This window comes from Streptomyces sp. NPDC059895 (assembly GCF_042731035.1).
In the GTDB taxonomy this organism is placed as follows: Bacteria; Actinomycetota; Actinomycetes; order Streptomycetales; family Streptomycetaceae; genus Streptomyces.
Genome location: NZ_JBHWKO010000055.1, coordinates 1 through 43,929, shown reverse-complemented (window position 1 = coordinate 43,929; position 43,929 = coordinate 1). Strand labels below are relative to the sequence as shown.

Below are 43,929 nucleotides of genomic sequence, written 5' to 3'. Positions count from 1 at the left end.
GCCCCGGCCCGCCCGGCGGTACCGCCCCCGCCCTCCCACGACCCCGTCGTCCCGGCGCCCGCGCCGGTCGCGGTCGGCGCCCCCGACACCGGCCCCGTACGGCTGGCCGGGGCGGCCGTCCCGATCGGCCCCGGCCCGGTCGTCGCCGACGTCCGCGCCACCGCCGCCGTCAAGGCGCCCGTGCCCGAGCCCGGGCTGGTCGCCTCCTGGTCGCGGCCCCGCGCCGGTGCCAACGGCGCCGACCGGACCGCCGTCCCGGCCGCCCCGCCGGCGCCCCCGGAGAGCCCGCCCGGCTGGCGGCCGTGGCGGTTCCGCATGTCGAACGACGTCTGGGGCACCCCGGCCGTCGACGGCGACCTGGTCTACGTCACCTCCTTCGAGGTGCACGCCCTCGACGTGGCCACCGGCCGCCGCCGCTTCAAGACGCGGGACGTGGCCTGGTCGATGGCGGTCGCGGACGGCCGCGTCCACGCCTCCGACGGCCCGACCCTCTTCGCGCTGGACGCCCGCGAGGGCACCGACCTGTGGCGGCTGCCCACGGACGCCTGGGTGTACTGCCTCAAGGCCGAGCGGGGCACGGTCGTCACCGGCACCCGCGGCGGCGGCGTCCAGGGCTGGGAGGCCTCCACCGGCCACAAGCTGTGGGAGGTCACCGGCTGCCAGACCGACTTCGAGTCGCCGGAGGCCGGCCCCGCCCTGCACGACGGCACGGTCTACGTCTGGCAGGACGCCCGGCTGCGCGCCCTGGACGCCCGCACGGGCGAGGAGCGCTGGTCGTACCCCATCGGTGACTCGGCCTCCTGCGGCGGCGTCCCGGTCCGCGTCACCGCCGCGCCCGACGGCTACGCCTACATCTCCGCCGGCACCCGCGTCCTCGCCGTGGACGTGGCGAGCGGCATGGTGCGCTGGCACTTCGAGGCCCCGGCGGTCTTCCTCTCCCCGCCCGCCTTCGTGCCCGGCCCCGCCGTCACGGGCGGCGGCGTCTACCTCGCCGACTACCTCGGCACGGTCTACGCCCTCGACGCCACCGACGGCCGCGACCGCTGGCGCATCGCCACCGAGGCCCGCTCCTCGGTCGACCCGGTGCTGGTCGCCGCGGGCCACGTCCATGTCGGCAGCGGCAAGGGCCTCTACACCCTGGACGCGGTCACGGGCACGCCCAAGTGGCGTTTCCAGGCGGGCGGCGACATCGTGGGCGCGCCCGCCGTCGCCGAGGGACGCATCCACTTCGGCTCCACCGACCACCTGCTGTACACCCTGAAGGCCGACGACGGCCGGCTCCGCTGGAAGCTGGCGACCGGCGGCGAGATCACCGGCTCCCCGGTGGTCCGGGACGGGGTGGTGTACGCGTGCAGCAAGGACCGGTGCGTGTACGCGCTGGACGCGGAGAAGGGGACGGGGACGGCCCGCACGGCGTGACGGCGCCGTGCGGGCCGCCCGGTGCGGCAGAAGGCCCGCCGGGCGCCCGACGGTCGACCCTCGGTGACATGGCCGTGACAGAAATTGCCTAAAGTGGCGATCATGAATCGACGGGGACACATACGAGGACGCGGGCTCAGGCTCACCGCCGTGGCCGCACTGGTGGTGCTGGCGCTGACCGGTTTCTCCACCGGCCGCGGGCACGGCGGCAGCGGCAACGGCGACTCGGACGGCGGCGGAGGCGGAGGGTGCAGCAGCTCCGGCCAGGACCACGACGTCTCGTCGTCGGACAGCGGCGGAACGACGTCGTCCGGTTCGAGCGGCTACCACGACTACGACAAGGACGACGACGAGGACGACGACACCGGTGACGCGGGCGGCTCCGGCTCCTCCTCGGTGACCACGTCGGAACCGGCCTCGGTGGAACTGGTGAGCTGCGCGACGGCGGACCAGCCGTACGCCACCGTCGAGGTCACCAACCCGAACGACGTCCCGTACGACTTCGCGCCCTTCGTCTACTTCCTGGACGAGAACGACTCGATGCTCGACTCGGCCCAGCCGACCGTGAACGTGCCGGCGCACGGCACGACGAGCGTCCGGGTGGCGTTCGACGCCGACGCCGCGGGCGAGGCGCCCGACCACTGCGAGACCGAACCGACCGCCCAGCCGGAAGCCTGACCGGCCGCCCGACCGGAGACCGGGCCTACGGACTCCGGACACACGTCGGCCGCGGCGGCTCCCCTCCGCGCCGCCGCGGCCGATACCCGTTCCGGTGAGGTCCGGGTCAGACCGGCTCGTCCGTGGCGTGGATGTTGTCCGTGCCGGTCTCGGTGGTCTCCGGGGTCTTGGCGGTTGCCGCGGTCTCGGCGGGCTCCACGGTCTCGGCGGCCGCCTCGACCGGGTTCGCGGCGGTGAGCGGCTCGCTCGTCGCGTGGATGTTCTTCGTCTCCACGGCCGTGGCCGCGGCGTCCGTGGCGTGGATGTTCTCCGTGCCGATGGTGTCGCTCATGGTGAGTGCCTCCCCTGACAGTTCGGGTGCCCTGAAGTGATCACCTGTCCGGCGGCTCCCCACGGGCCGCCGGACAGGTGTGGTGACCGCTCACCGTAGTGCAACGGCCCAGGTCGCCCCGTCTGCCCCCCGACACGACGGCAACGACACGACGAGACTGCCGGGCGGCGATAAACGAACGATGAACGCCTGGTCGGCGTCCCGCTCCCACCCCACGGGCCGACGCGCCACCGCACGCACGCCCCGACGGGACTCAGGCCATGGCGAGCGGCTTCAGCAGGGCGCGGACGGAGTCGGCCTCGGGCGCTCCCAGCGCCTCGAACGACTCCAGGGCCTCGCGCCAGCACACCTGGGCCCGCCCGGGCTGCCCGATACCGCTCAGGGCGTGGCCGAGGACGAGCAGCACGTTGGCCCGGCGCCAGTCGCCGCCGATGCCGCGCAGGACGGTGAGCGCGGTCTCGGCGCTCGACGCGGCCTGCGCCGGACGCCCCGCGGCGAGATCGACCTCCGCCAGCCGGAACAGGGACATGCCCTCCCACAGGCGCTGGCGGCTGTCCCGGAACACCTTCAGCGCCTCCTGAAGGCGCGCCGCCGCCTCGGACAGCCCGCCGTGCTGGGTGAGGGCGAGACCCAGTGCGTACCGCCCGTTGGCGCCCTTGAGGGCGTGCCCCATGGCGTCGTACATCTCCGTGCCCTGCCGCGCCAGGGAGACCGCGCTGTCGGTCCGGCCGGTGGCGAGGTGGATGCGGGAGAGGTTGCACAGGGCGCTCGCCTCACCGGGGCGGTCGTCGCAGGCGCGGAAGCTCTCGATCGCGTGCGTCAGGTGGGCCTCGCCGTCGTCGTGACGGCTCCGGTAGAGCGCGATCACGCCGAGGACGTTGGACGACCAGCAACTGGCCAGCGGGTCGGTGGCGGCACTGGTCAGCTCGCGGGCGCGGGACGCCTCCTCGTCGGCCAGGTCGAACCGGCCGGTGACGCTGTGGGCGTAGGCGAGCGTGATCAGCGCACGGGCCTCCGCGCGCGGGTCCCCGCTCTCCCGCGCCGCCGCGCGCAGGGCCGAGGCGACACCCTCGTACGCCTTGGAGTTGGTGCCGGACTCGGCCAGGTCGACGGCCGCCCACAGCGCGTCGACCGCCCGCCCGAGCAGTCCCGACGCCGCGGACTGGCGTACGCAGGCCAGCAGCGACACCGCTTCCGCGTACAGCCAGTCCTGCGCCCGGTGCCGGTCCTGGAAGGTCAGGCCCGGGTACACCGGCACCGCCAGGTGATCCACCAGCCGGTCCCCGGGGCGTTCGATCGCGTAGACGCCCGCCGCCGTCGCCAGATAGAAGTCCAGCAGCCGGGACAGCGCCGCCTCCCGCTCGCTCGGCGGCCACTCGTCCCGTTCCGCGCACGCGCGCGCGTAGAGCCGGACCAGGTCGTGGAAGCGGTACCGGCCCGGGGCCGCCGACTCCAGCAGGGAGGTGTCGACCAGGGACTCCAGCAGGTCCTCGGTGTCCTCCGGCGGCAGGTCCAGTACGGCCGCGGCGGCGGCCAGGGAGATGTCGGGGCCGTCCGCCAGGCCCAGCAGGCGGAACGCGCGGGCCTGGGCGGGCTCCAGCTGGCTGTAGCCGAGTTCGAAGGTCGCCTTCACGGCCAGGTCGCCCGCCTGGAGCTCGTCCAGGCGCCGGCGTTCGTCGCCGAGCTTCGCCGCCAGGACCGACACCGTCCAGGTACGGCGGGCGGCGAGACGGGAGGCGGCGATGCGGATGGCGAGCGGGAGGAAACCGCAGGCCGCCACCACGTCGAGGGCCGCCTCCCGTTCCGCCGCCACCCGCTCCTCGCCCACGATCCGGGTGAACAGCTGCAACGCCTCGTCCGGGGACATCACGTCCAGGTCGACCGGGTGCGCCCCGGCCAGGTCCACCATCCGCACCCGGGACGTGACCAGAGCCGCGCACCCCGCCGTCCCGGGCAGCAGCGGACGTACCTGTGCGGCGTCCTTGGCGTTGTCCAGCAGCACCAGGACCCGTCGCCCGTCCAGCACCGAGCGGTACAGGGCCGCCCGCTCCGCCAGGGAGTCCGGGATGGCCGAGTCCGCGGTTCCCAGGGCGCGCAGGAAGGAGCCGAGGACCGTCTCGGGTTCCGCCGGCCGCGCGCCCGCGCCCTGGAGGTCGACGTACAGCTGTCCGTCCGGGAAGGCCGGGCGGGCCTGGTGGGCCACGTGCACCGCCAGGGTCGTCTTCCCGACGCCCCCGATACCGGCCAGCGCCGACACGGCCATCACCCGGCCGGTGCCTCCGTCGTCGCCCGACGCCCCGGTCAACACCTCGCTGAGCTCGGTCACGAAGGACGCGCGGCCGGTGAAGTCCGGTACCGTAGCCGGGAGTTGCGCCGGGCGGGCCGGTGCGGACTGCGCCTCGGCCGCCGGGGCCGACGGCTCCGCGAGGTCCGGGTCGGCCTGGAGGATCCGGCGCTGGAGTTCGCGCAGCCCCGGCCGCGGATCCACGCCCAGCTCGTCCGCCAGCAGCCGCCGGGTGTCCGCGTACACCGCCAGTGCCTCCGCCTGCCGGCCGCTGCGGTACAGCGCCAGCATCAGCAGCTCACGGAACCGCTCGCGCAGCGGGTGCGCCGCCGTGAGCGCCGTCAGCTCGGAGACCGCCTCCGCGTGGCAGCCCTGCTCCAGGTCCATCTCCAGGCGCGTTTCGAGGAGTTGCAGCCGCCATTCCTCCAGCCGGACGCGCTGCGCCTCCGCGTACGGGCCGGGCACGCCCGCCAGTGCCTCGCCGTCCCACAGCGCCAGCGCCCGGTTCAGCACCTGCCGGGCGTGGTCCAGGTCGCCGGCGGCCCGCGCCTTCTCGGCCTCGGCCGCGCACTCCTGCGCCACCGCCAGGTCCAGGACGCCCTCCCCGAGCCCGCGCACCGCGTACCCGCCCGACTCGCTCACCAGCACGCCCGGGTCCAGCACCTTCCGCAGCCGGGAGGCGTACGTCCGCACCGCCGCCAGCGCCTGCGAAGGAGGGTCCTCACCCCACAGCGCGTCGATCAGTTCGGCGGCCGTCGCCGTGCGGCCCTCGCGCAGCAACAGGGCGGCGAGCAAGGCGCGTTGCTGAGGGGACCCGGTGGCCAGCGGCTCCTCGCCGCGCCGGGCGCGCACCGGGCCGAGCACGTCGAAGCGCAACGCCGTCGGCTTCTCGGAGAAGCCGGGACGTCTCTGCTCCGGCACGCGCGGTACACGGTCGTCCATCGGGGTCTCCCTAGGCATCCTGACCAACGAGGTCAGTTTGCCCTGTCCGTGCGGGAACCGTCAGCCGTGCGAGACGCCGATCACTAGGCGGCACGCGGGAGACACACACCGCGCACACGCTCTCCGCACACGTCCGCGCGCGGGGGTGGCGGCCGGGCTTCCCGGCGTGCCTTGCCCCGGCCTCTCCTCGGCGTGCTGACGGTCCGTCGGGTGATGCCCGCACGCGCGCCCGGGCCGGGGTGGATGGCCGGGGGCCCGGCTAAAGGTCGAACACGGCCCGGAGGCCGATCTCCACCGCCTCCAGTACCCGCTCGTCCACCGGGCCGAGGTCTTCGGTGAAGTGGACGGCGGACAACGTCCGGAACTCGCCGAGCACGATGGTGCCGGCCGAGGGGGAGCTCACGGGGATGTCCACGAGCGTGGCCTCGCGTACCTGCTGCGGATAGACGAGTACGCACGTCGCCGACTTGTGCTGAGCGTTGAGGGCGTCGGAAGAGATGACCAGCACGTGCGCGGGGCCTCCGGCGAAGGGCAGTTCGTAGATGTGCCCACGCTTCACCGGCCCGCCACCCGCCCCCATCGCTCCAGGGTGTCGTCCTCGCTCTCGGCGGGCTCCGCGACCGTCGTCGTGATCCCGGCCTCGGCGCGCACACGCGCGGACTTCGCCAGTTCCTCGGTGAGCATTTGGCGGCGCAGTATGCGTGCCGTGTACGCGGAGGCGTTGCCCTTGGACTTGACGAACGCCGCCACGTCGTCCGGCAGGCTCATCGTCATGTTGATCGTCATGCCACCATCTTACTCGTCGCATGACGATCGGACGGGGTGGCGTGGCGTGGCGGGATAACGGGTGCGGCGGGGGCGCCTGTGGCCGGGTGGTCCGGAGTGGCCGCGTCCTCACCCACCGTGCACGATGTATCCGGATAAAGGGTGCAATCGCCTCGCGAAGGGATCCCCCGGCATGACGAGCGCCGACACGTCGGATGCGAAGGAACCACCGCGACGGGCCAGGGCCCGCGCCCGCGCCCGGGGGGCCGCCACCGCGTTCGCCGGGCTGGCCCTGGGCTGCGCGGGCGCGGTGGCGCTCGTCTCGTGCGGTACGGGCGGCGACGGCGGCGGCGCCACGTTCACCCCGACGCCCACGGGGGCCGACACCGTCTCCTTCTCCGGCGCGGTCCCCTCCGCGCTCTCCTCGCTCGGCGCGTCCGTCAAGGAGTCCGCCCGCGCGGCGGCCTCGGCCGCGGCCTCCTCGGCCTCCGCGCGCGCCTCGGAGTTCGAGGCGTCGGTGTCGGCGGAGGTCGCCCGCGCCAACGCCGCCGCCCAGCAGGAACTGAAGGACGTCGCGGGCAAGGGCAACGCCACCGCCGACGTGTCGCTCACCGGCAAGCCGCGGTCCGAGACGGGCGGCCTGCTCGCCGTCGTCGTGAACATCACCAACAGCACGGACGACGCCGCCTCCTACGCCGTCCAGGTCGACTTCCGCGACTCCGACGGCAAGGTCGTCGAGACCCGCTACGTCGGCGCCGAGAACCTCGGACCCGGCGACCGGGCCCACCCCCTCGCCATCAGCCGCAAACCCCCCGAGCCGCAGCTGACCGCCGTCGTCGCCAAGGCCCAGCGGTACTGAGACCCGCACGCCTCATTCACCCCGCGGACACCAGCGGTTGCTTCAATGGTGGACGACGCGCGTGACGAGAACGGGTGGTGGGGATGCGGGTCGTGACCTGGAACCTGTGGTGGCGCTTCGGGCCCTGGGAGGACCGGCAGAAGGCCATCCTCACCACGCTGCGCGACCTGCGCCCCGACGTCGTGGGCCTCCAGGAGGTGTGGGCCGCCGACGGCGAGAACCTCGCCGAGTGGCTCGCCGGCGAACTGGGCCTGCACTGGGCCTGGGCCCCGTCCCACGCCCCCGAGCGCTGGCGGCGGCGGATAGGGGGCGCGCCGGTGGACATCGGCAACGCGGTGCTCAGCCGGTGGCCGGTGGCGGAGACGGCGGTCCTCCCGCTGCCCGCCCCCGCCGACCTGGACGACGGCCGCCCGGCCCTCTACGCCCGGCTGGCCGCCCCCGCCCACGACATCCCCTTCTTCACCGCCCACCTCACCTCACAGCTCCACGCCTCGGCCGTCCGCCGCCACCAGGTCACCGCCCTCGCCGAGTTCGTCGCCCGCCACCGCGGCTCCACCCCCTTCCCGCCGATCGTCACCGGCGACTTCAACGCCCGGCCCGACTCCGACGAGATCCGCCTCTTCGGCGGCCACCTGACAGCACCGGTGGTGCCGGGCCAGGTCTTCCTCGACGCCTGGGAGTACGCCGACCCGGCCGCCCCCTGGGCCACCTGGGACGCCGCCAATCCGTACGTCGCGCTCGGCGGCTCGCCGAGCGCCCGCATCGACTACGTCCACGTCGGCGCCGTCCCCGGCACGCTGGGCCGCGTACGGGCGGTGCGGCGGGCGGGGGACGGTCCCGTCGACGGGGTGTGGCCGTCGGACCACGCGGCGGTCGTCGCGGACCTCACCGACTGACCGAGGCGAGCAGCGCCGCGAAGGCGGCGGGGCTGGCGGAGAGGACGGCGCCGGTGGGGTCGGCGGACTCGGTGAGGTGGATGGTGGCGGGGGAGGGGGCATGGGCGGCGGATATGTGGACGCAGGCCTCGCCCTCCTGGCAGTAGGACGACTTCTGGGCCGTGGCGGCGACGTGGACGCAGGCCTCGCCTTGGGCGCAGTAGGACGACTTCCGCCAGACGCTCGTGGTCATCTCGGCTCCTTCACAGCTTCTGGGCGATGGAACGGATCAAGTCGCGTGACTTCGAGGGACTCAACGCGAGGCCTTCGACAACGTCCAACAGGCGCCGGTACTTCTCCAGGTGCGCCTCGGAGTCCAGCAGTACAGGACCGTGGAATTGATCCAGTTGCACGGTGTCCAACTCCGGTACAGGACCGCGTAGATAGTTGATGGTCTGGCCCGAGCCGGGGAACGCCCCGATGTCGAAGGGCAACACGCGCAGGGTGATGTGGTCCCGCCCGCTCATCTCGACCAGATGTTCAAGCTGGGCGCGGGCAACGTCTCGACCTCCGACCTGCATGCGGAGGGCTGCCTCATGGATGACAGTGCTGTACGGGTTGGGAGTGGCCCGGAACACCACGTTCTGCCGCTGGACGCGGTGCGAGACGCGATGCTCGACTTCCGGCGGAGTGGGTGCCGGGATCGCGTGGCGGAAGATTTCCCGGGCGTGATCGGCGGTCTGGAGCATGCCCGGGATGTGTGCGGTGAAGGCGGTGCGGATGGCCGTGGCATGGTGCTCCAGCTCGGCGAGGGTGAGTAGTCCCGACGGAAGCACCTCGCGGTACGCGTCCCACCAGTGGCCGCGTGTCTTCTCTGCGGCCAGATCGGCCAGGGCGTCGATGTACGACTGATTCGTGCAGGAGTAGATGTTGGCCATTGCCCGGACGCGCTCCGGGCTCACTCCGAAGCGCCCCGACTCCACATTGCTGAGCTGTCCCTGACTCGTGCCGAGTGTGCGGGCGGCCTCGGTCGCCGTCATGCCCGCCCGCTCGCGCATCTTGCGCAACTCCACGGCCAGTCGGAGGCGGCGGGCCGTCAGAGGAGGTCGTACCGGCACGTCAGTTCCTCCTGAACGCATGTCTCATCTGGTCACCCACACGAGGGAGATATAAGCCCAACTATCTTGAGATGCCGCAAATGGAATTTGTGGCGCCCTATCTTCTTTCTCAGGCGCCTCGCCCGGAAGCGCACCGTGGACGCCACGGCAGAGACACCAGGCACTCGTCCAACTCCCCTCAGTGACCGGAGACTTCCATGGCCACCGTATCCCCGTCCTGGAACTACACCCTGCACCTTCCGCGTGATCCACGCGCACCGGGTATCGCGAGGGGCTCCCTGCGGCTGATTCTGGCCGCTCATGAGATGGGCGAGCTGACCGCGACCGCGGAGCTGCTCGCGGCCGAGTTGCTCACCAACTCGCACAGCCACACCGAGGGCCCGTACGCCCTGCGGGTCCTGTCGCCGCGGCCTGGGCGCGTCCGGGTGGCGGTGTGGGACACCGATCCCCGCGTCCCGCCCGGCTTCTCGGACGACAAGGCGGTCCCGGCCCCGCTCGACGCCGAGGGCGGCCGGGGCCTGCACCTGGTGCGGGCCTGCGCGGACGAGGTGGGCGTGTCCGTGCTGCGGCACCTGGGCGCGTCCAGGGGCGGGAAGCTGCTGTGGGCGGACTGCGGGGGTGGGCGGACGTGGTGAGCACGCGGTGCCCGTCCTGGCCGGGCGTAGCCATACTGGAAGGCGGAGCCACGTCCGTTCAGCAGGAGCAGATCATGAGCGCACAGCCCGAGCACGGCTGGGGAGCGATGCCCCTCCCGGCGATCCGCACGGTGGACGACCTGCGCAGCGCGCTCAGCCGCTACGGCTTCCCGGGCGACCGGGAGCGCTTCGAGGAGGAGCTGGCAGCCGCCATAGGAGCCTCACCGACCAACGACTTCGAGGGCGCCGCAGCGGTCGTCCGGGCCTACCGGCACCGGATCCTGATCAGGAACTCGCCCGAGATCATGGCTGCTCTGGAGGACGCGCGGGCTGGGGGCGGCGGTACGTGAACGGAGTCCCACTGGAGGAGGCCGAGCCCGCGAGGAAGGCGTTCGGCGACCTGACGGAGGGGGAGCGGGAGGCGGTCCGCGAAGCGCTCACGGCGATCGGGCGCGACCCGGCGGTGGGCCGTGAGATCCCCGGCTGGCGGCCGCCGTCCGTGGAGTACACGTACACCACTCCTCTCGCCCGTGACTCGGCCGAGGCGATCACGGTCGTGTACACGCACACCCCGGGCATGGGAGTGACGGTCGTCTACTACTTCCGGGACCCGCAGGTGGTGGACTGACCCGCCTCGGTCACCGCCCCAGGAACACCGGATTGGTGAACGCCGCCAGCGCCCCCGGCAGGGGCCCCGCCGCCACCTCGTGGCGTACCTCGGCCCGTACGTACGCCGCGTACGCGGCCGTCGTGCGCCACGCCACGGTCCCGGAGCCGGTCACCGGCAGCGGGTCGCCGGTGAACAGGACGCCCTGGTCGGTGATGAGGCGGACCGTGCAGCGGGGGGCGCCGGTCACCTCCAGGCGGACGGTCACCGGGGTGTCCCGGTCGACGTCCAGGCGTTCGCCGATGCCCGCGTGCTCGCCCCGGGCGCCGGTCGCGGTGAGGGACAGCGACAGCCTGCCGGACTCGGCGACGTAGGACCGCCCGGCGCGGATGCCGTCCTGGATCGCCCGGCGGGTGAGGTCCTCGGCCCACACCACCGTCTGGGGCAGGCCGACCACGTCCGGGTCGCGGTGCGCGTCGCTGCTGCCCATGGCCGGGATCCAGTCCCGCCGGCCCTCCCGCACCCCGGCCACCAGCATCGCGTCCCAGTCGGCCAGGGCGACCTCGTCGTCGGGCGTCCAGGGGCCGTTCCACACCTCGACCGCGTCGGCGTCCCCGAAGCCGAACTTCCAGCCGCAGCCGATGCAGGTGGCGTGCGGGTGGGCCGGGACGACCAGGCCGCCCGCCCGCCGGATCCGCCGCGCGAACCGGCCGAAGCGGTTGTCCCGCGCACGGTAGCGCCAGTCGACGAAGGTCCCGGGGTCGGTCCCGACGGCCAGCACGTGGCCGTTCCGCGTCGTGACCTCCTCACCCAGCAGGACCAGCAGGTCGTCGCCGGCCACGTCGGCCCAGTGGCCGTGCCCGGCGTGGGTGTTGTGCTCCGAGGTGTTGACGAAGTCCAGGCCGGCCGCGCGCGCCAGCGCCCCGATCTCGGCGGGGGTGCGGCGGCCGTCGGAGTACCAGGAGTGCAGGTGGCAGTCGCCCCGGTACCAGGCCGGGCCCCGCCCGCGCGCCCGCTCCGGCGGGTACACCGGCGCGGGGGCCTCGCCCGGTTCGCCGTACGTGAGGGTGATCGTCAGCTCGTACGTCAGCCCCTGCGGCGCCACCGTGTACGGGCCGAGGGCGATGTGCCAGGTGCCCGGCCGCACCGGACCGGCGACGTACCCGGGCGTCGCCTCGTCCGCCCGCAGGAAGAACTCGGTGCGGGCGCCCCCGGACCAGCCCCGGAAGCCCTCCCCGCCCAGCTCGGTGCCGCGTTCGTCGAAGACGCCGATGTCGAGCGCGTTGCCGGGGGTGCCGGCGGGGACGGAGGGGCGGTCGTAGGTGTACGCGACCCTGAGTTCCCGGACGCCCGGCGGGACGTCCACGGGCACGTACACGAAGTCCGGCGACCCGGTGGGCAGGGTGCCCCGGACGGTCCTCGTCTCCGGCTCCCGGCCGGAGGCCGCGGCGAAGCTCACGCCTCCCACCGTAAGCGCGGCGGCGGTGCCCGTCACGAACAGTGCGCGTCTTCCGATTCCCTGGGCGTCGTCACACATGTCCGGCAGTGTCGCGGGCCGGTGTGAACTCCCGCCGACGAACAGGGAATCCGCGTGCGTCGGGATGTCATGAACACGAACTGGCGCGGACGCGGGAGGCGTGCGGTGCCTTCCGGGGCCGGCCCGGAGATCCCGGGAGTCCCGCCCCTCCCGCCGCCCCCACGCCCGCGAACGCCCGGAATACGTGATCGTATGCTCGGACAATGACGACTTCCGCGAGCTCCGGAACCGGCCCCGCCGACCGCCCCGGCGGCACCGGCCCGACCGAGAACGCCCTGCGTCGCGCCCTCAAACGCGCCCGGGACGGTGTCGCCCTCGACGTCTCCGAGGCGGCGGTCCTGCTCCAGGCCCGCGGCGCGCACCTGGAGGACCTCGCCGCGTCCGCCGCCCGGGTGCGGGACGCGGGCCTGGAGGCGGCCGGCCGCCCCGGCGTCATCACGTACTCCAAGAGCGTCTTCATCCCGCTGACCCGGCTGTGCCGGGACAAGTGCCACTACTGCACCTTCGTCACCGTGCCGGGGAAGCTGCGCCGCGCCGGGCACGGCATGTTCATGTCCCCCGACGAGGTCCTCGACATCGCCCGCAAGGGCGCCGCCCTCGGCTGCAAGGAAGCCCTGATCACCCTCGGCGACAAGCCCGAGGACCGCTGGCCGGAGGCGCGCGAGTGGCTCGACGCGCACGGCTACGACGACACCATCGCGTACGTCCGCGCGATCTCGATCCGCATCCTGGAGGAGACGGGACTCCTCCCGCACCTCAACCCGGGCGTGCTGACCTGGACCGACTTCCAGCGGCTCAAGCCCGTCGCGCCGAGCATGGGCATGATGCTGGAGACGACCGCCGAGAGGCTCTGGTCCGAGCCCGGCGGCCCGCACCACGGCTCCCCGGACAAGGAACCCGCCGTCCGGCTGCGCGTCCTGGAGGACGCCGGCCGCTCCTCCGTCCCCTTCACCTCGGGCGTCCTCATCGGCATCGGCGAGACGTACGAGGAGCGCGCCGAGTCCCTCTTCGCGCTGCGGAAGGTCTCCCGCGCCTACCACGGCGTCCAGGAACTGATCATCCAGAACTTCCGCGCCAAGCCGGACACCGCGATGCGCGGCATGCCCGACGCCGAACTGGACGAACTGGTCGCCACGGTGGCCGTCGCCCGCCACATCATGGGCCCCTCCGCCTGCCTCCAGGCCCCGCCGAACCTCGTCGACTCCGAGTACGAACGCCTCATCGGCGCCGGCATCGACGACTGGGGCGGCGTCTCCCCGCTCACCATCGACCACGTCAACCCCGAACGCCCCTGGCCGCAGATCGAGGAACTCGCCGAGCGGTCCCGGACGGCGGGGTTCGAGCTGCGCGAACGGCTCTGCGTGTACCCGGAGTTCGTCCGGCGCGGCGAGCCCTGGCTGGACCCGCGCCTCCTCCCGCACGTGCGCGCGCTCGCCGACCCCGAGACGGGCCTGGCCCGCCCGGACGCCGTCGTCGAGGGCCGGCCGTGGCAGGAGCCGGAGGAGGCGTTCACCGCCACCGGCCGCACCGACCTGCACACCACGATCGACACCGAGGGCCGCACCTCCGACCGCCGCGACGACTTCGACGAGGTCTACGGCGACTGGGGCGCCCTGCGCGAGGCCGCCGCCCCCGGCATGGCACCCGAGCGCATCGACACCGACGTACGGGCGGCGCTGGCGACGGCCGCCGACGACCCGACGCGGCTCACCGACGACGAGGCGCTCGCCCTCCTGCACGCGGACGGCCCCGCGCTGGACGCCCTCACCCGGATCGCGGACGACGTGCGCCGGGCGGCCGTCGGCGACGACGTGACGTACATCGTCACCCGCAACATCAACTTCACCAACGTCTGCTACACCGGCTGCCGCTTCTGCGCCTTCGCCCAGCGCCGCACCGACGCCGACGCCTACACCCTCTCCCTGGAACAGGTCGCCGACCGCGCCCAGCAGGCCTGGGACGTGGGCGCGGTCGAGGTCTGCATGCAGGGCGGCATCCACCCCGACCTGCCCGGCACCGCCTACTTCGACATCGCGAAGGCGGTGAAGGAGCGCGTCCCCGGCATGCACGTCCACGCCTTCTCGCCCATGGAGGTCGTCAACGGCGCGACCCGCACCGGACTGTCCGTCCGCGAATGGCTCACGGCGGCGAAGGAGGCGGGCCTCGACTCCATCCCCGGCACGGCGGCGGAGATCCTCGACGACGAGGTCCGCTGGGTCCTCACCAAGGGCAAGCTGCCGACGGCCACCTGGATCGAGGTCGTCACCACCGCCCACGAACTGGGCATCCGCTCCTCCTCGACCATGATGTACGGCCACGTCGACCAGCCCCGGCACTGGCTCGGCCACCTGCGCACCCTGTCCCGCATCCAGCAGCGGACGGGCGGCTTCACGGAGTTCGTCACCCTCCCCTTCATCCACACCAACGCCCCCGTCTACCTGGCCGGCATCGCCCGCCCCGGCCCGACCACCCGGGACAACCGGGCCGTCACGGCGATGGCCCGGCTCCTCCTCCACCCCCACATCCCCCACATCCAGACCAGCTGGGTGAAACTGGGCACGGAAGGAGCGGCCGAGATGCTCCGCTCCGGCGCCGACGATCTGGGCGGCACCCTGATGGAGGAGACCATCTCCCGTATGGCGGGCTCCTCCTACGGCTCCTACAAGTCCGTCAAGGACCTCGTCGCCGTGGCCGACGCGGCCGGCCGTCCGGCGAAGCCGCGGACGACCCTCTACGGAGAGGTGCCGGAGGAACGGCAGCGCGCGGCACGGGCCTCGGACGGCCACCTGCCCGAACTGCTGCCGGTACTGGACTGACGACAGGGGGCAGGCGGACAGGAGCCTCACAGTACGATGATCCAACCCCCGGGCACCCGGGGGCCGAAGACTGAGGAGAGGCGTGCCCGTGGCTGCCCGACGGCTTCCCTCGTGGGCCTGGGTCACCGGTCTGACGGCCGGCGCGATCGTCGTGGTCGGTGCTCTGACGGTGAAGGCCGAACAGGGCCCGCATCCGACGGCGGCGTCGGTCGAACCGTCCGCCTCCGCCTCCGCCCCGGCGGGGACGAAGCCCGCCCCCGCCCCCTCCGCCAGCCCGACGGCCCAGCCCGTGCCGGACGGCTCCGGCACGGGCCGCCGCGTCGTCTACTCGCTGGAGCAGCAGCGGGTCTGGCTGGTCGACGCCGACGACCAGGCCCGCCGCACCTTCACGGTCTGGCCGGGCACGGTGAACCCGGCCCCCGGCAGCTACACGGTCTCCGTGCGCAAGGGCGCCACCACGGGCTCCGACGGCGTCGAGATCGAGCACATCATCTACTTCTCCGTCCAGTCCGGCGTCAACATCGCCTTCTCCAACGCCGTCGACGGCTCCTCCCCGCCCCCCGCCGCCGGCGGCCGGACCGGCGGCATCCGCATGGCGAAGGCCGACGGGGCGGCCCTGTGGGCGTTCGGGGCGACGGGGACGATCGTCCGGGTCGTGGACTGATCAGGCGTCCCGCCCGGACGGTGAGGTGATCAGGCGTCGCCCCCGGGTGTACGGCCCGCCGGCAGATACTGGACGATCAGCGTGATCCCGCTGAGGACGAAGACGCGCAGCGCCGCGTCCAGCCCGTTCCAGTCGCCGGACTGCCACATCGCGAACCACTCACCGCCGATCGCGATGAACCCGCCGCCGAACAGCAGCATCAGCATCAGCAGCCCGTAGGTGGAGAGCTGACGGGCACGCGCCTCGTCCCGCCGTATCCACAGCCAGGTACCGGCCAGGAGAACCAGCGCGGAGACGGTCTCCCACGCGATGATCGCGACGTACACCGCGTCCTGGAGCCACCGGCTGGTGACGGCCCGCCACATCAGGTCCTCGTCCTTGAACGTCGTGTCCATGGCGAGGACATGTCTCACGAACTGCTGATTGGTCCCGAAGTCGGTGATGTTCCCGAACGCGACAAGGGTGATGTAGAGGGCGACCGTGCCGGTGAGGACCGTGGCGGCCGTGGTGAGGGCGCGGGCGGTCGGGGTCGATGTGGGACGTGAGGTAGTCGTGGTCATGGGGGAGATCTGCCCGGCGGGGGGCGCGGCCTCCCGCACACATCACGCCAGAATGACGCCGTCGGCAACGGCGGTTCCCCGATACGTGGACCAAGCCTCCACCGCCTCGACGGCCCCCCGTCGCCTCTGTCGATTACAGTGACGAACGTCGTACGTACGGACGGTGCCCGGGAGGACTTGGTGGGTGCGACAACCGGCGCCGTCTGGGGCCGCAGCGAACAGCAGGACTTCCGCAGCCGGGTGCGTGGCACACTGCTGGGCGCGGCCGTCGGGGACACGCTCGGGGCACCCGTCGACACGCTGGACCTGGAGGAGATCCGCCGGGCGCACGGCCCCGAGGGCCTCGTCGACCTCGCCCCCGCCTACGGCCGCCGCGGTGCCGTCACCCACCTCACCCAGCTCACCCTCTTCACCGTGGACGGCCTGATCCGCGCCCAGGTCCGCCGGGACACCGGCGCCTGGCACCCGCCGACCGACCTGCACCGGGCGTACCTGCGCTGGGCGGCGACCCAGCGCGACTGGGGACCCGACCTGCGCCGCAAGGACGACGGCTGGCTCGCCCGCGAGGAGTGGCTGTACGCCCGCCGGGACCCGACCCGGCCCCTGCTGCTCGGACTCGGCGACGACGTCATGGGCACCCTGGAGGCGCCCAAGAACACCGGCGCCACGGGCCCGGAGGCCGCGGCCCGGTCGGCGCCGTTCGGCCTCCTCGTCGGCTGGGAGCCGCAACTCGTCGACCAGCTCGCCGTCGAGTGCGCCGCCCAGACCCACGGCCACCCCACGGCCTGCCTGTCGGCGGGCGCGTACGCGGTGACCGTGCACGCCCTGGCCCGCGGCGACAGCCTCGACGGCGCGGTGCAGCGGGCGCTCGCCCTGCTGGCCGCGCGGCCCGGACACGAGGCGGTGTCGGAGGCGCTCCAGCACGCGCTGGGCGCCGTACGGCAGGGCCTGCCCGGCCCGGCGCGGGTGGAGGAACTGGCCGGCGCGGGCACGGCCGAGGCGGTCCTGGCCGCCGCCGTCTACTGCGCCCTGGTCGCGGAGGACGTCCGCCACGGCCTGCGCCTCGCCGTGAACCACGGCGCCCCCTCGGCCCCCACCGGCGCCCTGGCCGGCGGCCTGCTCGGCGCCCTGCACGGCGAGACGGCCCTCCCGCCGGCCTGGCTGGCCGAACTGGAGGGCCGTCCCACGATCCTCGAACTCGCCGACGACTTCGCCATGGAGATGACCCAGGGCCCGGCCCTCCACAACCCCACGGGCGCGTCACCGGGCTGGCTGGCGCGCTATCCCCGGGGGGCCTAGTCCCCCTCGTCGAGGGGCACGGGCACCCGTGTCTCAGTCCTTGAGGGGCGCGGGCACCGCGTCGCCCCGGGGACCCGGCACGGCCGCCGCGCCCGAGGAGGTTCCGTCCCCGTCCGAGTTGATCCGGTCGATGATCGCCAGCCGTTCCGGGGTGTCCTCCGGCTTCAGGAAGCCGATCAGGACGTACAGCACCAGCGACACCGCGAGCGGCACGGACACCTGGTACTGGAGCGGCACCCCGCCCTCGACGTTCCAGTTGATCGGGTAGTTGACCAGCCAGAAGGCGAGCAGGCCCATCGACCAGCTGACCAGGGCGGCCGTCGGGCCGGAGCGGCGGAACGGGCGCAGCAGGCCGAGCATCATCGGGATCGCCATCGGGCCCATCAGCCCGGCCACCCACTTGATCACGACGGTGATGATGTCCTTGAACGTGGGCGAGTTGACCTGGGTGGCGGCCGCCATCGACAGGGCGAGGAAGACGACCGTCGCGATCCGGGCCGCGATCAGTCCCGAACGCTGGTTCCAGGCGCGGGCCCTCGCCGAGAGCACCGGCGCGCAGTCCCGGGTGAAGACGGCCGCGATGGCGTTCGCGTCGGAGGAGCACATGGCCATCGTGTGGGAGAAGAACCCGACGATGACGAGCCCGAGCAGACCGTGCGGCAGGAGCTGTTCGGTCATCAGGCCGTAGGAGTCGGAGCCGTCCGGCTTCTGCGACTGAACGAGCAGCGGCGACATCCACATCGGGTAGAACAGGACCACCGGCCACACCAGCCACAGCACCGCCGACAGCCGCGCCGAGCGCGCGGCCTCCCGCGGGGTGGCGGTGGCCATGTAGCGCTGGGCCTGGTTGAGCATGCCGCCGTTGTACTCGAAGAGCTTGATGAAGAGGAACGCCAGCAGGAACACCGTGCCGTACGGTCCGACCAGCGGCTTGTCGTGGCCCTGCAACGCCGGTTCGTCCCACGCGCCGAGGAACCCGATGTCCCGGTCGCCGAGTTCCAGCACGACCGCGATGAACATCGCGACACCGGCGAGGAGCTGGATGACGAACTGCCCCAGCTCGGTCAGCGCGTCCGCCCACAGCCCGCCGATCGTGCAGTAGATCGCCGTGATGCCGCCGGTGATGAGGATGCCCTGGTTCAGCGAGATGCCGGTGAACACGGACAGCAGGGTGGCGATGGCGGCCCACTTGGCGCCCACGTCCACGATCTTCAGCAGCATCCCCGACCAGGCCAGCGCCTGCTGGGTCTTCAGGTCGTACCGGTTCTTCAGGTACTCCAGCGGGGAGGCGACGTGGAGACGGGAGCGGAGCCGGTTGATGCGGGGCGCGAACAGCTTGGAGCCGATGGCGATGCCGAGGGCGATGGGGAAGGACCAGGTGACGAACGACGTGACGCCGTAGGTGTAGGCGATGCCGGCGTACCCGGTGAACATCACCGCGCTGTAACCGGACATGTGGTGCGAGATGCCGGACAGCCACCAGGGCATCTTGCCGCCCGCGGTGAAGAAGTCGCTGACGTTGTCGACCCGTTTGTGGGACCAGACGCCGATGGCGACCATCACACCGAAGTAGCCGATGAGCACGGCCCAGTCGAGACCGTTCATGTGCCCCCTTCCAGGGTCCGCCGCCAGGGTCAGGCATGTGAACTCTGGGTTCGGTGACATGCCCGCGGCAAGCAAGCGGTAGGTCAAGAGCACGTAAAATAGTTCTCCGTGGTGACTTGGATTCACGGATCTGAACGACGGTGAGATGCGGGGGAGTTGGCCGGAAACGAGCGGTCGGCTCAGGCCCGGTCCGGCGTCACTTCAGTTCGTCGGGGCACGGAGTCCCCCGGCGCAGCTGATACGGCGCCGCCAGCCGGTACGTCCCCGCCGTCGGGGCGACCAGCATGGTCCACCGGTCGCCGTCCGCGTCCTCCTCCGTCTCGAACAGGCAGCCGTTCACGTTCTCGTACGTCTTCGGCTCGCCCTCGGGCCGGTTCCTGGACGCCTCCGTCTCCTGCGGCGGCTCCAGGCCCTTGCCGTCCGCGTCGACGAGGCTCAGCCACGGCGAGTACGGGATCCGGATCAGGACCCGCCCCGCCTCGCGCACGTCGATCGTCATCTCGCCCTGCGCCGCCCGCTCCACCACGGCGTTCGGCTCGGCGAGCGAGGCCGGATCGGTGACCCGGAACAACTGCCAGTTGGCGTCGCCCCAGATCTGCGTCAGATACGGCAGCCCCCGCTGCACCAGCTCCCGCTCCCGCTGCCCGCCGTCCCCGTCCGGCTCGTCCTTGGGGACGACCACGAAGTGCACGGCCCACCGCTGGAGCCACTCGTGGTAGTTCGCCGAGTTGAGGGTGTCGTCGTAGAAGAGCGGGTTGCGCTCCATGTCCGCCTGCCGGTTCCAGCCGCGGGCCAGGTTGACGTACGGCGCCAGCGCGGAGGCCTCGCGGTGCGAGCGGGCCGGGACGACCTCCACCCGGCCCTTCTCCGCGCCGACCTCCTGCAACTCGTTGACCAGCGGCGCCAGCTCACGCGCCCAGGACGCGGCCGGCGTCGTGCGGACGATGTCGTCGACCGACTTGTAGCCGATCCAGCCGACGAACAGCACCGACGACAGGACGATCACGTACCACTTGCGGCTGCGCGGCACCGCGAACGGCAGCGCCGCCATCAGCACCACGCCCGCGAACAGCATCGACAGACGCGTGATGTTCGACCCGATCTGCGAGCTGATGACCCACACCAGCAGCACCGCGAGCCCGTACACCGCCGCCGTGATCCGTACCGTCTTCCAGTCGCGCGGCACGACCGCGAAGACGATCACCGAGAACAGCAGCGGCAGGGACGCCGAGCCGAACGACATCGGCTGGGTGCCGGAGAAGGGGAACAGCCAGGCGGAGACCGCGACGACCGCGCTCGGCGCGAGGCCCAGCGCCCACGCGCCCGGCCGCCGCTTCTGCAGGAACAGCGCGGCCGCCACCAGACCCACGAACAGGCCCGCCACCGGCGACCCCATGGTGGCGAGCGCGGCCAGCGGCGCCGCGCACAGCGCCTTCGCCCACCGCTTGTAGCGCCAGCGGTACGGCCAGCAGAACACGACGGCGACCGCCGCCAGCGCGAACATGTTGCCGAGCCCGAACGTCACCCGCCCCGAGACCGCGTTGCACAGCAGGGCGAAGACCCCCGCCAGCGCCGGCCACAGGGGGTTCCGCACCGGCCGGCAGCGCAGCAGGATCAGCGTCAGCAGCCCCGCCGAGAGCGTCCCGGCGATCATCATCGTCGTCCGGACACCGAGGACGGACATCAGATACGGCGACACCACGCTGTACGACACCGGGTGCATCCCGCCGTACCAGGCGAGGTTGTACGCGGAGTCGGGGTGGCGGCCGACGAACTCGGCCCACGCGTCCTGCGCCGCCAGATCCCCACCGCTGTTCGCGAACGCGAAGAACCAGACGACGTGCAGGACACCGGACAGGACCGTCACGGAGAGCACGAGATGCCGCCGCGGCCATGCGCCGACCCGGCCGAGCAGCCCCCTCACGCGGGACACCCCGGCAGCGGACTCCCGCCCGCCGGGGCGGCGGTCGGGAGCGGGGCGGCGGTCGGGAGCGGGGCGGCGGTCGCCGGCGTCGCGGTCGTCGCCGTGGCGCCCGCCTGCGTCGCGGTCGTCGGCGTGGCGGTCGTCGCCGTCGCGGTCGTGGTCACCGGCGTGGCGGTCGTCGCCGTCGCGGTCGTGGTCACCGGCCTGAGGCGCGGGCAGGTGTACCCGCGGGCCGGTGTCCGGGCCCGGATCGGTGTCGTCGGTGCGTGTCGGCTCCGCAGTGGCCACCTGAAGGCACTCCCCGTGTCCCGTCTTCTTTTCTCGGCCGCGTCCCGTTCGCGCCCGCTTCACGGCCGCGTCGCCGCGACCGCCGACCTGTCCGTTTCGTGACGCTAGCACGCACCCCGCCGGGCGGTGGCCCTGGCGGGGTGCGGTAGGGGTGCGAGGGTGGCCGTGCGCGGCCGGCGGGTCAGCCGACGCGGGTCAGCTTGTCCGTGAAGCCGGGCTCGACCAGGTCCGTCCGGAGGGCGACCGGTACCTCGACCGCGCCGCCGGAGCCGTCGCCCACGGTGAGCGTGCCCACCTGGGTGCCCGCCTCCGCGGTGTGCGGCACGTCCCCGGCGGCGAACGACAGCTTCGTCGTCAGCCCGGCCCAGCCGACCGCCGTGACGTCCTTCGTGACCACGACCGGGGTGTGGTGGCCCAGCTTGTCGTCCACGTACCCGACGACGTCGCCCTTCGTCAGGATCTTCGACGAGACCAGCGCGTCCTGCGCGGCGAGCAGCGCGGTCTTGCTGACCGCGTTGACCGTGTCGATGATCGCCGGCTTGTGCTGGCCGAGGACCGCGCCGACCAGGGTGACCGTTTCCCCGCCGACCTCCTTGGTGGCGGCGAACAGCAGGTTGCCGCCGGCCTTGGTGGTGGAGCCGGTCTTGATGCCGATGGCGCCGTTGTAGGGGACGAGCGTGTTGTAGTTGCGCCACTTCTGACCGGACGGGTCGGTCCACTCCGGCAGCCTGGTGATCTCCATCAGCGCGGGGATCTTCACCAGCTCGTTGCCCAGCTTCACCTGGTCCTCGGCGGTGGAGACGGTGGTCTCCTTCAGCCCGGAGGCGTCGGTGTACGTCGTGTTCTTCATCCCGAGCTCCTTGGCGGTGGCGTTCATCTTCTCGATGAACTCCGCCTCGGTGCCCGCGTCCCAGCGGGCCAGCAGCCGCGCGATGTTGTTCGCCGACGGGATCATGATCGCCGAGAGCGCCTGGCGCAGGGTCAGCTTGTCGCCCTCCTTGACGGTGTTGAGGGTGGACTCGCCGTCCGCGTCGTAGCCGCCCTCCTTCTCGGCGGTGGCGTCGACCGGGACGCTCGGCCCCTCCTCGCCCGACTTGAGCGCGTGGTCCTTCAGGACGACGTACGCCGTCATCGCCTTGGCGACGGAGCCGATGGCGACCGGGTTCTGCTCGCCGAAGCCGTCCATCGTGCCGATGCCGTCGACGTCCATCCAGCCCTGGCCCTCGTCCGGCCACGGCAGCGACAGCTCGCCGCCCTCGAACGTGTACGAGTCCTTCGCGGTGAGCGTCAGCGCGGTCGCCGGCAGCGGCCGCACCACCTGCACGATCGCAAAGACGATGACCAGCAGGATGACCAGCGGCGTCCAGATCTTGACCCGGCGGGCGAACGTCCGCAGCGGAGTCGGCGGGGGCGGCGGGGTGTTCGTCAGCTCGGCCAGCAGGTCCAGCGGCGGCTTCGGCGGCAGCGGCTGCTGGGTGGTCCGCTCGGGACCGATCTGCGGGACGACGGCGGTGGCCTCGGCGGGTGCCGTTCCGGGCGCCTTCCCCGGTGCCTTCCCCGGCGCCTGCCCGGGGGTCTTCCCGGGTGCGTTGGGTGTCGCGGGCTCCGCCGGCTTCGGCTTGCGGGTGGACGGGTCGTCGAGCGGCTTCAGCGCGACGAACTTGCTGGTCCGCTCGGCCTCGGCCTCGGGCTCGGCATCGGCCTCGGGCTCGGCCTTCGGGCCCTGCTTGCCGGTGCCGGGCTTCGCGTCGGCCTTCTCGTCCGGCTTCGCGTCGGCCTTGGAGGCCGGCTTCGCGTCGGCCTTCGCGGCGCCGCCCAGCTTCAGCATGGTGGTCGGCTGGTCGACGGCGGGCGCGGGGGGCCGTACGGCCTTGAAGACGGCGGTGGGCTGGTCGACGGGGGAGGCGGGGGCCTCGTCGGCCTTGGTGCTCTCGGTCTTGGTGTTCTCGGCCTTGGGGGCGTCGGCCTTAGCGGGCTTCGGTTCGTCCGACTTCGGTTCGTCAGTCGTGGGCCCGGAGCCGGTCTCGGGGCCGGACTCGGTCTCGGCTTCGGTGTTTCCGTCGGAGCCCGCGGCCCACTTGGGCGCGGCCTTCGGCGCGGACTTGGCCTCGGGCGCCGGTCCGGCGTCGGCATCGGCGTCCGTGTCGGCGTCGGCTTCGGCTTCGGCGTCCGTGCCGACGGCGGTGTCATCGCCGGTCGCGTCGGTCTCGCCGGTGCCGTCGGCCTCTCCGGCGCCGTCGCCGCCCTCCCCGTCCGCCGAGGCCACCCACTGGGCCACGGCGGCCTTCAGGCGCGTGTCACCGCCGTCGGGGGCGCCGGAGCCGCCGGAGGCCGCCGTGGGCGCCCCGGACGCCTCCTCGCGCGCCCCCCCGGCCGCCTCGGCCGCTCCGGCGGTCTCAGGGGCCGTGGAGGCCTTCCTGGCGCCTTCGGGCTTCTCCCGGCCCTCGGTGTCCGCCGACGCGGCTTCGGTGGACCCGGCGCCCTCGGCGGAGTCGGCGGAGTCGGCGGAGTCGTCCGCCGTGTCCTCGCCGTCGCCCTCGTCCTCGCCCTCGGTCTTCAGGTCCCGTACGGAGAACACCCGGGTCGCCGTGTCCACTCCGCCCCGGGACGAGCCCGACGCCGAAGTCGACGCCTCGTTCTCCCGCGTCACCGGGATGCGCGGATCCCGGGCCTCGGGAACCGTTCCCGCGCTCCCCGACGTCGGTTCCTCCGACGACTCACGCTGCTTCGACCTGTCGGGGGACTCGCCCGCCACCGATGCCTCCTCCATGTGCCGCACGCCACCGCGCGCTTGTCGAACCATGAACCGCCCGCCCGGGACACCGCCTCACGGGCTGTCCGAACCATGTACCAGTGTCCTGTGTCGAGGGCTTGGCTCCAGCGGTAGACGAGAACGACATACCTACTGGTTCCACTACGAACCGGTCACGCACCCTCGACAGATGAATGTGAGAGGGGTCACCCTGTCATTCATCCACGCGGGGAGGCATGGATGGGCAGGAGCCGCAGAACAATTCCGGAGGAGCTTCTGTTGCTGGCATTGGACCCGGCCACGGGTACCACTGCACAGCCGCAGTCGCTCGACCTTGGTCTGGCCGGAGCACAGCTAGTGGAGCTGGCGCTGGCCGGACGGATAGCCCCAGACGGGGATCGTATCGCCGTGGTGTCCCCACGGCCGACAGGAGATCCAACACTGGACTGCGCGTTGGAGTTGCTGCGAAGGCGTGGCGCTCCGGTGCGGGCGGTCCACTGGATCGGCGGGCCGCGTCTCGGGCTTCGCCAGACCTACCTCTCGCATCTGGAGCGGTGCGGCATGGTGCATGCCGTGGCGGGCCAGATGTGCGGAGTGCTGCCGACGACTCGCTACCAGGCGACGGAGACGGCGATCAGCCGGGAGATCAGGACCCGGCTGGACTCCGCGATCCGCACCGGCGTGCCGCCGGACCCGCGGACCGCGGCGCTCGCCGCGCTGGCGCACGCGGTGGGTCTGGGCAAGCACCTGTACCCGGGCAACGAGGGGCGTTCGTCCCGGTCCCGGTTGCGGGACCTGATCCGGCACGACCCCATGGGCGGCCTCGTGGCACACGCCGTGATGGACGTTCAGAACGGTGCCGGGGCCCAGCCGCGCCGTGCCCCGGCCCAGGCGCCGGGCCGCCAGACCGGACCGGGAGTCAGGACCGCACCGGAGCCCGCCCGTGGCGTTCCGGCGCAGCAGGGCCGAGGCCCCATGGCGCGCGTCGTGGCCCACTGAGCCGCCGTCCCACGCCGTACCCGTACGGCCCGCACAGCCGGTACGGTGCGCACAGCCCGTACCACCCGTAAGACCGGTACCACCCGTAAGACCCGTAAGACCGGTACCACCCGTAAGCCCGTAAGACCCGTAAGGGTGCATGGCCGTGTGGACGCATGGCCGCCGCCCGTACGACCCGCAGAGCCCGTTCGGGAGCCGCGCGACCGCGCGGGGCGGTGAAGCCGTACGTCCTCCGGGACACACGGCGCCACCGCCCCGCGCGGACGCATGTCGGGCGGAAGCAAGGGTGGGAAAGCGAAACGGGGAGGGCGGTGGCGGAGGACGGTGGCGGGAGGCGGTGGCGGGAGGCGGTGGCGGGAGGAGGTGGCGGAGGGGTGCTGGAAACGCCCAAGTGACGTGTACCGGCCGCATATCCACCGTTTTCCAGCGGTAGTGAGCACCTTGGTGGCAGTCTGCTCAACAGCAGATACGCAAAGTGTCAATGACAGGCATGCAGCCGGAGGTGCACGTCCCGTGGCGTCCAATGTCAATCCCACCGTCCGGCGGCGCCGGCTGGGTCAGGAGTTGCGCAAGCTCCGCGAGGACAAGGGCATGACGGCCGAACAGGTCGCCGACCGCCTGCTCGTGTCCCAGTCGAAGATCAGCCGCCTGGAGAACGGCCGCCGCAGCATCAGCCAGCGCGACGTCCGCGATCTGTGCGGGGTCTACGAGGTCGAGGACCAGCGGATCGTCGATTCGCTGATGCAGATGGCCAAGGACTCGCGTCAGCAGGGCTGGTGGCATGCCTTCGGGGACGTCCCCTACAGCGTCTACATCGGTCTGGAGACGGACGCGGCGAGCCTGCGCGTGTACGACCCGCAGGTCGTGCCCGGCCTGTTGCAGACCCGTCAGTACGCCGAGACGCTGATCTCCGGGGCGCTGCCGGAGACCGCGCCCACGGAGATCGAGAAGCGGGTGCAGGTCCGGATGCGGCGGCAGGAACGAATCAGCGCCGAGGAGAACCCGCTGCGCCTGTGGACGGTGATGGACGAGGCCGCGCTGCGCCGCGTCGTCGGCAACCGTTCCCTCATGCGGGACCAGTTGGAGCACCTCGTCGAGCAGTCCCAGCTGCCGCACGTCACCGTGCAGGTGATCCCCTTCGACATGGGCGCGCACCCGGGGCTGAACGGCCAGTACGCGATCCTCGAGTTCCCCGACGCGTCCGACTCCAGTGTCGTCTACATCGAGGGCGTCACCAGCGACCTCTACCTGGAGAAGCCGAACGACGTGCAGAAGTACAGCGTGATGTACGAGCACCTGCGGGCCCAGGCGCTGAACGTGGACCAGTCCCGCCAGTTCATCGCCGACATCGCGAAGGACTACGCCCGTTAGAGCGCTCTTGCCGGAAAAGCGCCGCACAATACACCGTCACCCGGCCGGGATGGAAGACCCACTTGGAATATGCCAACCGGTCGAGTGAATAGTCGCTTCGTAACCGGGGGTCGGCGAGTAGCGTCGATCACGCCACCGGACAACACCGTTGGCGCAAACCGTGCCGTGGGCCCGCAGTCGTGCCCCGCGTACGGCGACAGCAACTCATCTCACTGGCAAAGCGGAGCGAAAATGGCAATTCGTCAGGGCAGCACGGACACGTGGACCAAGTCCTCCTACTCGACCGGCAACGGCGCGTGCGTCGAGGTCAAGTCGCCGGTCGTCGCGGCCATGGCCGTACGGGACTCCAAGGTCCAGGACGGGCCCGTGCTGGACTTCCCCGCCGACGCGTGGAACGTCTTCGTCGCCTCGGTCAAGGCGTAGGGCGGGGATCCTCCCGACCCCCGCCTCACGGCGGGTTCCCTCGGGCCCCTCGGGTCCCGTCGGGCTGACACAACTTCACAAGCACCACCGGAGCCCTCTCGACTAGCTCGCCGTCCTTGCCGAGGGGGCTCGGCTGTCTCCAGATCGGCGCCCCGTGCACCGGCCGCCCGTTCGGCCGCCTGCTCGGCGCCCCGGTCGGGGGTCCGGCCGGCGGTCCGGTCGGTGGTCCGGTCGGTGGTCGTCCTCCGTCACCGGGCGGCCTTCTCCGCCCGGCGGGGAGGTCGCTCCGCCCTGCCCAGGGGCAGGGTCGAGCGGCGTGCGCACGGCGCTCAGTCCAGCTGGCCCTCGATGGCGGCGACGACCTCCGCGGACTCCGGCTCGGTCTGCGGCGAGAACCGGGCGACGACGCTGCCGTCCCGCCCGATGAGGAACTTCTCGAAGTTCCAGCGGATGTCACCGTCGTGGCCCGCCGCGTCCGCGAAACCGACGAGCCGCTCGTACAGCGAGTGCCGGCCCTCCCCGTTCACCTCGACCTTCTCGGTCAGCGGGAAGGTCACGCCGTACGTGGCCGAGCAGAACTCGGCGATCTCCTCGGCGGTCCCCGGCTCCTGCCCGAGGAACTGGTTGCAGGGCACCCCGAGCACGGTGAAGCCCCGGTCCGCGTACCGCTCCTGAAGCCGCTCCAGGCCCGTGTACTGCGGGGTCAGACCGCACTTGGACGCCACGTTCACGATGAGGACGGCCCTGCCCGCGTACTGGGCGAGCTCGGCGGACCCGCCCTTGAGCGCACCGATCTCGACGTCGAGGGGGGAGGTACCGGTGTTCGTAGTCATGCCCGGATGCTAGCTCCGGAGACCGGCCGGCCGGGGGCGGCGGGCCCGCCCGCCCCTCGCCCCGACCCCTCGCCCCGACCCCTCGCCCCGACCTGTCGTCCTGGCGTGCCGGCCCCGGCTGCCTTTCGCGCGCCCGCGAAACAATAACCACCGGCGGCGCCCCCGCCCGAGACTTCGCGCATGACCGGCTACCGACAACTCTTCACGACACCGGAGTTCAGGCCCCTCCTCCTCTCCTCCGCCGCGCACACCGCCGCCCATACGACCGCGGGCCTCGCCCTCGCCACGCTGGTCTACCGGGCGACGGACTCCCCGCTCCTCTCGGCGGTCAGCATGTTCGGCCCGTCCCTCGCCCAGGTCCTCGGCGCGACCCTCTTCCTCTCGGGTGCCGACCGCCTTCCCCCGAGAACCGCACTCGCCGGTCTCTCCGCCGTCTTCGCCGCCGTCACGGCCGTGCTGGCCGTCCCCGGCCTCCCGGTCGCCGCCGTCTTCGCCGTGGTCCTCGCGCAGGGCCTGGTCGCGGCCCTCGGCGGCGGTGTCCGCTGGGGCCTGCTGCACGAGATCCTGCCCGAGGACGGCTACCTGCCCGGCCGTGCGGTGTTCAACATGATGAGCGGCCTCACGCAGATCGCCGGCTACGCCACCGGCGGCGCCCTGCTCACCGCCCTCTCCCCGCACCGGGTCCTCCTCCTGGCCACCCTCCTGTACGTGACCGCCGGCGCCACCGCCCACCTGGGCCTGGCGGCCCGACCGCCCCGGGCCGCCGGCCGCCCCTCGGTCGCGGCGACCCGGCGCACCAACGCCCGCCTGTGGTCCTCCCGCCCCCGCCGCCTGCTCTACCTGGGGCTGTGGCTCCCCAACGGCCTGGTCGTCGGCTGCGAAGCCCTCTTCGTGCCGTACGACCCCGGCGCCGCGGGCACCCTGTTCGCGTGCGCGGCGCTGGGCATGCTGGTCGGCGACCTCACCGTCGGCCGCCTGCTCGCGCCCGCCGTACGCGCCCGCCTGGCCACCCCCCTGCTGCTGCTCCTGGCCGCGCCGTACGCCTTCTTCGCCCTGCGCCCGGCCCCGCCGCTCGCGGCGGCCTGTGCCGCCCTCGCCTCCGTCGGCTTCGGCGCGAGCCTGGTGCAGCAGGAGCGCCTGATGGCCCTCACCCCGCCCGCCCTCAGCGGCCACGCCCTGGGCCTGCACTCCGCCGGCATGCTCACCCTGCAAGGGCTCAGCGCGGCCCTGGCGGGCGGGGTGGCCCAACTCACCTCACCGGCGACGGCGATGACCGTGATGGCGCTCGCCTCGATCACGGTGACGGTGACACTGGCGATCGCGGGGCGCGGCGGCGATGGCCGCGGCGGCAGCGGCCACCGCGACAGCAGCCGACCTCCCGTCCCGGACCGCACGGGCGATCCGGGCCCTACGGGCCCTGGGGAAGCTACGGGGCCTGCAAGCCCTACGGGGCCTGCAAGCCCTACGGGGCCTACGGGTTCGAAGGGGTGACCTCGGGGCTGGTGGGGCCCGTAGGACTCGTAGCACCCGTAGCACCCGTAGCACCCGTGGGACCCGTAGCACCCGTAGGACTCGTGGGACTCGTGGGACCCGTAGGGTCCGTGAACACCTCGGGGACCTTGTTGTCGAGGACGACGCGGGAGAGGAGCACGGCGAGCCGGTCGCGTTCGGCGCCGGTGAGTCCCGACGGCAGGGCCGCGATCCGCCGGCCTGTCGCGTCGTAGAACTCCCGGGCCAGCCGGGCGCCTTCCTCCGTGAGTCCGACGCGCACCGCCCGCCCGTCCCGCGGGTCGCCCTCGCGCCGCACCAGGCCGCGCTGCACGGTCCGGTCCACCAGCCCGGTCAGACTGGACTTGGCGAGCCCCAGCATCTCCCCGAGCTCACTCATGCCGTACGGCTGAGGGCGCAGGACGCACAGCAGCTGCCCCTGCTGGGGGGTGATGCCGAACGCCCGACTCGACTCGGCGTACACGGCGTTCACCAGGAAGGTCGACCGCACCAGCGCGGTCACGACCCCCATCTGCTCACCTGCGGCTCTGCCCATACGGGAAGCGTAACCGGGCGCGTGTGCCGGTCCTGAACACGCGTGTGCGGGAGTGAAGGGAGGTCGGGGGAGGTCAGGTGAGGTCGGGCACACGGTTGTGCAACAGGTCCCGCAGGGTGAGCGCCGACGGCAGCGGGGTGGCGGGCAGGGCGGTGTACAGGGTGCGGCGCAGGGCGGGGTCGGTGAGGCGGCACAGGACGAGTTCGCCGGGGACGGCCCGGGCGGCCAGCGAGGGGACCAGTGGCCACGCCCAGCCCGGCGGCCACGTAGCCGAACTTCCCGGTCCACTCCGCGATCCGTATGACCTTCCGCGGGGTGAAGCCCGCTCGGGCGCAGGCGTCGGCGAGCATCGTGGGGCGGTCGCCGTACGCGCTCTGCTAACGACCCCGTCTCGGCCACGGCCACCAGCAGCCGCAACGCGTCGACCTCGAACACCGCTCTCCCCTCCGCCCGACCCCCGCGATGACAGCAGCCTTCCCTTCCCTCGACCCATTCCTCCGACGCATCGGTCCCATGCGATGTGGTCGCTGGTGGAATGCCGTGCCCGCCCCTAGCGTCGAAAGCGGGGCGGTGGCGCCCGGCGCGGGGGAGCGGGCGCCTCCTCCCGCCCGCCATGGACCCGATGCCCCCCGGACGCCGGGGGCGGGGAAGGGAGACGAGAACCCCATGCTGTTGCCGACGATGCTCGCGGACCTGGAGGAACTGGTCGTGTGCGAATCCTTCTCGGCCGACCACGCGGCGGTGGGGCGCAGCGCCGAGGTGGTCGGCGCGCTCGGCGCGAGACTCCTGGGCGCCGAACCGGAGACGATCGTCGTCGACGGGGTCACCCACCTGCGGTGGACCTTCGGCACCCCGCGCGTGCTGCTGATCGGCCACCACGACACGGTGTGGCCCCTCGGCTCGCTCCGTTCCCGCCCCTGGTCGGTGACCGACGGGATCGCCCGCGGCCCCGGGGTCCTGGACATGAAGGCGGGGCTGGTGCAGATGTTCCACGCCCTGGCGTCCCTGCCCTCTCCGGACGGGGTGTGCGTCCTGGTCAACGGGGACGAGGAGGTCGGCTCCCCGACCTCCCGGCACCTCGTCGAGGAGACCGCGCGGCGCTGCGCCGCCGCCTTCGTGCTGGAGGCGGCGGCCGACGCCGAGGGCACCCTCAAGACCGCGCGCAAGGGCACCTCGCGGTACGAGGTGGTGGTCCACGGCAGGGCCGCCCACGCCGGCCAGGAACCCGACAAGGGCGTCAACGCCGCCGTCGAGGCCGCCCACCAGGTGCTGGCCCTGACCGACCTGGGGTCGGCGGTGCGCGCGGACGCCACCCACCCCGTACTGGGCGCGGCGACCGTCACCCCGACCCTGCTGTCGGCCGGCAGCTCCCGCAACACCGTGCCGGCGCTGGCACGGGTGTCGGTGGACGTCCGCGTACCGACGGAGGCGGCACAGCACCGCGTCGACGAGCTCGTACGAGCCCTCGCGCCCCGCACGCCCGGGGCACGCCTGGAGATCCGCGGCGGCGCCGGACGGCCTCCCCTGTCACCGCACTCCTCCGCCGCCCTGTTCGCCCTCGCCTGCCGCGTGGCCGAGGACCTCGGCCAGGAACCCCCGGGGAACACCGCCGTCGGCGGCGCCTCCGACGGCAACGACACCGCCGCGGCGGGCTGCCTCACCCTGGACGGCCTGGGCGCCGTCGGAGGCGGCGCCCACGCGGACACCGAGCACGTCGACACCACGCGGATGATTCCCCGTACCCGCCTGCTCGCCGGCCTGATCGCCAGGACCATGACCCTCGACCGGCCCGCGCCCGCCGACGCCCCGCTCCAGGCTGCCGATCACCAGGGCGGAAGGAGCGAACGGAGGTGAGCGACGAAGGGCGGGACCCGGCCGTGGCGCGGCGCGCGGTGACCGGTTCGGCCGGCGCGGAGCGCCCTCTCCTCTTCCTCGACGTCGACGGACCGCTCATCCCGTTCGGGCCGCCGTCCGGCCGCCCGCGCGGCACCCCCGCCGCCCCTCCCACGGCGTCCTCCGCCCCGGAGAACCCCCTGCTGGAACGCCTCGACCCGGCCGTCGGTCCACGCTTGTTGGCGCTGGGGTGCGAACTGGTGTGGGCCACGACATGGATGGACGACGCGAACGAGGCCGTCGCTCCGCGCATCGGCCTGCCGCCCCTGCCCGTCGTCAGGTGGCCGCGGACACTCACCGACGCGGTCCCACGCGGCCTGCACTGGAAGACCCCCCACATCGCCGCGTGGGCCGGCCCCCGCCCGTTCATCTGGGCCGATGACGAGATCGGCCCCATGGACCGCCTCTGGGTCTCCGGCCGGCACGAAGGCCGGTCACTGCTGCACCGCGTCGACCCCGCCGAAGGCCTCACGGACGCCGACTTCGCCGCCTTCGCGCACTGGCTCCGGCGCGTGACACCCGACGAGCCCGGAGCGGCGTAGGAGGAGAGGCGGCGGGCAGCCCGGGGTCACGGACCGGTACCTCGACCGGGCCAAGAGGTCGCGAGGCTGCCGTTCGGCGTGCCGGACAGGGTTTCCCGGCCGGTCACGCGGCGCCGCGGTCCCTGGCCGGGCCGGGGGAGTCGACGTTCTCCATGAAGCTCAGCATCCGGGCGTTGAGCAGGTCGGGGTGGTCGATCGCGGGGCCGTGGCCGGTGTCGGCGACGATCTCGGCGCGGGCACCGGGGATCAGGCGCGGCACGCGCTCCACCTGCCGCTCGGGGTGGACGAGCAGACACGGCACGCCGGACGTGCGAACCCGCTTCGGGCAGGTCCCGGAGCGCCGCAGGCGGTGGAGCGGTGCGCGTGACGGCACCGGTGGCGTCAGGCGCGCCACTCCACCAGGAGCAGGGTCGCGTCGTCCGTGGTGTGTCCGCCCCGCGCCCGCTTGAGCGTGTGGGACAGGGCGCGCGCCACGGCCCGGATGCCGCGGCCGGTGGTCTCCAACTGGTTCACCCAGGCGATCAGCTGGTCCTCCCCGAACTCCTCCTGCCCGCTCGCGTGCTCCTCGATCAGTCCGTCGGTGAAGCAGAGCAGGCGGTCCCCCCGCTCCAGCTTCATCTCGCTCATCTGCGGCTCCGGACCGGACAGGCCGACCGGGAGGGTCGTCGGGCCGGTCAGCCGGAGTGTGACGCGGTGGTCCCGGACGAGCATCGGTGGCGGGTGTCCGGCATTGACCCACTGAAGGTGTCCCGTCGTGGTGTCCAGCCGCATCATCTGCGCGGTCACGAAGTGCTCGGGGCCGAACTGGTCCGCCACGGCCCGGTCCATGAAGGCGTAGATCTCCGCCAGTCCGGTGCCGGCGCGGCGGGCGTGGCGGTAGGCGCCGATGGTCACGGTGGCCATCGTGGCCGCGTTCAGCCCGTGCCCCATCGCGTCGATCATGGCCAGGTGGAGGACGTCTCCGTTGAGGGCGTAGTCGAAGCTGTCACCCGCCACGTCATAGGCGGGTTCCAGGATCCCGGCCACGGCGACCCGAGGCATGATCATCGCCAGCGGCGGCAGCAGGGACCACTGGATCTCCGCGGCGACGCTCATCGGTTCACTGCGCCGGACGCCGAAGAAGAGGTCGGAGTAGCCGTGCTTGGTCACCAGCAGGTCTGCCACCAGGCCGGCGACCCGGCTGAGCAGGCGGCGGTCGTGGTCGTCGACGGCGTCCAACGTCACTGCCATGACCCCGACCTGGTCGCCGCCGTCCAGCAGCGGCAGGTGGACCCGCACACCGTCGTCCTCGGACCGCTCGGACCGCTCGGACCGCTCGGACCGCTCGGACCGCTCGGACGGATCGGACGGATCGGACGGGTCGGACGGGTCGGACAGCTCGGGCGGTTCGGGCAGCGGTTCGGGCAGCGGTTCGGGCAGTTCTATGGGGCGGGCGTCGAGGAAGCAGCGGCCCGCCACGGAGTCGTCGATCACCTGCGGTTCCCCGCCCATGAGGCCCTCGCCGGGCAGGGGGACGAGCAGCAGCTGGCCGTAGTCCTGCAACAGCACCTGCGGCCGGCGGCCCCCGAGCCGCTCCAGCACGTCGGCGACCAGGGGCCCGATGAGATGGGGCGGCAGTTCATGCGCGCGATCGAGGATCACTCCCAGCAGAGCTTCCCCGAAGCTCTCGGAGCGGTCCGCGCGCCGTCCGGCCGACATCCCCTCACCCGCCGTGGTCGGCGACGGGCGGGTCGGTGGAGCGGGGCGGCGAAGGGGCTGCCGGTGTCCGTCCGCCGCGACCACCCGCCATTCCCCGGCGTCCCACGGTGCCGCGGTCCACGGTGACGGCAGGCGCCTCGGCCGGAGTCGTACCGTCGGCAGGCTTGGCGAGGGCGTCCATCGTGCGGTCCCGTCCCTGGCGGTTTCCGGCTGCCCGTGTCCGTCACTCGCCGGTAACGGCGCCGCCGTGGTCGTGTGCCCGAAAGCTCTCGGTACGTGCCAGGCTACTCCCGGCCGTGGCGGACGGCGCGGCGCGCGGACACCGGACGATCACGTGGCCGCAGGTCCGTACGGTATCCGGCGTCCGTCCGGCGTCCGGCGTCTGTACGGTGTCCGGCATCCGTAGGGCGGGCGAGTCGCGCGGACCGCGAGGAGACTCCGCCTGATCACCGGCCTGCCGGGGGCAGCCCTTCGACGGGCAGGATCAGCAGGCAGGGGGTGACGGGACCGGGCAGCCCTACGACCTCTCCCATGTTCCGCCAGCCCCACGACGAGAAGGCGGCCTGTGCCGCCCGGTCGGCGGGATGGAACAGGGCGACACCGAGGGTGCAGTGCAGTTCGGTGAGCAGACGCCGTTGCAGACGGCGGGCGATGTCACGGCGCTGAGCGTGCGGACGGGCCACGACCTGCGTGAGGACGACGAACCGGGCGCGGGAGGTGAGCCGTCGGATGCTCTCCTGGAGCGCTTGGTCGACCCCGCGGCGGCCGGAGCCGTCCGAGCCGTCCGAGCCGTCCGAGCCGTCCGAGCCGTCCGAGCCGTCCGGGACGTCCGGGACGTCCGGGCCCAACGGAAAACCGAAGGCGCAGCCGACCAGCACCGTCGTCTCGGCGACCAGGAGCGCGAAGCCGGGCCGGTGGGCGCTGACCGCCAGGTGGCGCAGGAAGTCGCCACGGTCGTGATGCCCCTCGCCCGCGGTACCCGCGACGGACTCCGCGGCCAGGTCCGCGATGTCCTCGCGCACCCCCTCGGCCTGCCAGCGGCTCAGCCGGCGAAGGCGTATGCCGTCCTCGAGGAACGGCGGGTCCGACCGGCCCGACCGGCCCGACTGGCCCGACCGGTCCGGCCGGTGACCGGATTCCCCGGGCGGCGGTGTCCCGGGGCTCATGAGGCCGCCGGGCACGGCGGGCGGCACGCTGCTGGTGGGCGCTGCGAGGAGCAGCGAGGTGGATCCGGTGGCCGTGAGGAGCCGGGTGATCTGCGCGCACGGGTGGTGCAGCCGCAGGGAGGCGTGAACCCGGCCGGCGCGCTGTGACGCCGACAGGAGGACGTCCAAGCCCCGGGCGTCGCAGGAGCCGACCGTGGTCAGGTCTACGTCGATGACGGTGACGCCGTCCCGCAGGCACTGCTCCAGGGCGGCCCGCAGCAGCGGTGTGGTGGCCGGTCCGATGTCACCGGCGAGCGTGACGAGCGTCCGCTCCCCTCGGTTCCGCCGGTGGATGTCCAGCCGGGAAAGGGCGGTCACGCCTCCACCCGGCCGGGGCGTGGACGGATGCGGGTGCCCGGCACCGGCCGCAGCCATGAAGACCTTGCGTGGAGTCGGTTCGACCGCGGTGGACATGGTGCACGACCCGTCTCCGCGCCGGCCACGCGGGCGGGCGGCCCGGGGGTTCGTCTCTCGCCGAGGACGACTCGGCGTGGCGGCCGGAGTGCGTGATGCCCTCGGTATGTCAACCGTACGCCGACGACGACCAGGATGTTCGCGACCCGCATCCGGTCTCCCTCGCGAGGACGGAAATCCTCCCGTGCGGGCGCTCGTTCCGTGCGGGCGCCCGCTCCGCGCAGGCGCCCGCTCCGGCGGCCCGGTGGACCCCGGCGCTCATGGCACCTCCACCGGATCGCCACACCGGGTTCGTCAACACCCTCTGACAGATGGGGAGTTGAGGTACAAGATGGATCGTGCGGGACAGCGGGACCGACAGCGTGCGGGCGTGGACAAAGGGGGAAGCGGTGGCCTATCTCGTGGAAGTGCCGGTCAGCGGGGCGGACGGGGCGGAGGAGACGGTGAAGGTCCAGATCGAGGCGAACGGGGACGGCCTGGTCAGGGTTGCCAGACCGGGACAGGTCGTCGCGCGGGCCACTCGCTCGTTGGGCGAGATGGTGGCCGCGGTCAGACCGGTCGCCCAGAACTTCGTCGACGGCTTCCAGGACATGGTCCGCACGCCCGACGAGATCAGCGTCGAGTTCGGCCTGGCCCTGTCGGCCGAGGCCGATGTGGTGATCTCCAGCACCGCGGCGCAGGCCAACTTCAAGGTCGCGCTCGTCTGGCACAAGCCGGCCGCCGAACCGACGGGCGCTTCACCTGAACCCACGGGCGCCTCGGCGGGAGACGAGCCCGCGCCGTGACGGCGAGCGGGCCGGGTCGGGCGACGCCGGAACCTTCCGGCTCTCCCGGCCCCTCCGCCCCCTCTGGTTCCTCTGGTTCCTCAGGTTCCCCCAGTCCCCGTGCCTCGGCGGTCGATGCCCCCGACGCGGGCATCCACGCCCTGGACGCGGCCGTGCTCCAGATCCGGGACCTGCGGGGCGAGCCGGTGGGCCTCGGTTTCCTGGTCACCGACGAGCTGGCCCTGACCTGCGCGCATGTCATCAACGCGGCGCTCGGCACGGCCCCGGAGACCGAGCCCGCCGGCCATGCCCGGATCGAGGTGACGCTCCCCCTGCTCCGGGCCCCGGCCAAAAGCGCGCCGGACGGTGCCGTGGCCGGCGCGCCGCACGTCACGGCGAGTGTCGAGCACTGGGTTCCCCCGCAGCCGTCCGGCGCCGGAGACGTGGCCGTGCTGCGCCTGAGCGCCGTGGTGCCGGGCAGCCGGCCCATCCGCCTGGTGGACGAACCGGACGTGTGGCAGCACCCCGCGCGGGTGTTCGGTTTCCCCGCGGGCCGCCCCGGGGGTGTGTGGCACTCGGCCCGGCTCCGCGCGCGGCAGGCCGACGGATGGGTCCAGGCCGATATGGCGGAGGGCGGCTACCGGGTGTCCGGCGGCTTCAGCGGCAGCCCGGTGTGGGACGAGGAGCTCCAGGGCGTCGTAGGCATGATGGCGCTGGCCGAGGAGGGCGAGCCCCCGGCGAGCTATCTGATCCCGGCGGCCGGTCTGCTGGACGCCTGGCCCGCACTGCGGCCCTTGGTGCTGCCGCCGTCGCCGTTCCGGCGGCTGTCGGCGTTCGAGGAGGCCGACGCCGCGGTCTTCCACGGCCGCGTGGCGGAGTCCGACGCGGTCGCCCGGATGGTCGCCGCCGAGCGCTGGACCGCGATCGTGGGCCCCTCCGGCTCGGGCAAGTCCTCCCTGGCCAGAGCCGGAGTCGTACCGAGGCTGCGGCCGGACGGCACCTCGGTGATCGTGCTGCGGCCCTCGGCGGGCAGCACCCCGACGGCCGGCCTCGCCCTGGAGCTGCTGTCGCTGCTGGAGCCCGGCCTGTCCGAGACGGACCGGCTCGACCGCGTCCCCACGCTCACCCGCGTTCTGGTCAGGGAGCGCGGCCTGGCCGATGTCGTCCCGCGGTTGCTGAAGCGGCAGGGGAGCCGGCGGCTGCTGGTCGTGATCGACCAGTTCGAGGAACTGCTCGCGCGCGAGGCGGCGGCCGTCGACGATCTGGCCGGGGTGCTGTTCGACGAGACCCTGCCGGACACGGTCCGCGTACTGACCACCCTGCGGGCCGACTTCCTCGGCGCGGTCCTCGCCCACCCGCGCCTCGGACACGCGTTCGACGGGCGGAGGGCGTACGCCCTCGGCCCGATGCACACCGACCAGCTCCGCGACATCGTCACCCTGCCCGTGGACGCCGTCCCCGGCGTGCGCTACGAGCCCCACCTGGTCGACCGCATCCTCGAGGACACCGGAGCCGAGCCCGGTGCGCTGCCCCTGCTCGGCTTCGCCCTCGACCAGCTGTGGCGGGAGCAGCAGCAGACCCACGGACGGCTCACCCACGCGGCGTACGAGAAGATCGGCGGCGTCGCCGGCGCCCTGCACGACCACCTCGTCAAGGTCTGGGCCACCCATGTCGCGGCGTCCGACGAGGAGGCGGCGCGGCGGCTGTTCACCCAGCTCGTCCGTGTCCCCCTGGAATCGGCCGGTGTCACCCGGCGGGTCGTCACGCGCGCCGAACTGGACGACGCGGAATGGCGCGTCGCGCAACAGCTCGCCACCACCCGCCTCCTGGTCACCGGCCGCGACGCCGCCGGAACCGAGACCGTCGAACTGGCCCACGAGGCCCTCATCACCAGCTGGGACAAGCTGGCGGACTGGGCCGCGGAAGACCGTTCCTTCCTGGTCTGGCGGGAGTCCCTGCACCACGACAGGCGCCGCTGGGACGACGGCGGACGCCCACCCGAACTCCTGCCCACCGCCGCCGCGCTGGCGAGCGCCCAGCCCTGGCTGGACGACCGAGGAGCCGAACTCACCGCCGCCGAGCACGAGTACCTGGCACTCGGCCGCGCACATCACCGTTCGCGCACCCGCAGGCGCCGGGCGCTCAGGTCGGGCTTCGGCATCCTCGTCGTCCTCGCGCTGCTGCTCGGCACGATGTTCGTGTACGCGCGACAGGAGAGCCGGGAACGCCAGGCACTTGCCGACTCCCGTTCCCTGGCCCAGTTCTCGCAGGACCAGGCGGAGTTCGACCCGGTGCTGTCGGTGAAGCTGGCGCTCGCGGCGTACGAGACCGCGCCCACGCAGGAGGCGCGCAGCCAGCTGCTGCGGCAGTACCTGACCTTCTCGGGCTCCACCCGTGTGCTCTCCGGCCTGCTGGGAACGGTCGAGCAGTTCCAGACCAGCCGGGACGGCGACGTCGTCTTCGCCAGGTCGACGCTGGGCCGCGCGACGCTCTTCGTGCGTTCCCTCACCGGCACCGTGCGCAGCGAGCATTTCCCCCGCAAGGCGGTGAACAGGGTCATGGTGTCGGCCGACGGCAGCCGGGTCGCGTTCGTCTGCGACGACGGGACGGCCGGCTGGTTCGAGGTGCGCCCGGCCGCCGACCGGCTCATCGGCACGGTGCACGAACTGCCCGCGGTGGAGGACCTGCTCGTCTACACCTTCGAGAGCAGGAACGGGTTCGCGATGTCCGCCGACGGACGGGTCGTCGCCGTCCGCACGGAGGACGGCCTGGTCTGGTGGGACCTGGACCGCGGCACCGTCGGCGGCAGGGTTCCCGCCCCCGCGGGCCTCGGCGGCAAAGTGTGGCTCGGCCAGGACGGCCGGAGCCTGCTGCTGGAGACGTCCGCCTACGACGGGGACGACTTCCGCGTCGGTCTGGCCGTGGTGGACGTGGCCACCGGCAGGAGCCGGACCGTCGTGCGCGACGCCGACGAGGTCATGGTCTCGGGCGACCGGTCGTCCGTCGTCGTCTGCCGCGACGGCGACCCGGCCCCGTCGTTCACCCTGCTACGGATCTCCGACGGCGCACAGCAGGGGCGTCGCCACGACGGGGAGGCCCACTCCGGCTGCGGGATCCAGGGCGTCGACACGACCGGGCGCCGCATCGCCACGGCCGACGGGGAGACCCTGTCGCTGCTGGATCTCTCCCGGGGCGAGCTGATCAGCGAGGCCACCCGGCTCAGCGGCGTCACGGCGACCGCGTGGGACCTCGTGTCCAGCGGCGGCGCACTGTTCGTCGCCGGGCACAGCGACTCACTGATCAGCTACGTCGAGCTGCCCACCGAGCCCAACGTCCTCGACGTGAGCGAACAGAGGCTCAGCGCGGACGGCCGCAGGATGATCAGCCTCGTGGACGACGGCGCGAGCCTCCAGGTCCACTCCGTGACGGCCACCGCCGTCGACCCGCCGATGGCCGAGGCGAGCCGTCCGCGACCGTACTGGTACCCGAAGAACACGTACCAGCTCGTGCTCGACCCGGCCCGCACACTCCTGGCCGACTGGGACGCGGAGAACACCATCTCCGTCCGGGAGGTGTCCACGCTGCGGCAGACGGCCCGGATCACCGTTCCCGAACCGCCGTCCACCTCCGACTTCCACTACTTCTTCGACCGCAGCGAACACCTCGTGACCGTCTCCGGGACGAGGGTGCAGCAGTGGGACGCGCGCACGGGCAGGGAACTCGCCCACTTCGACATCAAGACCGTCATCGCCGGGAGCGGCAGCGCGCGGACTCCACCGCAGACGCACGTCGCCCCCTACCCGGGGGACAACCAGGTGGCCGTACTCCTCTGGGGCGACCGCACGGTACGCGTCGTCGACCTCACGACGGGGCGCACGAAGACGACCGTGAAGGTGCCCGTCGACGCCGTCGCCACGCAGTTCGACCCCAGCGGACACTACTTCGCCGTCCTGCGCAGCGGCGGCATCGTGGAACTGTGGCGGCGCGACCCGCTGCGCAAGGAACTGGGGCCGCTGCGCAGTGTGGCCGAGAACTCCGAGAAGCCGTACGTGGCCGGATTCATCGACGGAGAGGGCGGCTTCGCCGTGGCCGCGAACAGCTCCGTACGGATCTACGAGGTCGGCAGCCGCATCTACCGCGAGTCGTACGACCTCGGCCGCGCGCCCTCCAGCAGCATCCTGGTGGACGGTTCGTACGTCTTCCGGGACATGACCCCGGACGGCAAGTCCGTGATCTACCAGAACTCGGACAACACCGGCGGGCCCTTGCGCCTCGACCCCGCGCAGTGGCGGCGCGAGCTGTGCGGCGTGATCGGCGACCAGCCCTTCACCGCCGACGAGAAAGCCGGCCTTCCGGTGCGCGTGCCGACACGACCGGTGTGCCCCTGACCGAGGCGTCCCCCGGACCGGCCGAGGCGCTCCGGCGTACCCGGCCGGCTGTCAGGCCACCTGGCCGTCGCCGGCCTCTCTGTGCATCCCCGTGCACAGTGCCCAGACGACGAAGACGTTGACGGCCACCAGCGCCAGGGCCCACAGCGGGTAGTACGGCACCCACAGGAAGTTGGCGAGCGCGCCCAGCCCTGCCACGAACACACCGAAGAAGCGCGCCCACAGCGCTCCACTGAGCACCGCGCACCCCGCGAGGACGAGGACGACGCCCAGAATGAGGTGCACCCAGCCCCAGCCCGCCAGGCTGAACTCGAACACGTAGTGACGTACGGCGAGGAACAGGTCGTCCTCGGCGATGGCCGCGATCCCCTCGAAGATCGCCATCACCCCACCGAAGATCATCAGTGCCGCCGCGAAGACGGTGGTTCCGGATGTCGGCCCATGCCACGGGCGCGGGTCGACGTCGACCGACCCGGGTCGGGTGGCGTCACTGGACATGTCGGCCTCCTGGGGTGGCAGAGCCCTCCGGTCAGCCGAGCATCCCGGACCGGCTCGAACTCGCATCTCAGCGTGGCACGACGGCCCTCCGTCGGCATTCCGAAGCCGTGCCGCACGAGCCCACCGCCCCGAGACGGCCGGACTGTAGGGTCCCTCAAAGGGGGGAATCATGGCTGATCCGGCTGATCCGGCTGATCGCGGCTGGTACGACGACAGTGACTACCACGAAGCGGCTCAGCGGGCCGAACGAGCAGCCCGGTTCGGCTGGTCAGCGATCGGCTGGACCGCGGGAGCGCTCGGCTGTGTGCTGATCACCATCACCGCTCTCTGCGCAGTCGCGGTCATCGTGGGTCTTTTCGTCGTAGTGGCAAGCAACTACTGAGCTACCAGTCCCGCCATGCATCCGTGATCCCGGTACGGCCGATGCCTCGCCTCGCGGCGGGACAGGAAGGCATCGCTCGCGGCGCATGCCCCGACCGTGAGTTCTCTCAGGCTCTGACACTCCCCGCTGCCGTGCCGCACGATCTCCAACCGCGGTGGGGACGAACTGCGTCCCCTGCACGACAGCCGTGCAGCCCCCGGACCCGCCATACGGTTCGGGTCGCCGATACGGCCGGAGCAGCGACCCGCCTGTGTAACGGAGCAGATCCTTCGGCGGGTCGTACCGGAGCAGTGGTCTTCACACGTGGTGACCCTATGGCGGTGGGGTGGGCCGAAGCGTACGCGGCGATGGCCGGCTGACCGGAGGAGGGAGGAGCCAAGGACTCCACCGATGCACCCATGTTCCGGCAGTGATCAGAAGGGCGGCCGGTAAGGTTTCGGCTTCGGTGTCGGCGATTCTTCCGGATACCCCTTCGGACGGCGGATGTGGTCGATATGAATGAAGGGGTCGAATCTCTCCCAAGCGCTCGCAACCATGGCCGGGACTTCCCGGGAGCCGTGCAGTTCGCAGCGCTGGTCTCGCCAACGGGACTGTCCGGCCCAGTTCAGGGATTGCAGTGAGTACACCATCATCGGAGTGCCGACGAGATGTGCGCTCAGGGTGTTGCGACCTGAGTCGGGAATGGGATGTTCGATCCAGAATCCGGGGTCCCCCTGAGCCAGTGTGTAACGGCATCGTTCACCCGCTTTGGTCTGCGCGACGCACTGAACATCGGAGATCGCCCCCTCCGCCAGGTAGAGGAGGCTGAGAAACATCACCACGTGCCGTTCTCGGGGTGGGACCGTAGCCGAGGGCTGGGACGCATCTGCGGGATGCAGATCGGGAACCCAGCCCCGCTTCTCGATGAGGGTGTTCATCTGGGCCCGATAGCGCAGCAGCACATCACGGAGCAGCCCCTCGGGGCGCAGCGTCGGGTCGGCTGGGCACACAGCGGGGTGGGCGATGCGGCAGACGGCGGACCCGTCCCAGGCGGCGTAGGCCACCCCGCCGTATACGTGCCAACGCTGTGACATGGGGATTCGGTCAGCCGGAAAGGAGTGGGGGACGAGCGGGACGCCGATGTCATTCGTCCGTTCGAACCATTCGACGAGGTTGCCACAGTACTTGCAGGGCTTCTGCTGACCTTTGCGCAACAGCCGTGACGGGCTGTTGTCATGAATCCGGATCCGCCGTGAACTCCAAACGTTACTGACTGAACCGTCCCAGTTGCGCTCTGATCCGTCAGGCACAGCCAGAGTGAACCAGATGCCAGTACCGAGCCGTGCGGAAAACAGGAAAATTCGCCCACGGAGAGGGCAGGGCCCTCAGTTGGGGCGGGGTTGTCCTGAGGGCGGAAACGACGTCTTACGCACGCGTGTGGCAGGGCTCGAACAAGAGTATGCGGCTGCCTACTGTAAGGGGTGTCGGGCTGAGAGGATCTTGCCGTGCCTGGTCTGATCACGGCGTTGAAGGCGTCCTGTCCTGACAGTTCCGTTCACCGGGCTGAGCCCGCGGCAGTTCGGCAAGCTGATCACCGCGCTGCGGCGCGAGGGTGCGGACCCGATCGGTCATCGGAGGTCATACAGGCTGCGGGGAGGCCCATCAGGGCCGGTGTCGATCGGCCGGCGGTTGCTGGGGTTGCTGGGGTTGCTGGGGTTGCTGTACGTCGCTGCTGTACCGCATCACAGAACTACTCGGGACTCCGTCTCAGGACTCCCCTGCCGCAACACGACATGTGCCGGCCTGAACGGCAGACTGCGGAGGGTCGGCTCCATGACCTCGAAGAGCGCTTGGGCGTCCGCTCCATAGGCGTAGAGCACGGCTTCACCTCCGCCGAACTCGTTCCCGTCGACCTCGCCGACTCCCGCCTTCTCGACGGCGGCGGCCATGGCCCGCTCAGCACCGAAGATCGCTTCGCGCTCGGCATGCGAGCCGTACTGGTCGCCACTCAGGCGGTAGTGGGCGATAACGGCTTCTTCCGGCGTCTCCGCTTGGGGAAGATCAAAGAGTGTGTCCATGCGTACAAGATCCCACCAGCCTCTGACAACGCGCCCCTACTGTGCCTGCCGCAGCGTTCGACGGCGCACGCTTCCCAACTGTGGTGGTGGGCTCGGGGGCCACGGATGGGGCCGTTCACCCGCGCTCATGGGCGGCCGGTCGTGAGAGCGGCTACCGGCTTCGGTCCCGCCTGAAAGGCCCTGAATCTAGCCCATATCACCTTCGGGGAGGTGTTGGCGAGGTAAGGCGATCCATTCGTCGCGCATCTCGAAGAGCGCAGCGGAAACCAGCCGGATGGTCCGACAACGCAACAACCAAGATCCCCACCGGCAACATCTGGATGGAGCGCGAACCGGAAGTCGCGTACTGCCGCGCCCTCTTCGGTCAGGGGGCTGTCGAAAAATAACTCCTCGGTTTCTGAGTTCTGTTGGCTCGTAGGATGCTGGTGTGGCGGAGGGGATCGAGGCGGGGCTTTCGGAG

At 72.3% G+C, this 43,929-nt stretch carries 36 protein-coding genes and 4 pseudogenes; 20 read left to right on the top strand and 20 right to left on the bottom strand.

What is annotated here, in order from left to right; genetic code table 11:
- Together ACFV9M_RS36815 and ACFV9M_RS36810 are read left to right on the top strand one after the other, a co-directional pair.
- On the top strand, nucleotides 1–1,419 hold a 1,419-nt coding region (locus ACFV9M_RS36815), incomplete at its 5' end, for a PQQ-binding-like beta-propeller repeat protein (protein ID WP_385102648.1).
- Nucleotides 1,420–1,521: 102 nt separating this feature from the next.
- On the top strand, nucleotides 1,522–2,097 hold the full coding sequence (locus ACFV9M_RS36810) for a hypothetical protein (protein WP_385074315.1): 576 nt from the start codon (nucleotides 1,522–1,524) through the stop codon (nucleotides 2,095–2,097).
- A gap of 106 nt (nucleotides 2,098–2,203) precedes the next feature.
- On the opposite strand, the gene ACFV9M_RS36805 is transcribed toward ACFV9M_RS36810, so the two are convergent.
- The 4 genes from ACFV9M_RS36805 to ACFV9M_RS36790 form a co-directional block, all read right to left on the bottom strand.
- Nucleotides 2,204–2,428 carry a hypothetical protein gene (locus ACFV9M_RS36805; RefSeq protein ID WP_385074312.1) on the bottom strand — a complete coding sequence of 75 codons (225 nt, stop codon included), beginning with the start codon at nucleotides 2,426–2,428 and terminating at the stop codon, nucleotides 2,204–2,206.
- A 253-nt stretch (nucleotides 2,429–2,681) separates the two neighbouring features.
- Nucleotides 2,682–5,654, bottom strand: coding sequence for a BTAD domain-containing putative transcriptional regulator (locus tag ACFV9M_RS36800; RefSeq protein WP_385074309.1), 2,973 nt, complete (start codon nucleotides 5,652–5,654; stop codon nucleotides 2,682–2,684).
- 259 nt (nucleotides 5,655–5,913) lie between these two features.
- The gene (locus tag ACFV9M_RS36795) at nucleotides 5,914–6,213 is read right to left on the bottom strand and encodes a type II toxin-antitoxin system PemK/MazF family toxin (protein WP_385074305.1); all 300 of its coding nucleotides are present in this window, start codon (nucleotides 6,211–6,213) and stop codon (nucleotides 5,914–5,916) included.
- Nucleotides 6,210–6,440: a hypothetical protein gene (locus ACFV9M_RS36790; RefSeq protein WP_385074302.1), complete on the bottom strand. Its 231-nt coding sequence runs from the start codon at nucleotides 6,438–6,440 to the stop codon at nucleotides 6,210–6,212. The genes ACFV9M_RS36795 and ACFV9M_RS36790 overlap by 4 nt, the downstream gene beginning before the upstream one ends.
- Nucleotides 6,441–6,612: 172 nt before the next feature.
- Between ACFV9M_RS36790 and ACFV9M_RS36785 the strand changes: the two genes are divergently transcribed.
- Nucleotides 6,613–7,278, top strand: a complete 666-nt coding sequence (locus ACFV9M_RS36785; protein WP_385074300.1) for a hypothetical protein — start codon at nucleotides 6,613–6,615, stop codon at nucleotides 7,276–7,278.
- A gap of 83 nt (nucleotides 7,279–7,361) precedes the next feature.
- Nucleotides 7,362–8,174: an endonuclease/exonuclease/phosphatase family protein gene (locus ACFV9M_RS36780; RefSeq protein WP_385074297.1), complete on the top strand. Its 813-nt coding sequence runs from the start codon at nucleotides 7,362–7,364 to the stop codon at nucleotides 8,172–8,174.
- On the opposite strand, the gene ACFV9M_RS36775 is transcribed toward ACFV9M_RS36780, so the two are convergent.
- Together ACFV9M_RS36775 and ACFV9M_RS36770 are read right to left on the bottom strand one after the other, a co-directional pair.
- Nucleotides 8,164–8,406, bottom strand: a complete 243-nt coding sequence (locus ACFV9M_RS36775; RefSeq protein WP_385074295.1) for a DUF397 domain-containing protein — start codon at nucleotides 8,404–8,406, stop codon at nucleotides 8,164–8,166. The genes ACFV9M_RS36780 and ACFV9M_RS36775 overlap by 11 nt on opposite strands.
- A gap of 10 nt (nucleotides 8,407–8,416) precedes the next feature.
- Entirely contained in the window at nucleotides 8,417–9,292 is an 876-nt protein-coding gene (locus tag ACFV9M_RS36770) for a helix-turn-helix transcriptional regulator (protein ID WP_385074292.1), read from the bottom strand.
- Nucleotides 9,293–9,468: 176 nt separating this feature from the next.
- Between ACFV9M_RS36770 and ACFV9M_RS36765 the strand changes: the two genes are divergently transcribed.
- From ACFV9M_RS36765 to ACFV9M_RS36755, 3 genes are all read left to right on the top strand, one after another.
- Nucleotides 9,469–9,906, top strand: a complete 438-nt coding sequence (locus ACFV9M_RS36765) for an ATP-binding protein (RefSeq protein ID WP_385074289.1) — start codon at nucleotides 9,469–9,471, stop codon at nucleotides 9,904–9,906.
- A gap of 74 nt (nucleotides 9,907–9,980) precedes the next feature.
- Nucleotides 9,981–10,256 carry a hypothetical protein gene (locus tag ACFV9M_RS36760; RefSeq protein WP_385074286.1) on the top strand — a complete coding sequence of 92 codons (276 nt, stop codon included), beginning with the start codon at nucleotides 9,981–9,983 and terminating at the stop codon, nucleotides 10,254–10,256.
- Complete coding sequence (locus tag ACFV9M_RS36755) at nucleotides 10,253–10,534, top strand: hypothetical protein (protein WP_385074284.1); 282 nt, start codon at nucleotides 10,253–10,255, stop codon at nucleotides 10,532–10,534. Before ACFV9M_RS36760 ends, ACFV9M_RS36755 begins: the two co-directional genes overlap by 4 nt.
- Before the next feature lie 10 nt (nucleotides 10,535–10,544).
- On the opposite strand, the gene ACFV9M_RS36750 is transcribed toward ACFV9M_RS36755, so the two are convergent.
- Nucleotides 10,545–12,050, bottom strand: coding sequence for a CehA/McbA family metallohydrolase (locus tag ACFV9M_RS36750; protein ID WP_385074281.1), 1,506 nt, complete (start codon nucleotides 12,048–12,050; stop codon nucleotides 10,545–10,547).
- 203 nt (nucleotides 12,051–12,253) lie between these two features.
- On the opposite strand from ACFV9M_RS36750, the gene ACFV9M_RS36745 reads away from it, so the two are divergent.
- Both ACFV9M_RS36745 and ACFV9M_RS36740 read left to right on the top strand, forming a co-directional pair.
- Nucleotides 12,254–14,866 carry a bifunctional FO biosynthesis protein CofGH gene (locus ACFV9M_RS36745; protein ID WP_385074279.1) on the top strand — a complete coding sequence of 871 codons (2,613 nt, stop codon included), beginning with the start codon at nucleotides 12,254–12,256 and terminating at the stop codon, nucleotides 14,864–14,866.
- An 82-nt stretch (nucleotides 14,867–14,948) separates the two neighbouring features.
- Complete coding sequence (locus ACFV9M_RS36740) at nucleotides 14,949–15,530, top strand: hypothetical protein (RefSeq protein WP_385074276.1); 582 nt, start codon at nucleotides 14,949–14,951, stop codon at nucleotides 15,528–15,530.
- 29 nt (nucleotides 15,531–15,559) lie between these two features.
- Here the strand turns inward: ACFV9M_RS36740 and ACFV9M_RS36735 are convergent, their stop codons facing one another.
- Complete coding sequence (locus ACFV9M_RS36735; protein WP_385074273.1) at nucleotides 15,560–16,090, bottom strand: DUF2165 domain-containing protein; 531 nt, start codon at nucleotides 16,088–16,090, stop codon at nucleotides 15,560–15,562.
- A gap of 180 nt (nucleotides 16,091–16,270) precedes the next feature.
- Here ACFV9M_RS36735 and ACFV9M_RS36730 point away from each other — a divergent pair, with 180 nt between their 5' ends.
- Nucleotides 16,271–17,389, top strand: coding sequence for an ADP-ribosylglycohydrolase family protein (locus ACFV9M_RS36730; RefSeq protein WP_385074270.1), 1,119 nt, complete (start codon nucleotides 16,271–16,273; stop codon nucleotides 17,387–17,389).
- Between the two features lie 33 nt (nucleotides 17,390–17,422).
- On the opposite strand, the gene ACFV9M_RS36725 is transcribed toward ACFV9M_RS36730, so the two are convergent.
- From ACFV9M_RS36725 to ACFV9M_RS36715, 3 genes are all read right to left on the bottom strand, one after another.
- Nucleotides 17,423–18,994: a sodium:solute symporter family protein gene (locus ACFV9M_RS36725; protein WP_385074268.1), complete on the bottom strand. Its 1,572-nt coding sequence runs from the start codon at nucleotides 18,992–18,994 to the stop codon at nucleotides 17,423–17,425.
- A 196-nt stretch (nucleotides 18,995–19,190) separates the two neighbouring features.
- Nucleotides 19,191–21,206, bottom strand: a complete 2,016-nt coding sequence (locus ACFV9M_RS36720) for an MFS transporter (protein ID WP_385074266.1) — start codon at nucleotides 21,204–21,206, stop codon at nucleotides 19,191–19,193.
- A 181-nt stretch (nucleotides 21,207–21,387) separates the two neighbouring features.
- On the bottom strand, nucleotides 21,388–23,976 hold the full coding sequence (locus tag ACFV9M_RS36715; RefSeq protein ID WP_385074263.1) for a serine hydrolase: 2,589 nt from the start codon (nucleotides 23,974–23,976) through the stop codon (nucleotides 21,388–21,390).
- A gap of 222 nt (nucleotides 23,977–24,198) precedes the next feature.
- On the opposite strand from ACFV9M_RS36715, the gene ACFV9M_RS36710 reads away from it, so the two are divergent.
- From ACFV9M_RS36710 to ACFV9M_RS36700, 3 genes are all read left to right on the top strand, one after another.
- A complete protein-coding gene (locus ACFV9M_RS36710) occupies nucleotides 24,199–24,957 on the top strand; it encodes a GPP34 family phosphoprotein (protein WP_385074261.1) in 759 nt (252 codons plus the stop codon).
- A 513-nt stretch (nucleotides 24,958–25,470) separates the two neighbouring features.
- A complete protein-coding gene (locus ACFV9M_RS36705) occupies nucleotides 25,471–26,328 on the top strand; it encodes a helix-turn-helix domain-containing protein (protein WP_385074258.1) in 858 nt (285 codons plus the stop codon).
- Between the two features lie 231 nt (nucleotides 26,329–26,559).
- Nucleotides 26,560–26,751: a DUF397 domain-containing protein gene (locus ACFV9M_RS36700; RefSeq protein ID WP_385074256.1), complete on the top strand. Its 192-nt coding sequence runs from the start codon at nucleotides 26,560–26,562 to the stop codon at nucleotides 26,749–26,751.
- A gap of 329 nt (nucleotides 26,752–27,080) precedes the next feature.
- Here the strand turns inward: ACFV9M_RS36700 and ACFV9M_RS36695 are convergent, their stop codons facing one another.
- Nucleotides 27,081–27,584, bottom strand: a complete 504-nt coding sequence (locus ACFV9M_RS36695; protein ID WP_385074253.1) for a glutathione peroxidase — start codon at nucleotides 27,582–27,584, stop codon at nucleotides 27,081–27,083.
- 180 nt (nucleotides 27,585–27,764) lie between these two features.
- Here ACFV9M_RS36695 and ACFV9M_RS36690 point away from each other — a divergent pair, with 180 nt between their 5' ends.
- Entirely contained in the window at nucleotides 27,765–29,075 is a 1,311-nt protein-coding gene (locus ACFV9M_RS36690) for an MFS transporter (RefSeq protein WP_385074250.1), read from the top strand.
- An 88-nt stretch (nucleotides 29,076–29,163) separates the two neighbouring features.
- Here ACFV9M_RS36690 and ACFV9M_RS36685 read toward each other — a convergent pair.
- Nucleotides 29,164–29,604, bottom strand: a pseudogene (locus ACFV9M_RS36685) (MarR family winged helix-turn-helix transcriptional regulator); the annotation flags it as partial.
- Nucleotides 29,605–29,701: 97 nt separating this feature from the next.
- Nucleotides 29,702–30,005 (bottom strand): annotated as a pseudogene (locus tag ACFV9M_RS36680) (LysR substrate-binding domain-containing protein); the annotation flags it as partial.
- Between the two features lie 304 nt (nucleotides 30,006–30,309).
- On the opposite strand from ACFV9M_RS36680, the gene ACFV9M_RS36675 reads away from it, so the two are divergent.
- Both ACFV9M_RS36675 and ACFV9M_RS36670 read left to right on the top strand, forming a co-directional pair.
- Nucleotides 30,310–31,482 (top strand): M20/M25/M40 family metallo-hydrolase, encoded by a 1,173-nt coding sequence (locus ACFV9M_RS36675; RefSeq protein WP_385074324.1) that lies wholly within the window; start codon nucleotides 30,310–30,312, stop codon nucleotides 31,480–31,482.
- A 38-nt stretch (nucleotides 31,483–31,520) separates the two neighbouring features.
- Complete coding sequence (locus ACFV9M_RS36670; RefSeq protein WP_385074321.1) at nucleotides 31,521–32,063, top strand: HAD domain-containing protein; 543 nt, start codon at nucleotides 31,521–31,523, stop codon at nucleotides 32,061–32,063.
- Between the two features lie 103 nt (nucleotides 32,064–32,166).
- Here the strand turns inward: ACFV9M_RS36670 and ACFV9M_RS36665 are convergent.
- The 3 genes and pseudogenes from ACFV9M_RS36665 to ACFV9M_RS36655 form a co-directional block, all read right to left on the bottom strand.
- A pseudogene (locus ACFV9M_RS36665) lies at nucleotides 32,167–32,367 on the bottom strand (alpha/beta fold hydrolase); the annotation flags it as partial.
- A 77-nt stretch (nucleotides 32,368–32,444) separates the two neighbouring features.
- Nucleotides 32,445–33,761 (bottom strand): PP2C family protein-serine/threonine phosphatase, encoded by a 1,317-nt coding sequence (locus tag ACFV9M_RS36660; protein ID WP_385074248.1) that lies wholly within the window; start codon nucleotides 33,759–33,761, stop codon nucleotides 32,445–32,447.
- A gap of 446 nt (nucleotides 33,762–34,207) precedes the next feature.
- Nucleotides 34,208–35,284: an STAS domain-containing protein gene (locus ACFV9M_RS36655; RefSeq protein ID WP_385074245.1), complete on the bottom strand. Its 1,077-nt coding sequence runs from the start codon at nucleotides 35,282–35,284 to the stop codon at nucleotides 34,208–34,210.
- 485 nt (nucleotides 35,285–35,769) lie between these two features.
- On the opposite strand from ACFV9M_RS36655, the gene ACFV9M_RS36650 reads away from it, so the two are divergent.
- Nucleotides 35,770–36,165 (top strand): CU044_2847 family protein, encoded by a 396-nt coding sequence (locus tag ACFV9M_RS36650; protein ID WP_385074243.1) that lies wholly within the window; start codon nucleotides 35,770–35,772, stop codon nucleotides 36,163–36,165.
- 152 nt (nucleotides 36,166–36,317) lie between these two features.
- Complete coding sequence (locus ACFV9M_RS36645) at nucleotides 36,318–40,532, top strand: trypsin-like peptidase domain-containing protein (RefSeq protein WP_385074240.1); 4,215 nt, start codon at nucleotides 36,318–36,320, stop codon at nucleotides 40,530–40,532.
- A 51-nt stretch (nucleotides 40,533–40,583) separates the two neighbouring features.
- On the opposite strand, the gene ACFV9M_RS36640 is transcribed toward ACFV9M_RS36645, so the two are convergent.
- On the bottom strand, nucleotides 40,584–41,030 hold the full coding sequence (locus tag ACFV9M_RS36640; RefSeq protein WP_385074237.1) for a hypothetical protein: 447 nt from the start codon (nucleotides 41,028–41,030) through the stop codon (nucleotides 40,584–40,586).
- Between the two features lie 169 nt (nucleotides 41,031–41,199).
- Here ACFV9M_RS36640 and ACFV9M_RS36635 point away from each other — a divergent pair, with 169 nt between their 5' ends.
- The gene (locus ACFV9M_RS36635) at nucleotides 41,200–41,412 is read left to right on the top strand and encodes a hypothetical protein (RefSeq protein ID WP_385074234.1); all 213 of its coding nucleotides are present in this window, start codon (nucleotides 41,200–41,202) and stop codon (nucleotides 41,410–41,412) included.
- Nucleotides 41,413–41,825: 413 nt separating this feature from the next.
- Here ACFV9M_RS36635 and ACFV9M_RS36630 read toward each other — a convergent pair whose 3' ends face one another.
- Complete coding sequence (locus ACFV9M_RS36630; RefSeq protein WP_385074232.1) at nucleotides 41,826–42,701, bottom strand: DUF6083 domain-containing protein; 876 nt, start codon at nucleotides 42,699–42,701, stop codon at nucleotides 41,826–41,828.
- 232 nt (nucleotides 42,702–42,933) lie between these two features.
- Here ACFV9M_RS36630 and ACFV9M_RS36625 point away from each other — a divergent pair.
- A pseudogene (locus tag ACFV9M_RS36625) lies at nucleotides 42,934–43,041 on the top strand (IS5/IS1182 family transposase); the annotation flags it as partial.
- A 92-nt stretch (nucleotides 43,042–43,133) separates the two neighbouring features.
- Here ACFV9M_RS36625 and ACFV9M_RS36620 read toward each other — a convergent pair.
- Nucleotides 43,134–43,469, bottom strand: a complete 336-nt coding sequence (locus ACFV9M_RS36620; protein WP_385074229.1) for a hypothetical protein — start codon at nucleotides 43,467–43,469, stop codon at nucleotides 43,134–43,136.
- Between the last annotated feature and the right edge of the window lie 460 nt (nucleotides 43,470–43,929).

Coding starts and splice junctions, on each gene's coding strand:
- ACFV9M_RS36760 (WP_385074286.1), top strand. CDS start 9,981: ATGAGCGCACAGCCCGAGCACGGCTGGGGAGCGATGCCCCTCCCGGCG.
- ACFV9M_RS36735 (WP_385074273.1), bottom strand. CDS start 16,090: ATGACCACGACTACCTCACGTCCCACATCGACCCCGACCGCCCGCGCC.
- ACFV9M_RS36635 (WP_385074234.1), top strand. CDS start 41,200: ATGGCTGATCCGGCTGATCCGGCTGATCGCGGCTGGTACGACGACAGT.
- ACFV9M_RS36810 (WP_385074315.1), top strand. CDS start 1,522: ATGAATCGACGGGGACACATACGAGGACGCGGGCTCAGGCTCACCGCC.
- ACFV9M_RS36775 (WP_385074295.1), bottom strand. CDS start 8,406: ATGACCACGAGCGTCTGGCGGAAGTCGTCCTACTGCGCCCAAGGCGAG.
- ACFV9M_RS36785 (WP_385074300.1), top strand. CDS start 6,613: ATGACGAGCGCCGACACGTCGGATGCGAAGGAACCACCGCGACGGGCC.
- ACFV9M_RS36660 (WP_385074248.1), bottom strand. CDS start 33,761: ATGTCGGCCGGACGGCGCGCGGACCGCTCCGAGAGCTTCGGGGAAGCT.
- ACFV9M_RS36780 (WP_385074297.1), top strand. CDS start 7,362: ATGCGGGTCGTGACCTGGAACCTGTGGTGGCGCTTCGGGCCCTGGGAG.
- ACFV9M_RS36725 (WP_385074268.1), bottom strand. CDS start 18,994: ATGAACGGTCTCGACTGGGCCGTGCTCATCGGCTACTTCGGTGTGATG.
- ACFV9M_RS36690 (WP_385074250.1), top strand. CDS start 27,765: ATGACCGGCTACCGACAACTCTTCACGACACCGGAGTTCAGGCCCCTC.
- ACFV9M_RS36800 (WP_385074309.1), bottom strand. CDS start 5,654: ATGGACGACCGTGTACCGCGCGTGCCGGAGCAGAGACGTCCCGGCTTC.
- ACFV9M_RS36750 (WP_385074281.1), bottom strand. CDS start 12,050: ATGTGTGACGACGCCCAGGGAATCGGAAGACGCGCACTGTTCGTGACG.
- ACFV9M_RS36715 (WP_385074263.1), bottom strand. CDS start 23,976: ATGGAGGAGGCATCGGTGGCGGGCGAGTCCCCCGACAGGTCGAAGCAG.
- ACFV9M_RS36700 (WP_385074256.1), top strand. CDS start 26,560: ATGGCAATTCGTCAGGGCAGCACGGACACGTGGACCAAGTCCTCCTAC.
- ACFV9M_RS36745 (WP_385074279.1), top strand. CDS start 12,254: ATGACGACTTCCGCGAGCTCCGGAACCGGCCCCGCCGACCGCCCCGGC.
- ACFV9M_RS36710 (WP_385074261.1), top strand. CDS start 24,199: ATGGGCAGGAGCCGCAGAACAATTCCGGAGGAGCTTCTGTTGCTGGCA.
- ACFV9M_RS36770 (WP_385074292.1), bottom strand. CDS start 9,292: ATGCGTTCAGGAGGAACTGACGTGCCGGTACGACCTCCTCTGACGGCC.
- ACFV9M_RS36805 (WP_385074312.1), bottom strand. CDS start 2,428: ATGAGCGACACCATCGGCACGGAGAACATCCACGCCACGGACGCCGCG.
- ACFV9M_RS36790 (WP_385074302.1), bottom strand. CDS start 6,440: ATGACGATCAACATGACGATGAGCCTGCCGGACGACGTGGCGGCGTTC.
- ACFV9M_RS36765 (WP_385074289.1), top strand. CDS start 9,469: ATGGCCACCGTATCCCCGTCCTGGAACTACACCCTGCACCTTCCGCGT.
- ACFV9M_RS36640 (WP_385074237.1), bottom strand. CDS start 41,030: ATGTCCAGTGACGCCACCCGACCCGGGTCGGTCGACGTCGACCCGCGC.
- ACFV9M_RS36620 (WP_385074229.1), bottom strand. CDS start 43,469: ATGGACACACTCTTTGATCTTCCCCAAGCGGAGACGCCGGAAGAAGCC.
- ACFV9M_RS36675 (WP_385074324.1), top strand. CDS start 30,310: ATGCTCGCGGACCTGGAGGAACTGGTCGTGTGCGAATCCTTCTCGGCC.
- ACFV9M_RS36695 (WP_385074253.1), bottom strand. CDS start 27,584: ATGACTACGAACACCGGTACCTCCCCCCTCGACGTCGAGATCGGTGCG.